Annotated in this window: 47 protein-coding genes and 1 pseudogene (1 of these 48 running past the window's edge); 21 read left to right on the top strand and 27 right to left on the bottom strand. The window is 41.5% G+C overall.

Going from position 1 to position 57,671, the window contains the following annotated elements; translation table 11 throughout:
- Positions 1 to 2,132, top strand: partial view of a TonB-dependent receptor plug domain-containing protein gene (locus tag QZT73_RS11185; RefSeq protein WP_291788180.1) — the 3' portion only. The gene continues 568 nt to the left of window position 1, outside the view; the window shows 2,132 of its 2,700 coding nt (coding positions 569-2,700); its start codon lies off the left edge, out of view; it ends in the stop codon at positions 2,130 to 2,132.
- A 75-nt stretch (positions 2,133 to 2,207) separates the two neighbouring features.
- The gene (locus tag QZT73_RS11180; protein ID WP_291778770.1) at positions 2,208 to 2,684 is read left to right on the top strand and encodes a hypothetical protein; all 477 of its coding nucleotides are present in this window, start codon (positions 2,208 to 2,210) and stop codon (positions 2,682 to 2,684) included.
- A gap of 14 nt (positions 2,685 to 2,698) precedes the next feature.
- On the opposite strand, the gene QZT73_RS11175 is transcribed toward QZT73_RS11180, so the two are convergent.
- Genes QZT73_RS11175 through QZT73_RS11160 form a run of 4 tightly spaced genes read right to left on the bottom strand, consistent with a single transcriptional unit; the run spans position 2,699 to position 6,729 of the window.
- On the bottom strand, positions 2,699 to 3,634 hold the full coding sequence (locus QZT73_RS11175) for a rhomboid family intramembrane serine protease (protein ID WP_291778772.1): 936 nt from the start codon (positions 3,632 to 3,634) through the stop codon (positions 2,699 to 2,701).
- Positions 3,635 to 3,643: 9 nt separating this feature from the next.
- Entirely contained in the window at positions 3,644 to 4,435 is a 792-nt protein-coding gene (locus QZT73_RS11170; RefSeq protein WP_291778776.1) for a rhomboid family intramembrane serine protease, read from the bottom strand.
- Positions 4,436 to 4,438: 3 nt separating this feature from the next.
- Complete coding sequence (gene mutL / locus QZT73_RS11165) at positions 4,439 to 6,322, bottom strand: DNA mismatch repair endonuclease MutL (RefSeq protein ID WP_291778779.1); 1,884 nt, start codon at positions 6,320 to 6,322, stop codon at positions 4,439 to 4,441.
- Positions 6,319 to 6,729 (bottom strand): hypothetical protein, encoded by a 411-nt coding sequence (locus tag QZT73_RS11160; RefSeq protein ID WP_291778782.1) that lies wholly within the window; start codon positions 6,727 to 6,729, stop codon positions 6,319 to 6,321. The genes mutL and QZT73_RS11160 overlap by 4 nt, the downstream gene beginning before the upstream one ends.
- Before the next feature lie 162 nt (positions 6,730 to 6,891).
- Here QZT73_RS11160 and QZT73_RS11155 point away from each other — a divergent pair, with 162 nt between their 5' ends.
- The 3 genes from QZT73_RS11155 to QZT73_RS11145 all read left to right on the top strand — a co-directional run bounded on the left by QZT73_RS11155 (position 6,892) and on the right by QZT73_RS11145 (position 11,886).
- Complete coding sequence (locus QZT73_RS11155; protein WP_291788178.1) at positions 6,892 to 9,870, top strand: glycoside hydrolase family 3 N-terminal domain-containing protein; 2,979 nt, start codon at positions 6,892 to 6,894, stop codon at positions 9,868 to 9,870.
- An 83-nt stretch (positions 9,871 to 9,953) separates the two neighbouring features.
- Positions 9,954 to 11,099: an N-acetyl-alpha-D-glucosaminyl L-malate synthase BshA gene (bshA, locus tag QZT73_RS11150; RefSeq protein WP_291784869.1), complete on the top strand. Its 1,146-nt coding sequence runs from the start codon at positions 9,954 to 9,956 to the stop codon at positions 11,097 to 11,099.
- Between the two features lie 145 nt (positions 11,100 to 11,244).
- Entirely contained in the window at positions 11,245 to 11,886 is a 642-nt protein-coding gene (locus QZT73_RS11145) for a sterol desaturase family protein (protein ID WP_291784867.1), read from the top strand.
- 29 nt (positions 11,887 to 11,915) lie between these two features.
- Here the strand turns inward: QZT73_RS11145 and QZT73_RS11140 are convergent, their stop codons facing one another.
- Positions 11,916 to 12,344, bottom strand: a complete 429-nt coding sequence (locus QZT73_RS11140; RefSeq protein ID WP_291784865.1) for a hypothetical protein — start codon at positions 12,342 to 12,344, stop codon at positions 11,916 to 11,918.
- A 100-nt stretch (positions 12,345 to 12,444) separates the two neighbouring features.
- Between QZT73_RS11140 and QZT73_RS11135 the strand changes: the two genes are divergently transcribed.
- The 5 genes from QZT73_RS11135 to QZT73_RS11115 are packed head-to-tail and all read left to right on the top strand — an operon-like array spanning position 12,445 to position 16,441.
- Positions 12,445 to 13,266 carry an NAD(P)-binding domain-containing protein gene (locus QZT73_RS11135; protein WP_291784863.1) on the top strand — a complete coding sequence of 274 codons (822 nt, stop codon included), beginning with the start codon at positions 12,445 to 12,447 and terminating at the stop codon, positions 13,264 to 13,266.
- A gap of 39 nt (positions 13,267 to 13,305) precedes the next feature.
- A complete protein-coding gene (locus QZT73_RS11130) occupies positions 13,306 to 14,067 on the top strand; it encodes an SDR family NAD(P)-dependent oxidoreductase (protein WP_291788175.1) in 762 nt (253 codons plus the stop codon).
- A 2-nt stretch (positions 14,068 to 14,069) separates the two neighbouring features.
- Complete coding sequence (locus QZT73_RS11125) at positions 14,070 to 14,840, top strand: M15 family metallopeptidase (protein ID WP_291788173.1); 771 nt, start codon at positions 14,070 to 14,072, stop codon at positions 14,838 to 14,840.
- A gap of 52 nt (positions 14,841 to 14,892) precedes the next feature.
- Positions 14,893 to 15,648: a ThuA domain-containing protein gene (locus QZT73_RS11120; protein ID WP_291784857.1), complete on the top strand. Its 756-nt coding sequence runs from the start codon at positions 14,893 to 14,895 to the stop codon at positions 15,646 to 15,648.
- 25 nt (positions 15,649 to 15,673) lie between these two features.
- A complete protein-coding gene (locus tag QZT73_RS11115; protein ID WP_291788171.1) occupies positions 15,674 to 16,441 on the top strand; it encodes an alpha/beta fold hydrolase in 768 nt (255 codons plus the stop codon).
- 36 nt (positions 16,442 to 16,477) lie between these two features.
- Here QZT73_RS11115 and QZT73_RS11110 read toward each other — a convergent pair whose 3' ends face one another.
- Together QZT73_RS11110 and QZT73_RS11105 are read right to left on the bottom strand one after the other, a co-directional pair.
- Positions 16,478 to 17,830, bottom strand: a complete 1,353-nt coding sequence (locus QZT73_RS11110) for an amidohydrolase family protein (protein ID WP_291785646.1) — start codon at positions 17,828 to 17,830, stop codon at positions 16,478 to 16,480.
- Between the two features lie 91 nt (positions 17,831 to 17,921).
- Positions 17,922 to 18,404, bottom strand: coding sequence for a hypothetical protein (locus tag QZT73_RS11105; RefSeq protein WP_291785647.1), 483 nt, complete (start codon positions 18,402 to 18,404; stop codon positions 17,922 to 17,924).
- Between the two features lie 162 nt (positions 18,405 to 18,566).
- Between QZT73_RS11105 and QZT73_RS11100 the strand changes: the two genes are divergently transcribed.
- Positions 18,567 to 19,289: an SAM-dependent methyltransferase gene (locus tag QZT73_RS11100; RefSeq protein WP_291788190.1), complete on the top strand. Its 723-nt coding sequence runs from the start codon at positions 18,567 to 18,569 to the stop codon at positions 19,287 to 19,289.
- 5 nt (positions 19,290 to 19,294) lie between these two features.
- Here the strand turns inward: QZT73_RS11100 and QZT73_RS11095 are convergent, their stop codons facing one another.
- The 6 genes from QZT73_RS11095 to QZT73_RS11070 all read right to left on the bottom strand — a co-directional run bounded on the left by QZT73_RS11095 (position 19,295) and on the right by QZT73_RS11070 (position 27,797).
- Positions 19,295 to 20,695, bottom strand: coding sequence for a transporter substrate-binding domain-containing protein (locus tag QZT73_RS11095; protein WP_291785648.1), 1,401 nt, complete (start codon positions 20,693 to 20,695; stop codon positions 19,295 to 19,297).
- 159 nt (positions 20,696 to 20,854) lie between these two features.
- Complete coding sequence (locus QZT73_RS11090; RefSeq protein WP_291785649.1) at positions 20,855 to 22,183, bottom strand: TolC family protein; 1,329 nt, start codon at positions 22,181 to 22,183, stop codon at positions 20,855 to 20,857.
- Positions 22,184 to 22,200: 17 nt separating this feature from the next.
- Positions 22,201 to 25,263 (bottom strand): efflux RND transporter permease subunit, encoded by a 3,063-nt coding sequence (locus QZT73_RS11085; RefSeq protein WP_291788169.1) that lies wholly within the window; start codon positions 25,261 to 25,263, stop codon positions 22,201 to 22,203.
- Between the two features lie 3 nt (positions 25,264 to 25,266).
- On the bottom strand, positions 25,267 to 26,358 hold the full coding sequence (locus QZT73_RS11080) for an efflux RND transporter periplasmic adaptor subunit (RefSeq protein WP_291785653.1): 1,092 nt from the start codon (positions 26,356 to 26,358) through the stop codon (positions 25,267 to 25,269).
- 6 nt (positions 26,359 to 26,364) lie between these two features.
- Complete coding sequence (locus QZT73_RS11075; protein ID WP_291785654.1) at positions 26,365 to 27,174, bottom strand: alpha/beta hydrolase; 810 nt, start codon at positions 27,172 to 27,174, stop codon at positions 26,365 to 26,367.
- Positions 27,175 to 27,374: 200 nt separating this feature from the next.
- Positions 27,375 to 27,797: a VOC family protein gene (locus tag QZT73_RS11070; protein WP_291788167.1), complete on the bottom strand. Its 423-nt coding sequence runs from the start codon at positions 27,795 to 27,797 to the stop codon at positions 27,375 to 27,377.
- A 64-nt stretch (positions 27,798 to 27,861) separates the two neighbouring features.
- On the opposite strand from QZT73_RS11070, the gene QZT73_RS11065 reads away from it, so the two are divergent.
- Positions 27,862 to 28,767 carry a patatin-like phospholipase family protein gene (locus QZT73_RS11065; protein WP_291785657.1) on the top strand — a complete coding sequence of 302 codons (906 nt, stop codon included), beginning with the start codon at positions 27,862 to 27,864 and terminating at the stop codon, positions 28,765 to 28,767.
- Positions 28,757 to 29,374, top strand: coding sequence for a methyltransferase domain-containing protein (locus tag QZT73_RS11060; RefSeq protein WP_291788164.1), 618 nt, complete (start codon positions 28,757 to 28,759; stop codon positions 29,372 to 29,374). Before QZT73_RS11065 ends, QZT73_RS11060 begins: the two co-directional genes overlap by 11 nt.
- A gap of 386 nt (positions 29,375 to 29,760) precedes the next feature.
- Here the strand turns inward: QZT73_RS11060 and crtD are convergent, their stop codons facing one another.
- From crtD to QZT73_RS11045, 3 genes are all read right to left on the bottom strand, one after another.
- Positions 29,761 to 31,224: a 1-hydroxycarotenoid 3,4-desaturase CrtD gene (gene crtD / locus QZT73_RS11055; RefSeq protein ID WP_291785659.1), complete on the bottom strand. Its 1,464-nt coding sequence runs from the start codon at positions 31,222 to 31,224 to the stop codon at positions 29,761 to 29,763.
- A gap of 355 nt (positions 31,225 to 31,579) precedes the next feature.
- Positions 31,580 to 33,046, bottom strand: coding sequence for a glycine--tRNA ligase (locus QZT73_RS11050; protein WP_291788162.1), 1,467 nt, complete (start codon positions 33,044 to 33,046; stop codon positions 31,580 to 31,582).
- Positions 33,047 to 33,133: 87 nt separating this feature from the next.
- A complete protein-coding gene (locus QZT73_RS11045) occupies positions 33,134 to 34,090 on the bottom strand; it encodes a sugar phosphate isomerase/epimerase family protein (RefSeq protein ID WP_291788160.1) in 957 nt (318 codons plus the stop codon).
- Positions 34,091 to 34,321: 231 nt separating this feature from the next.
- Here QZT73_RS11045 and QZT73_RS11040 point away from each other — a divergent pair, with 231 nt between their 5' ends.
- Positions 34,322 to 35,332 carry a phosphatase domain-containing protein gene (locus QZT73_RS11040; RefSeq protein WP_291788158.1) on the top strand — a complete coding sequence of 337 codons (1,011 nt, stop codon included), beginning with the start codon at positions 34,322 to 34,324 and terminating at the stop codon, positions 35,330 to 35,332.
- Here the strand turns inward: QZT73_RS11040 and QZT73_RS11035 are convergent.
- Positions 35,308 to 36,444, bottom strand: a complete 1,137-nt coding sequence (locus QZT73_RS11035; protein ID WP_291788156.1) for an acyltransferase family protein — start codon at positions 36,442 to 36,444, stop codon at positions 35,308 to 35,310. The genes QZT73_RS11040 and QZT73_RS11035 overlap by 25 nt on opposite strands.
- A gap of 218 nt (positions 36,445 to 36,662) precedes the next feature.
- Here QZT73_RS11035 and QZT73_RS11030 point away from each other — a divergent pair, with 218 nt between their 5' ends.
- Positions 36,663 to 37,595, top strand: coding sequence for a dihydrodipicolinate synthase family protein (locus QZT73_RS11030; RefSeq protein ID WP_291788153.1), 933 nt, complete (start codon positions 36,663 to 36,665; stop codon positions 37,593 to 37,595).
- A 4-nt stretch (positions 37,596 to 37,599) separates the two neighbouring features.
- Positions 37,600 to 39,084, top strand: a complete 1,485-nt coding sequence (locus QZT73_RS11025; protein ID WP_291788151.1) for a sodium:solute symporter — start codon at positions 37,600 to 37,602, stop codon at positions 39,082 to 39,084.
- On the opposite strand, the gene QZT73_RS11020 is transcribed toward QZT73_RS11025, so the two are convergent.
- On the bottom strand, positions 39,069 to 40,307 hold the full coding sequence (locus tag QZT73_RS11020; protein ID WP_291788148.1) for a metallophosphoesterase family protein: 1,239 nt from the start codon (positions 40,305 to 40,307) through the stop codon (positions 39,069 to 39,071). The two genes, QZT73_RS11025 and QZT73_RS11020, sit on opposite strands and share 16 nt — an antisense overlap.
- Positions 40,308 to 40,595: 288 nt before the next feature.
- Between QZT73_RS11020 and QZT73_RS11015 the strand changes: the two genes are divergently transcribed.
- On the top strand, positions 40,596 to 42,770 hold the full coding sequence (locus tag QZT73_RS11015) for a bifunctional alpha,alpha-trehalose-phosphate synthase (UDP-forming)/trehalose-phosphatase (protein WP_291780792.1): 2,175 nt from the start codon (positions 40,596 to 40,598) through the stop codon (positions 42,768 to 42,770).
- 198 nt (positions 42,771 to 42,968) lie between these two features.
- Here QZT73_RS11015 and QZT73_RS11010 read toward each other — a convergent pair whose 3' ends face one another.
- From QZT73_RS11010 to QZT73_RS10990, 5 genes are all read right to left on the bottom strand, one after another.
- Positions 42,969 to 44,750 (bottom strand): glycoside hydrolase family 15 protein, encoded by a 1,782-nt coding sequence (locus QZT73_RS11010; RefSeq protein ID WP_291780789.1) that lies wholly within the window; start codon positions 44,748 to 44,750, stop codon positions 42,969 to 42,971.
- 139 nt (positions 44,751 to 44,889) lie between these two features.
- The gene (locus tag QZT73_RS11005) at positions 44,890 to 45,711 is read right to left on the bottom strand and encodes a glycerophosphodiester phosphodiesterase family protein (protein WP_291788145.1); all 822 of its coding nucleotides are present in this window, start codon (positions 45,709 to 45,711) and stop codon (positions 44,890 to 44,892) included.
- Positions 45,708 to 47,294: a M1 family metallopeptidase gene (locus QZT73_RS11000; RefSeq protein ID WP_291788143.1), complete on the bottom strand. Its 1,587-nt coding sequence runs from the start codon at positions 47,292 to 47,294 to the stop codon at positions 45,708 to 45,710. Before QZT73_RS11000 ends, QZT73_RS11005 begins: the two co-directional genes overlap by 4 nt.
- A gap of 62 nt (positions 47,295 to 47,356) precedes the next feature.
- Positions 47,357 to 48,436 carry a class I SAM-dependent methyltransferase gene (locus tag QZT73_RS10995; RefSeq protein ID WP_291788141.1) on the bottom strand — a complete coding sequence of 360 codons (1,080 nt, stop codon included), beginning with the start codon at positions 48,434 to 48,436 and terminating at the stop codon, positions 47,357 to 47,359.
- Positions 48,437 to 48,611: 175 nt separating this feature from the next.
- Entirely contained in the window at positions 48,612 to 49,601 is a 990-nt protein-coding gene (locus tag QZT73_RS10990; protein ID WP_291788139.1) for an aspartate-semialdehyde dehydrogenase, read from the bottom strand.
- A 247-nt stretch (positions 49,602 to 49,848) separates the two neighbouring features.
- Between QZT73_RS10990 and QZT73_RS10985 the strand changes: the two genes are divergently transcribed.
- From QZT73_RS10985 to scpB, 4 genes are all read left to right on the top strand, one after another.
- Positions 49,849 to 53,121 carry a lamin tail domain-containing protein gene (locus QZT73_RS10985; RefSeq protein WP_291788137.1) on the top strand — a complete coding sequence of 1,091 codons (3,273 nt, stop codon included), beginning with the start codon at positions 49,849 to 49,851 and terminating at the stop codon, positions 53,119 to 53,121.
- Between the two features lie 63 nt (positions 53,122 to 53,184).
- The gene (locus QZT73_RS10980) at positions 53,185 to 53,334 is read left to right on the top strand and encodes a hypothetical protein (protein WP_291780701.1); all 150 of its coding nucleotides are present in this window, start codon (positions 53,185 to 53,187) and stop codon (positions 53,332 to 53,334) included.
- A 120-nt stretch (positions 53,335 to 53,454) separates the two neighbouring features.
- Complete coding sequence (locus tag QZT73_RS10975) at positions 53,455 to 53,838, top strand: TraR/DksA C4-type zinc finger protein (RefSeq protein ID WP_291780704.1); 384 nt, start codon at positions 53,455 to 53,457, stop codon at positions 53,836 to 53,838.
- Between the two features lies 1 nt (position 53,839).
- On the top strand, positions 53,840 to 54,409 hold the full coding sequence (gene scpB, locus QZT73_RS10970; protein WP_291780763.1) for an SMC-Scp complex subunit ScpB: 570 nt from the start codon (positions 53,840 to 53,842) through the stop codon (positions 54,407 to 54,409).
- Here the strand turns inward: scpB and QZT73_RS10965 are convergent.
- From QZT73_RS10965 to era, 4 genes and pseudogenes are all read right to left on the bottom strand, one after another.
- A complete protein-coding gene (locus tag QZT73_RS10965) occupies positions 54,397 to 55,026 on the bottom strand; it encodes a SprT-like domain-containing protein (RefSeq protein ID WP_291780708.1) in 630 nt (209 codons plus the stop codon). The two genes, scpB and QZT73_RS10965, sit on opposite strands and share 13 nt — an antisense overlap.
- Positions 55,027 to 55,097: 71 nt before the next feature.
- Positions 55,098 to 55,295, bottom strand: a complete 198-nt coding sequence (locus tag QZT73_RS10960; RefSeq protein WP_291780710.1) for a hypothetical protein — start codon at positions 55,293 to 55,295, stop codon at positions 55,098 to 55,100.
- Positions 55,296 to 55,373: 78 nt separating this feature from the next.
- Positions 55,374 to 56,687, bottom strand: coding sequence for a ribosome biogenesis GTPase Der (gene der / locus QZT73_RS10955; RefSeq protein WP_291780714.1), 1,314 nt, complete (start codon positions 56,685 to 56,687; stop codon positions 55,374 to 55,376).
- Between the two features lie 12 nt (positions 56,688 to 56,699).
- Positions 56,700 to 57,605: pseudogene (gene era / locus QZT73_RS10950) on the bottom strand (GTPase Era); the annotation flags it as partial.
- Positions 57,606 to 57,671 lie beyond the last annotated feature (66 nt).

The raw sequence follows: 57,671 nt of genomic DNA, 5'->3' as shown, positions 1-57,671 counted from the left end.
CCAATGAAACCATTCAGTTTGAGTTGCTCAACCGGGAAAAGACACTTCAGTCAGGGACTTTTCAACTTGATGCAGAAGGAAAACATATCTTGTCTTTTGATATCCCTGAGGCAGATCTGAGTCAGGTAACTGCTTTACAATTGACCCAAGAAGAAAATGAAGCCTACAGCATATCTAGAAAATTCATCCTTCCCTTTGCTTCCTCCAGTATGGATATTCAATTTCTTCCTGAGGGAGGTGATTTGATAGCTGGATTCAGTAACAGAGTAGCTGTCAGGGCTGTTTATCCAGATGGTTCCCCAATAGCCTTAAAAGGAAAAGTACGCAATGAGGCTGGGGATATAGATTTCGAGACCAATGCTTCCGGACTTGGGGCTTTTTCTCTCACTCCTCAAGCTGACCAAATCATTGAGGCAGAAATAGAAACGTCATATGGCAAAATCAAAAAGAAATTACCTCAAATCAAAACACAAGGCATCAATCTTGCTGTTGACAATTCCCATCCCAAACTTTTAAATATTCTTGTTCAATCCCAAGATTATCTGAAAATATCTCCAAATGGAGAGGCTTTGCTGGTCATTCATGCAAGAGGCCGCATTGGTTATATGCAGGTACTTGACTTGCGCAATGGGGTTACAGGAGCAAGGGTGAACAAAGAACAACTGCCACCAGGTATCAACCAGGTAACCATATTTGAGCCAGAGGGAACACCTTTGGCAGAAAGATTGGCCTTTGTGGCTATGGAAAATGGATTCTCTTTAAAACTTGAGGCAGACCAAATAAATACTAAGGCCCGTGGTAAAAACAGTTGGCAGCTTAAAGTGGATGGAGATGGTTTTGAAGGTGGAATTTACTCAGTCTCCATCACAGATGCCAAAGAGGCTCCTTACAGTTTTCAATCCAACATCATTTCCTATTTAAAATTAGAATCAGAGCTCCAGGGAAATATCCACGAAGCCAAAAAGTTTTTTGGCAGCACCTACGATGAAGCAGGCATAGACCTGATCTTACTTACGCATGGATGGAGAAGATTCAATTGGCAGGATGTATTGGCAGGCAACATTGAAAACAAAAACTTTATAGAACAGGGCATCAATATTACAGGCAAGATAAGCCCAAAAAATGAAGGAAGAAGAGGTTTGACGGGAGGTCTGATCAATGTATTCTCCAAAGGAGAGTCTGAGGATTTTTTGGCTGTGGAATTTGGTGAAAATGGAAAATTCATAATTGATGATCTTGAATTTCAGGATACCACCTTGCTCACCATAGCTGCAAGTGATAGAAGGCATAAGGAAATGGTGAATCTGGATCTGGATCCTCCGCTTTCAAAGTATGTGAAATGGAGTGGCTTCAGCCCAGAGATCAACCAATTTGAAGTGTCACCAATGGTCAGGGATTTTCTTTCGACTGCAGAAAAGCGCAGGGTAGCAGAGGCTGCATTTGGAGAAATGAAGGAGATACAAATTGATGAGTTTGTACTAGAAAGTCAAAAATTTGACGCAAACGAAGAAGAAATTACCCGGGTTTATGGGAAGGGTGATGTTTCCCTTACCCCATCTGAAATCGGGGGATTCGAGGCATTCAGAGATATTTGGGAACTGTTGCAGGGAAGATTTGCTGGTGTAAGGGTTATCCCTGATGCATTTGGTAATCCATCTATTCGGATCAGGGGTGTAGGGTCTATACAGGCTGGAACTGATCCCCTTATCCTCTTGGACAATGTTCCGGTAGATATTTCTTTCGCTAGCTCAATTTCCCCAAGAGATCTTGCCTCTGTGGAAATATTTAAAGATGCAGCTACTCTATCTGTCTTTGGTGCCGGAGGAGCGAATGGAGCTATAGCCCTCTATACCCGAAGAGGAGCCGGTCTTGAGCCTTTAGGAGATGGCGTAATCAATGTGCGCTTTCCAGGTTATTCGGTTTCAAAAGAATTTTACATCCCCCAATACGATAGAGAGAATTCTCCTGCTCCAGATTATAGGTCTACCCTTTATTGGAATCCTAAAATACAGTGGCAGGGCAACACGGCCCAGATCGATTTTTTCAACAATGATGTGGTTCAGAAATTTAAAATTGTCGTACAGGGAATGGACAGGTATGGACGTATTTCCTATCTGGAACAAGAATTATAAGCTTCCAAGAACAAAAATTAACCATGAAAATAAGCCTCTATTCGGGGCTTCTTTCTTTTTTCCTATATTTGATGCATGAAAAAACTGGCGATTATATTTCTATTGACTTTGACAACAAGCCTCATCTATGCCCAAGAGCAAGGAGATTTTAGGTTGCAATTAGGTGCAGATTATAAATTACAGATCAATGATCTGGGTGCCCATGCAGGTTTGGAATACCTATTTATTGACAAATTCTCATTGGCGCCAAGTTTCACCTATTGGTTTCCTGATTTTGGACGAAGTTCCAACCTCAATATGGATCTTCGCTATTACCTTACAGAAGGTATTTCTCAAATTTATGTGATGGGGGGCTATAACAACCTGTGGATCAATGCCCAGCCAGGTCTTCCTGGAACTACGCTTTCAAGACCAGGAGGTAACTTTGGCCTGGGTGCTTTTTTGGATGTAGCAGACAACTTTGGCCTGAATACAGAATTTAAAATACAAAGTCAGAACACGCGGCAACCTGTTCTCCGGGTGGCTTTGGTATTTAAAATTGGACAGTACTGATACCGAAAAAAGGATTATTTCTTACTGAATTCAAAAAGTTTGCGTTTCTCTTCCTTACTCAGACCATCATAACCCTTATCTGCTATTTTGTCAAGGATCAGGTCTATTTCCTCCTGCGTGGGAGCAGTTCCTGAACCTGAAACATTGGTTTTTGAACTGTTTTTTTCAGAGGTGTATTTTTCCGTAGTAGAATAAGTCTTCTTTTTTCTGTAAGAAACCTTTACACTGGGTTTCTTCTCCAATAATTTTTCAAAGAAAATACCAATAGCTTGAATGGGTCTTCCCCAATCATTGCCTTTCCTGAGCTGGATAATATAAAAAAATCCCAAGGCGGCACCACCTAAATGGGCCAATTCTCCACCTGCATTGCTGCCTGCGGAATTAACGAAGGCAATGACTACATAGAAAATAGCGATGTATTTTATTTTCACAGGTCCAAGCAGGATCAATTGGAAGGTGGTATTGGGAGCAAGTGTGGCAGCTCCGACTACGATCGCATAAACACCTGCACTGGCCCCAAGCATTTTGGCCATCGGCAGTACCTCTTCAAAATATGGGGATATATTGTACATGACGACATACAGCACTGCTCCTGCAATACCTCCGAGTATGTACAGATTCGCTAATTTTCTACTCCCCAAATATTGGTCTACTATCAGTCCAAACCAATATAGAAACAGCATATTAAAAAGAATATGGAAGAGACCTTCATGAAAAAACATATAGGTAAGAATAGACCAGGGCCGCACAATAAATACGGAAAGGTCAGCAGGCATCATCAATAAACCCCGCAAACCGTCATAAATATTTCCAGCACCTGAAAAAGTAAAGAAAACCCGCATGATGACCATGACAAAAAAGACCAATATATTGATGGCCATGATCTTGTACAGGCTGTTGTTGCTGTGCCTGAATGCATTCCTCAAATTGTCCCAGAATCCTCCGTACATAATTATATTTTAGTAGAAACTTTTTCTATCCTTTCTCCAGTACCAAATCATTGCTGCACCTATCACCAAACCACTTAAATGGGCGAAATGCGCCACATTGTCTGTTGGGTTGTTATAAATTACGTTATAAACTGTGTAAAGGCCATAAAAGAAAACCAAATATTTGGCTTTCACCGGCATAGGTGGAAACAACAAAAACAGCTGGGTGTTTGGAAAAAGCATGGCAAATGCAATTAAAACCCCAAATAAAGCCCCTGAGGCCCCAACCATGGGAATATTTGCCTGCATCTCACGAACAGTGAGCAGGTTGTCCTTGGCTCTTTGTTCCAAATTGTCATTTTGAGGATTCCTGCTATACGCATCTATAAAGTCATAAACTCCAGATTTGAAGAAAGCCGGATAATCTTTTACAAATTTACTGAAACCCTCAGGGCTTGGGTCGGTATAAAACTCACTGATGGTTTTGTCCATTTGGCTCATCCGGTAAGCTGTATACCCTGAGTAAAGTAGCCCGGAACCTACCCCACATACCATCCAAAGGGTCAACAATTTCTTTGGTCCCAGAAATTGTTCCAACAATGGTCCAAATATAAATAATCCAAACATATTGCTGAATAGATGCCAGCCATCGGCATGCATGAACATATAAGTCAAAAACTGTGTAGGCATAAACCGATTGCTATTGACGTAATACAATGCAAAAATTGCCTGCAGCTGCGGCATTAAATAAGCAGCAACCACGAATGCACCGACTGTTATTAGCAGCAGATTCTTTACAACTGGTGTTAGATTTCCGAACATAAATTATCTGGTAAAAAAAGCGTGTATTTTTTGTAAATCAAGTTTTATGAAGGTTTTGTTCCCCGAAAGCCCATAATTCGGATTTTGACAGGAAAATAACTGCGCCACAACTGCCTCCATTTCGGAAGCATCCAATTTCGTGCCTTTTTTAAGCGCAGATTTTCTGGCCAATGATCTGGCCAGATTTTCCCTTTTATCTAGGGATAGCTCAGACTTGAAATGCTTAAACTGCTCCAATAAGCCCTCAAATAGTGCCTTCTCATTGGTTACCTGAACATCGGCAGGTACCCCTTGTATCAGTATGGTATCTTTTCCAAATTCTGAGACCACAAATCCCAGGCTATGCAATTCTTCCCTGATATCCATTACCAATGAAAAATCTGCTGCAGATAGCTGTATATGTGGGGGGAACAGGCATTGCTGAGAGGCTCCCGATGCCTGTAAAAGCTGCTTGGTAAACCTTTCATAGAGTATGCGTTCATGGGCTGACTGCTGATCGATGATCATCAGACCTGCTGAAATCTGCGCTACAATATAGTTCAATTCAATCTGAAATGTAACTCCCGTTTTTTCTAGTGGCTGTTCGACTTCTCCATCCGGTGAAGGAATTTCTTCACTTGCTTTTGAAGTAAATGTCATGATATCATGCCCCTCCTGAGAAGCAATTGTACCTTCTTGTGTTTCAAAGGGCTTATTGCCTTCAAAGAGTTTCTCCCAACCGGTCACTGATTGCTTTTTAAATCCTGGGCTTTGAAACGTTTTATAGCTACTTTCTTTGTTCAGGTCCTCAGGTATCAGTTCATTTTCCCATTGTACCTGAGATTTTTTATGGGTATCATTTTTCCAGTTTTCAGCAAAGTTGACATCCATGGAGAAATCGAGTGTAGGCACCACATTATGTGCTCCAAGTGCCTGTTTCACTGCTGACCGGACCACGGCATAAACGGTCCTTTCATCATCAAATTTTATTTCTGTTTTGGTAGGATGAACATTGATATCTATGTGCGTAGGATCAATTTCCAAAAAAAGCACATAAAAAGGATGCATATCTGGTGCCATCAATCCTTCAAAAGCATTGGCCACTGCATGATGCAGGTAATTGCTTTTGATAAAGCGGTTATTGACAAAGAAATACTGTTCTCCTCTGGTTTTTTTGGCATGTTCAGGTTTACCTATATACCCTCTCACATGCAAATGAGGGGTTTCTTCTTTACAGGCCACTAATTGACCCTGATAAGACTTCCCAAAAAGTCCAATTATCCTTTGGCTCAATTTACCTCCTTCCGGAAGATTAAATAGCTCCATGTCATTTTGAGAAAGGCTAAATCCCACATGGGGGTAAGCTAGCGCGACCCGCTGGAATTCTTCCACCATATGTCGCATTTCTACAGGATTGGACTTGAGGAAATTTCTTCTTGCGGGAACATTAAAAAATAAGTTTTTGATAGTAATCTGCGTACCCTCCATGCAGGATACAGCCTCTTGTTTTTTTACTTCGGAGCCTTCGATTTGAATCAGTGTGCCCAATTCTTCTGTTTTGGGACGGGTTTTCATTTCAACTTGGGCCACAGCAGCAATTGAGGCCAGGGCTTCTCCTCTGAAACCGAATGTACGGATAGCAAAAAGATCCTCAGAGGTTCGGATTTTGGAGGTGGCATGCCGTTCAAAACTCATGCGTGCATCAGTCATACTCATTCCATTGCCATTATCAATGACCTGAATGAGGACTTTCCCTGCCTCTTTTACCAAAACCTGAACCTGAGTTGCCCCTGCATCAATGGCATTTTCCATCAATTCCTTCAATGCAGAAGCCGGTCGCTGTACTACTTCTCCTGCAGCAATCTGATTGGCTATTGCATCAGGTAAAAGCTGAATAATATCGCTCATCGCCGCTGCTGTCTTCTGATTCTAAAAAAGAGCACAAGCAACAAAATACCGCCCAAAGCATAAAGTATTAGGTAAATGGCCTCTGGACCATAATAGATATATCCAAAAAGACTTCCGATCAACAGAACAAAGATCACCAGTCTCAACATGCCGGCGCTGTTAAGGGCAGAGCTTTTCCTGCCCTTGATCTGACTTCCCGCAGTAAAGGCCCCACGGATCGAGGATCCATCATAGCCGTTGTAATCATCGAGATTATCTCCCTCAAGGGGCAATTTACCCTCTGATTGCAGTTCTTTTTTTATCCTTGAAGTCCGCTGTTGGATCTCTTCCTTGACGGGATCGTAATAGCGTGGCTTGATATCAAAGCGCATGGGTTGGGTCGTACGGAATATTTGAGGAAATTTCATGGTGCTACTCAATTCAAATGAAACACATGACGTTAAGTACTCATCTTAACCTTTGGTCAAATTTGATTCCAGACTAAGGGAATTTCGTGTATGTTTGTACAAAACGGTGTATATTCATACAAAGTTATTTTAAAATTTAAGCAATAAAAATTTAACAGGTATATGCGGATTAAAGTTTGGGGCATTTTGATTACGCTAATGGTCGTATTTCAGGCCGATGCGGTGATGGGATGGGAAAAAGTAAATGAAGACCGCAAAAGAGAGGAAAGGGATCCTTTGTCAGCCAAAGACCAAAGAAAGCAAATGGCCTGGGTGGACAGTGTCTTCCATGCACAGACCTTTGAGGAACGTTTGGGACAACTTTTTATGGTCGCTGCCTATTCAAATAAAGATGCGAGACACAGGCAGGAAATTGCCCGGCTTATCCGCGAACAGCAACTGGGAGGGCTGATTTTTTTTCAGGGAGGCCCTGTCCGCCAAGCCAACCTCACCAATTATTACCAATCCATTTCACCGGTACCTTTATTTATTGCCATGGATGCAGAATGGGGCATCAACATGCGGCTGGATTCTGTCATCGCCTTTCCAAAAGCCATGACTCTGGGGGCCCTGCCCCAAGAAGACCTGATTTATGATATGGGTAAAGAAATGGCCCGTCAGTTCAAAGAATTGGGCATGCATATTAATTTTGCTCCAGTAGTGGATGTGAACTCAAATCCAAATAACCCTGTGATCGGATACAGGGCTTTCGGTGAGGAAAAAAGATTGGTTGCCAAAAAATCCCTGGCTTACATGAAAGGATTACAGGACCATGGGGTAATGGCCAATGCGAAACATTTTCCAGGACATGGTGATACGGAATCGGATTCCCATTACACCTTACCGGTCATCAATCACTCCGAGAACAGAATCAAAGATATAGACCTCTATCCTTATCGGGAACTTATTGACCAAGACCTTATGAGTGTGATGGTTGCCCATTTGTACATCCCTAGCCTGGATTCCGAGCGCAACAAAGCCAGCACCCTTTCCAAGTATGTGGTTTCGGATTTATTGAAAACACAAATGAATTTCAATGGGCTTGTATTTACTGACGCGCTCAACATGAAAGGGGTTTCGAATTTTTACAAACCCGGAGAGGTGGACCTAATGGCCCTATTGGCAGGAAATGATATTTTGGTCTACTCTCAGGATGTCCCCAAAGCCAAAGAAATGATTTTGCAGGCCGTAGAAGAAGGCAAAATCAGCAAGGAAGAAATAGATAATCGGGTTAAAAAAATTCTTAAAGCCAAATATTGGGCAGGTCTACATCAAAATACTCCAATTGAGACGAATAAGTTACTGGACCGGATCAATGGTTCGGAGACCAAACTCCTTGCAGAGAAACTCTTTGCAGAAGCCATTACGGTAACAAGCAATCGAAATAATGTGCTTCCGCTGAAACATCTGGATTTACATAATTTTGCCTCCTTGACCATTGGAGGGGACGGAAAAGTCTTTCAGGAAAAACTTTCCAAATATGCTTCATTTGATCACTTTGAACTTCCCAAGAATTCAGATGTAGGTGCTTGGTCCCAAATGGAGAAAAAACTTGCCGGGCATAGCACCGTTGTTGTGGGTATTATGGGAGTTACCAATAATCCCTCAAAAGGATTTGGAATCAGCGGGGCTGATATCTTGTATTTAAACAAACTAAGTCAGGAAAAAACCGTCATAACTGTGCTTTTTGGAAATGCTTATGCATCCAAAAAACTTTCGGAAATGCCCCATCACATCATCACCTTTGAGAACAATAATTTTACCCAAAGCCTGACTCCTGAAGTTATTTTTGGTGCAAGAAATGCCTACGGAATGCTTCCAGTATCCATCAGTGAAGCGCTCAGGATAGGTTCAGGTGGATATTTGGAGGGACTTGGCAGACTGTCCTATTCTATTCCTGAAAGTCAGGGGCTCAACAGCAGAAAATTGGCTGAGATTGACCAGGTAATGGAAATCAGCATTGCCAAAAGGGCTTTCCCCGGCGGGGTAGTACTTGTAGCAAAAAATGGACAAGTCGTCTTTGAAAAAGCATATGGCCATTATGATTATAACAAATCCAAGCCGGTAAGTACAGAAACGGTTTACGACCTGGCTTCAATTACCAAGGTCTTGGCCACGACCCAGGCGGTAATGTTTCTGGCCAGCAGGGACCTGATTGACATGAACCTTCCGATTGGCCATTACCTCCCGGAATTGAACGGCACCAACAAAGGCAAACTCATCTTAAAGGATATCATGGCCCATGAGGCAGGGCTAGTGGCCTTTATACCCCATTATGCCAAAACGGTGGAAGCCGGAAGTTGGAAAAATGAATACTACCGGGAAAAACCAGAGCAGGAATTTACCCTACCGGTTTCGAATGACATGTTTGCCAGAAATAGTTTAAGAGACAGCATTTGGTCCTGGACCTTGAAGTCAGATCTACGAAAATTGGAGCCAGGCAGAAGAAATTACAGTTATGTGTACTCTGACCTGACGATGTATCTCCTACAGGAACTGGTGGAAAGGCTTACCAATCAGCCCCTGGATGACTTTGTCAGTCAGAACTTCTATGAGCCCTTGGGCCTGAATAGCCTTACTTTTAATCCGGTAAAAAAAATGCCACAATACCTGATTGCACCTACAGAAGATGATATAACGTTTAGAAAAAGGTTGATTCAAGGGTATGTACACGACCCCGGCGCGGCAATGTATGGTGGCGTGGCTGGACATGCAGGCCTATTTGGCAAGGCCAATGACTTAGCGGTCATGATGCAATTGATGCTGAATGGGGGTAAATATGGGGATGTTGAGATTTTGGATGAAAAAACCATCCGGGACTTTACCAAAAGACAGTCCCAGCAAAGCAGAAGAGGATGGGGCTGGGACAAGCCTGAACCCGAAAGGGGAAAAGGTGGCAGCGCAGGTGTATTGGCGTCCAAAAGCACTTTTGGTCATACCGGTTTTACAGGTACCTGTGTCTGGGCGGATCCTGAAAATGAACTGATTTATGTATTCCTTTCCAACAGGGTACATCCAAATGCCAACAACAATATTTTACTAAAAGATGAAATCCGCACCAAAATCCATGATATCATCTATCAGGCCCAACGAAAAAGTTAAACCCTTATGGAATGATTTTTGGTGAGATTTGAACAATAATACCATAAACTCATGTTTACCAAGATATACAGAAAGCAACCGTTATGAAAATTGGAATCGTCTGCTATCCCACCTTTGGTGGTAGCGGTGTCGTTGCGACAGAATTGGGTAAAGCCTTGGCTAAAGAGGGACATCAGGTCCACTTCATTACATACAGGCAACCTACACGGCTGGATTTTTTCAGCGAAAATCTATTTTATCATGAAGTAGATATCAAAAGCTATCCTCTTTTTGAACACGCCCCCTATGAACTTGCGCTTGCCAGTAAAATGGTAAATGTGGTAAAGTATGAAGGACTTGATCTTTTGCATGTGCATTATGCAATCCCTCATGCATCTTCTGCTTATATGGCAAAGCAAATACTAAAAGAGGAAGGTATTTATATTCCGGTTGTCACCACACTTCACGGAACAGACATAACCTTAGTGGGAAAAGATCCAAGTTATGAACCTGTTGTCACCTTCAGCATCAACCAATCTGATGGGGTTACAGCGGTTTCAGAAGACCTGAAGAAAGATACCTTTGAGCATTTCCCTATTAAAACACACATTGAGGTCATTCCGAATTTTATTGATTTGGAGCGTTTCAAAAAACAAAAAAAGGAACATTTCAAAAGAGCGATTTGCCCATTTGATGAGAAATTACTTGTTCACACCTCCAATTTCAGAAAAGTAAAGCGGGTAGAGGATGTCATTCGGGTATTTTACCAATTAAGAAAAGAAATACCTGCTAAGCTATTGTTGGTTGGAGATGGTCCTGAAAGAGACAAAATGGAGCGCTTGTGCAGAGATTTGGGCACATGCGATGATATCAGGTTTTTAGGAAAGCTAGAAGCAGTGGAAGAGGTGCTGTCTGTGGCTGATTTGTTCCTGATGCCCTCCGAAAAAGAAAGCTTCGGTTTGGCAGCACTTGAAGCCATGGCCTGCGAAGTACCTGTGCTCTCTTCCAATGCTGGAGGGATTCCTGAACTGAATATTGACGGGGTTACTGGCTATGTGTGTAATATCGGGGATGTAACTACCATGACTGAAAAGGCGCTGGATATACTTGATGACAAAAATTTACCAAGATTTAAGGCCAATGCGCTAAACAGGGCGAAGGAATTTGATGTTACAAACATACGCCCATTATATGAACAGTTTTATAGGGATACAATTGAAAAGGCACATAAGAAACTGATGGATGTATGAGGAAAATCATGTATTAATTAGTTTGCCGAAAACATAGATATTTAACCATTTGCATTAAATTTGTCCCGAATACCATATTCCCAAGGATATTGGGATAATATAATTTGTCATTTAGGCCACTTGTTTAACTAAATTGTTACAAATCATGAGTACGACTACCTTAAAGAAAATTGGGAGACTGGACAGGCCGGATAATAACGGATCTGCGAGGATCTTTAAAAACCCGGTTCTTGAAAAGTTGTCCAGAACCCATATCAGTATTCCGATAATCCTGTTTTTTTCCATTTCAGCAGTGTCTCTCTTCTATGCACTGACTAGTACTGAAATTTCAGTTTACTTGGGATTTATTGTCCTCCTTGGGGGTTTTCTTGTATTCACATTTGTGGAATATATGATGCACAAACACTTTTTCCATATGGAACCGGATACACCTACCAAGGACAAGTTACAATATACAGTTCATGGGGTGCATCATGATTACCCGAAAGATAAGGACAGATTGGCGATGCCTCCTTTCGTGAGTGCGGCATATGCTTTTATTTTCTACATTGTATTTACTTTGGTCATGGGAGATTATGCACTTTATTTCTTACCTGGTTTTCTGACCGGTTATGCTGCCTACCTTGGAGTGCATTATGCAGTGCATGCATTTCAACCCCCAAAAAATTTCTTGAAAATTCTTTGGGTCAACCATGCCGTACACCATTATAAGGATCCGGATGTAGCTTTTGGTGTGAGTTCTCCCCTTTGGGATTATATTTTAGGCACCATGCCAAAAAAGGAATAAAAAAAAAGCCCTGATCAGGGCTTTTTTTTTTATTCTTCTACTTGTTTGAATTTACTCAGACGTTCCGCAAAACCTTCTTTAAAATTCTGCATTTCAACAGAATCCTGAATACTTTTAAAAAAATCTATAGGAATTTCGAGTTTTCTATAATGATGCCTTTCCAAGGTATCAGAAATTATAAAAACCGAATCGTTCAACTCCTCAAATGTCCAAAATCTCTCAAAAAATAAAGGTGTGATGGTTATTAGCTTTTTTCCGTCTTTTTCATACCCATATTCTGCAATACCCATACTTTCATGATTAAGAATGATTATTGTATCCGTAATGTATAACTCGTAATACAGAGAATCTGAATCAAAGCCAAACCAATTCCCTACCAAAGGATTATCTTCCTTTTCTTTTTTACATGAGGTAAATGAGATAAAAAGGAACAATATGATTAAAATTTTTGTCCTCATAATTAAAATGTACGCTTCATATTAAAAACCAAAACCATTCCAAAATTAGCTTATTTGTATTTCTAATTTACTTAAAATTTCAGCAAAAATTTAATTTGACATGAGTAGAGTGAGTATCATAGGTTTAGGATGGCTGGGAGAACCCTTATCCCATGCGCTGATTCAACAGGGATATACTGTGAAAGGGAGTGCAACAAGTCCTGAGAAGGTAGATAAATTGAACCAAAAAGGAGTAGAAGCATACGAATTGAGGTTAGGCCCCCAACCTGAGGGACTCCACTATGAAAAATTATTGGATACAGATATTCTTTTCATCAATATTCCTCCTAGGACAAGGGTGATGCCGGAAAGTTTCCATCCCGAGCAAATCAAGCATATCAAAGAAATGGCCATTCAAGCCAAAATTCCATGGGTCATTTTCGTTTCCTCTACCTCTGTATACCCTGACAATGCTCAAATTGCCAAAGAAAGTGATGTCATACATGATGAGGGGGGTGGGAATAATGCCATCATCAAAGCAGAAAGCATCCTTTTAGCAGGCTTCCCACCCTATGACCTGACCATTATCCGTTTTGGAGGGCTACTTGGCTTGGACAGGATTCCAGGAAAATATTTTTCAGGCAAAGAAAATGTGATAGGAGATTCACCTGTTAACTATATTCACCAGGAAGACGCGGTTAGGCTTGTAGCCTGGGTGATTGAACAAAAGATCAAAAACGAGATCCTGAATGGAGTGGCTCCACTACATCCCAAGAGAAGGGATATTTATGAAAAAAATGCCAATGATCTGGGCTTTTCTCCTCCCCTTAGCTACACTACTGCTGGGAATTCCTGGAAAGAAATTTCAGCAGATAAAATTCTGGACACAGGATTTGAATTTAAATTCCCTAATCCTTTGAATTTTTCTTACCGTCTTCGATAATTATTTCATTTAGCAGACTTAAATAATTAAATTCATGTCATGGAAAAGAAAATAGCGATGGTCACCGGTGCCAGCTCTGGTATCGGGTGGGCTACAGCACTTTCTCTTGCGCAACTTGGATACAACATCATTGCTACCGGGAGAAGGTATAAAAGGCTGCAGGAATTACAAATAGAATTAAACAAGGAAGGGGTAGATTCATTGAGCCTGACGTTTGATGTCAGGGACAAGGAAGCTGTGAAAGATGCTTTTGCAACCTTGCCTGATGCCTGGAAAAAAGTAGATGTTTTGATCAATAATGCAGGAAATGCCCATGGCATGGACCCTATTCAGTCTGGTAATCCAGATGACTGGGATGCCATGATGGACATCAATGTCAAAGGTTTGCTTTATGTCTCCAACGAAGTTATTCCTGAAATGGTCAAAAGGAATACAGGGACGATTGTCAATATCGGATCCATCGCAGGAAAAGAAGTTTATCCATTAGGTAATGTATATTGTGCTTCCAAGCACGCTGTGGACGCCCTTACCAAAGGCATGCGCATTGACCTCAATCCTCATGGTATTCGGGTAATGGGGATTCATCCTGGTCTGGTCGAGACAGAATTTTCCTTGGTCAGGTTCAAAGGAGACGAAGGCCGGTCCAGATCAGTGTATACAGGTTACCAAGCACTGACAGCAGAGGACATTGCAGAAACCATAGCCTTTGCTGTCAGCAGACCTGCCCATGTGGTATTGGCAGATATCGTAATCCTTCCCTCTGCCCAGGCAACAGCAGCCATGGTCAAGAAAAACCTTTAATAATGTACAGAAGAATTTACCAAACCTTATGCTTAATTGCCTTTCTTGCTTTTGGCTGTAACCCAAAAAATGAAACAGTAGATGACAATGCGGCAATTGTATTGGAAACTGAAGAAGATTGGTCCCAAGATGATCAGGAACCTGAGGAAACCGAAACTGTAGGTGAATTAGAACAAAGTCTTATCGATGCCGGTCTTGTTGATGTAAAAGATATAATCCCAGGTGTATTTGTAGACTTGAAATACTCCAGCAGCGATAATTTTTTTGGACAGGACGTATATGGTGATTTATACAACTGCTACCTACAGACAGAGGTAGCAGAAATGTTAAAAAAAGCGTATGAACATTTACAAAAATACCATCCTGAACTGACATTTTTGATTTACGACGGAGTCAGGCCCTTAAGGGTACAGCAAATTCTATGGGATAATTTAGACAAGCCAGACAGTATCAAACCCCTTTATGTAGCGGATCCCAAAATAGGAGGGCTTCATAATTATGGAGTAGCTGTGGACCTTACCCTGGCATGGGCGGATAGTGGAGAGGCTTTGGATTTAGGAACCGCCTACGATTATTTTGGATATCCTGCCTACCCTGATAGGGAGGACCAAATGCTCAAAGAAGGAAAAATCACCCAGGCCCATATCGACAATAGAAAAATCTTAAGAGAAGCAATGAAGGCGGGAGGATTTACCGGAATTGGCTCAGAGTGGTGGCATTTCAACGCTTTTTCCAGAAAGAAAGCAGCAGAATTGTATGGACTTGTCCACTGAAAAACATTGGTTATATTAATTTACAAAAATCTCAACATAAAACCCTAACACCATGAACAGAATGAAACAATACTTTCAGCTGATATTGATGATGGTACTGATGATGTGCTTCAGCCTAGAGACCATGGCCCAACAAAGAGGTCAATTCCGGGTCTTGATTTTCAGTAAAACCCAAGGGTTCAGACATCAGGCCATCCCTGAAGCAGCAGCAGCCATCAAGCGACTCAGCAAGGAACACTTATTTGATGTATATGTAAGTGAGGACGCCAATCTTATCAATGATGAAAATCTTGCCAAATATGATGTCCTCGTGATGAATAACACTACTGGAACCATTTTCAACGAGGAGCAGCGGGCAGCATTTCAACGCTTTGTGCAATCCGGCAAAGGAGTGGTCGGTATTCACAGCGCCACTGATACCGAGTATGATTGGGAGTGGTATAATAAAATGATTGGGGCACAATTTAAAAATCACCCCCATAATCAAACTTTAAAACTAGATGTGGTCAATAGAAACCATCCTGCTACCTATCACCTTCCCGAAAAATGGATATGGACTGATGAGCTTTATGCCTTCAAGAACTTTAATCAGGAAGTAACCGTTTTGATCACAGCTGATGAAAGGACTTATGATGCCAAAGATGGTATGGGGGACTTCCATCCCATGGCTTGGTACCATGAGTTTGATGGAGGCAGGGTATTTTATACTGCGCTGGGACATTTGGAGTCAACTTATGAAGACAAAGATTTCCTAAAACACCTCTATGGTGGTATCTGGTGGGCAGCTAAAGGATTCCCAATTGACTGATAGGATTTGCATAAAAAATATTTTGATGAAATTGAATTTTAAAAAAATGGGGGCTGGAAAGCCCCTTATTATTGTCCACGGTCTTTTTGGATCTGCAGACAATTGGTTTACCATTGCCAGAGAATTGGAAAAATATTTCACCTTGTATTTGGTGGACCAAAGGAATCATGGAGATTCCCCACATACAGATGAATGGAACTATACTGTCATGGCAGAAGACCTAAAAGACCTCATGGAGGAAGAAGGACTCTCCTCTGCTTTCTTTATGGGCCATTCTATGGGAGGAAAAACCGTTATGACCTTGGCATTAAAACATCCTGAGTTGGTGGATAAGCTCATCGTGGCTGATATCGCTCCTCGCTTTTATCCCATTCACCACCAAAGAATATTAGAGGGACTGAATGCCATTCCCGTCAATGACTTAAAATCGAGAAAAGAAGCAGAAGATATCTTGGCCCAATACATCCAGACTCAGGGCATTCGCCAATTTTTACTCAAAAGTCTCGGCAGGGGAGATAATGGTGGTTTCAAATGGAAAGTCAATCTGCCTGTGATCACAGAAAAAATTGCCAATGTAGGGGAAGCCATGGATTCCAATGCTCATTTTGATAAACCTACACTCTTTATGGGGGGTGAAAATTCAGACTATATTCTGGAAACTGATAAGAAAGATATAGAGCAGCTCTTCCCTAACAGTCACCTGATTTACATCAAAAATGCGGGACACTGGTTACATGCCGAGCAACCAGCCGCCGTCATTGAAACAGTGCGTTCCTTTTTGAATAAGATGTAATTCACCGATAGATACAGTGACAGATTACTGAATCCGTCACTTGACCCTTTTACCATGCTTCACCACCATATCCACATTTTGGAGCAAACTGATATAGCGTAACACATCCCCTCTGACGGCAATGATATCGGCGTATTTACCTTCACTGATTGTTCCATAATCATGATCTGCCCGCATGGCTACTGCTGGCCAGTAAGTTGCGGCTTTAATTGTCAATAATGGATCAAAACCAAATTCATTGACCCATACATCCAATTCATTCCAAGTACTTTGACTGTGGAACTTCATGGGAATACCACTGTCTGTGCCAATAAGCATGACTACTCCTGCATCTTTGAGCTGATTGATCTTTCTTTCCAGAGTGGGTTTTCTCACTGGTGTCAATTGAAAATAGGGCATTCTTCCCGGAAAACGTAGAGAGGCCCTTATGTCGCGAATAATGGAATCAGGCAATCCCAAATGCCATGAAGGATCATCCAGTTTCTCGGGGTTGTTGCGTGTGTACTCATAATTGTACAGACCTTCCACAGTAGGTGTCCAATAAAGTGGCCCTAAATTCATCTTGGCAGTACGCTCTTTGATCAATTCAATTATATCTTCCGGATATTCAGGAGCGGAGGCAAGCCCTGTATGTTCAAAGCAATCCACTCCGATTTGCATTCCTATTCGAATTTCCTCGGGTCTATGCGAATGGGCAATAACAGGTTTCCCATATTTATGGGCCTCCTCGACGACTGCTTTTGCTTCTTCAAAAGTCATTTCATCATGATCAATCAGTTTGATTAGGTCTACACCGGCATCTATCAGTTTTTTAACCTTAGCCCTGGCATCAGCAGGTCCATTGACTCCCCAGCGGAAGGCCTTGGTTCCTGGATAAGGTTCTTTTTGTATAAATGGTCCTGAAACATACAGTGTAGGACCTGGGATTTCGCCCTTATTGATGCGCTCACGGACATTGATGCTAGCCTCTAAAGGAGCCCCCAAATCTCTGGCGGAGGTCACTCCTGCCAAAAGAAGCTGATGGGCGGAGGATGGCATGATGACTGATTCAAAAAGATCGATGTAGGTACTGTCCCAATGGGTGTAATTGCTATGCCCATTGATCATCAAGTGCACATGCATGTCCCAGAGCCCTGGCATAACAGACATGCCTTCTGTGGAAATAATCTCTGCCCCCTCAGGAACCTGAAGGAAACCGACCTGTCCGACTTCTTTGATCCTCTCCCCTTCAATGATAATGACCGAGTTTCTAATGGGTGGTCCTCCAAAACCATCAATCAATGTCCCTCCCACCAATGCTTTGACTTCTTGAGCTTTGCCGGAAAACGGAATTGCCATCATGTAAAAGAAAAGGCACATCAGAGTACCAAGATGCTTATACTGCTTCATGAATGAATCTCTTTTATCAATTTTAAACCAATTGGAAATTAAACCTAAATTAGAAAAAAAGGAACCAAAATAATTAAGTTGGGTAAAATTATCAAAAACTGTAAATCAAGCCTGTTTGAAGGGGACTTAACTTTAAATCCAAACTACTTCTTACCCTGGTAGACTCAAATAGATTTTTATTATAGGTATTGACAGCACGTTGGAGGTTCACGCGGTATCCTTGGTGATAAGACGCACCAACCGCAAAAACGCCAAAAGATGACCAAAATACAGCAGGACCTGCATCGGTCGTCCTTACGATGAAACTGGTGATAAGCCCTGCCCCTCCTATTGCTAAAAGTGGAGTGGCTATATTTTTTCTTTTAATGGCCTTGTCCATATGAACCTTAGGTTCTGGATAATTTTCAAAAATGGCTTTCAAATCCTTATAGTGCAATGTCTTTCCAGAAACTGAATAAGAGTTGATGGAACCAAAAAAATCATATTCCACATCAATCATTTGCTTATCCGTCTGTCCAAAAACCTGCACATAAGGCAAGGCAAACAAAACAACTATAAAGACTAAATTTTTCATGTTTTTTTGACTGTTTTCCTACTAAATATAAGAACTTATTTTTATTCCTAAGGAAAGCAAAATTAAAAATGCTGGATTACATGACCAACAAACAATAAAGCCTGTAATTGCTCAAAAACAGATGGATTAAGAAAAATAATGCGAACCATATATCTTTATAGGATGAAAAGAGGAAAACTGTACCTTATACCCACTGTTGTGGCCGAGGACACCGCGGATAAAGTCATTTCAGAAGAAATCCGGGAAATCATTAGCCATACCAAGCATTACCTGGTAGAAAATGTGCGTACCGCCAGAAGATTTATCAGTAGCCTGAAATTGGGACTGAATATAGAGGAATTGCACTTTGAAGTAATGGACAAAAAGACCAGAAGGGCAGAACTGGAGCGCATTACGCAGCCGCTTATGGAAGGAGTGGATATGGGCATAATGTCAGAGGCAGGTTGTCCGGGAATAGCAGATCCAGGGGCTGCTGCTGTGGCATTGGCTCATGAGAAAGGCGTTCAGGTGGTGCCCCTTAGTGGTCCAAGTTCCATGTTTTTGGCACTGATGGGTTCAGGTTTTAATGGTCAGTCTTTTGCATTCCATGGTTACCTGCCCATCGATAAAAAAATGAGGGTTCAAGCCATCAAAGCACTGGAGTCAGAGGCCATTCAACAAAACCGGACACAGATTTTTATGGAAACGCCTTTTAGAAACAATCAATTGTTCCAAGACCTGATAACCCATCTTCACCCCGAAACCCTGCTTTGCATCGCCAAAAATCTAACTGGAAAAGATGAACTGATCCAAACCAAGTCAGCCAAGGATTGGAAAAACAACAAACTGGATCTGCATAAAATCCCTGTTGTATTTGTGATTTCCGGAGGATTAAAAATCTATTGAACCGATCAGGGATCAATCAGGACCCTGTAGGAATCATATAGGATCATAATGTCATCGACATAATTGACAGCGAGGTGGCCTTTTGCATAACCGCTCCTTACCACAGGGTCTCTATAATACATGGGATCTGTTTTAAGCTGGAGAAAAGTAGCAATACTTTCCCAATTTTGGGGGTTTCCACCATATTTGATGGTCAATTTCCAGGCATCCTCTACATGACCATGTCCTATGTTATAGGAGGCCAAAATCACTTTTATCCTTTCATTGGCTTCAGGAATCCTTGCTCTCCAAAAACGGTCCAAATACTTGAGGTAGCTGACTCCACCCATCAGACTTTCAAAGGGATCGTTGGGGTTTTCCACGCCAAATCTCTCTAAAGTCACGGGCATCAATTGCAAAAGCCCAACTGCGCCCGCATAGGAGATGGCTGTGGTATCAAATCTGGATTCTTTGTAAACCAATGAGGCCAATAATCTCCAATCCCAACCCAAATCTTCCGAACCCCTTTTAATGATCTCATCATAGGGAGAAATGGAATTTCCGGCTAGAGAAGAAAAAGGGCTGTTGTTCCGGAAATAACTGTTCTTAGAATTTTTGAAATATTTGGCGTACACAGTATTTATATAACCTGAACTTCTCCCATTTTCAATCCACTGGTTAACTGCTATTTCGAGTTCAGGCGCATTTTTTCTAATAGCCCAGGCCACATCAGACTTGGGACTGATTTCAAAGTCTATGTCCAGGCTGTTGTAATAGGTCGCATTGACAAGGGCTTCTACCCTGTCTACCACTGTAAAGTCAATTTCTTTATTAACGACTTTTTGTATGAAGAATTCATTGTCTCCCTGTCCTTCCATAATAGAGAATTCGATGCCATAAGCTTCCTGAATCTGGTCTAATTGGGCCCTGTATACTGCATCCTTTCTGATATGCAATACTTTGCCCTGAAGCTCCCAAAAATCTTTGGCAGGATCACCGTCTTTCCTTTGCACCAGAACCGTACCCATTTGTCCCAATGGAGTTGTAAAATTGGCCATTTTGCTTCTGGCATCTGTTACTTCCAGATTCATGGCGATAATATCAGCTGTACCCTTATTGAGCAATTTGAATGCCTCTTTGATATCAGATTTGACGATCAAATGCAGCTTTACTCCTAAATGCTTGGCCAAGCTTCTGAGCATTTCAAACTCATAACCCATCCTTCTGCCCCTGTAGATATAATAACTGGTAGAAGAATTGTCCACTACCGCTCTGATATATCCTCTTTTTACGATTTCATCAAGATCCAGGGATACAGGATTATCCCAAGGATTTTCTAGCACTTCTCTTTTATCAAGGGAAGTACACTGGAATCCAAAAAGGGAAATTACAATAATTATAAAAACTCCTACCAGGGCTTTTTTCATTTATTTTAGGTCCATAATCATGGACATGGTGAGCACAAGTAGTAAAAATAACAAATTTTATACCAAATAATATTTGGAAACTATGTGTCAATTTTGAAAAGCAAAAAAGCCATCCCATTGATAATCAGGATGGCTTTTCAAAAATAAATATATTTTGGACTATTTAACGACGAGAGAAAATCTGTTTTCATCTCCTTGGTAAAATATCCTTCCCGACAAGCGCATCAATTCAATTTCCATTTCCTTGATATTATATAAGGCGGTGATCAACCTGTCCTCTGCTGTCAGGAGATTGACCTGCGCATCCCGGAACTGCAGGTAATCGGCAATACCCAAACGGAACCTTTCCAAGGCGATGTCAGCACTTTCAACTGCAACTTTGTAATTTGCATATTCTATATCCAACAACTGCAGGTTGGTATTGTATATGTTATAGGCCCTTTGGATATCCGAGGCCATCTGAATTTCCATTTGTTCCACAGCCAATTCTGCATTTACCCTTTGGACTTTGGCATTCTGTATCCTTCTGTTAAGCGCAAAACCATTGAAGACATTAAAAGATGCTGTAAAGCCATAATTAAACCCCTGTCTTTGGTTGAACAGCAAGAAACCGGCCTCAGCATTCAAGGTATTGTTATTGTAAGAGGCATTCAGGTTTACAGATGGGAGTCTTAAAGCTTGGGTTTCTCTTAGACTAAGGAAAGCTACGTTTTCATTCCTCTGGGTAATTAAGAACTCTTTGTTGTGGATATAAGCATTTTCCAATAAGTCATCCAGTATCAGGTTATTTTTAACCACAATGGTGTCTTTAACCGCAAGCTGGGTTTCGGGGGAAAGTGCCAGCAATTCATTGAGATTGATCCTGGCATTTTTAATAGCCAATTGCTGATTCACCAGCAGGGAACGGTCCGTATTGTAATCCACTTGCGCAGTCAGGTAATCCCTTTTCCCAGCCCCGCCCAGTTCATACCTAGCCTGTGCTATGTTCAAGCGGGATTCGGACAATTCCAGCGTTGTTTCCAAGACTTTTTGTCGCTGCTGTTCCAAAACCAACCGGTAATAAGCAGTAGCAATCCCGGCAACTGTATTTTCTACCATTACTTTAGCCTGCAATTCACTGACCTCGGCCAGCTTCCCAACAACCTTCATGGTGTAAATCGCCTCAGGTCTTAAGCCATATATTCCAACTAAAGAATAGTTTTCATTATTTGATTCCGCTCCCTTTATCTCATTGGGTTCTGGCGAGTTAACGAATTGCTGAGTCACATCGTCTACTGTATATGCTCTCAAAAAATTGGCATCTATTATAGGAAAAAGCAGGCTACCCTTGGTAATCCTTACCTCTCTTTCAGCAATATTCTGGTTATTACTGGCGATTTTGACACCAAAATTTTGATCAAGACCAATGAGAATAGCCTCTTCTAAATCTATATTGATTTCTTCTTGTGCAAAGCTTAAATGCTGACCCAGCATCAACAGGGTCAGCATACAAAATAGTTTTTTCATCAGACTCTCGCTAATCTTCCTTTTTTCGAAGTTAAATACGTGTAAACCGCTGGGATAACAAATAGGGTAAGTATGGTTGCAAAGGCCAGACCTCCAATCACCACCACACCCATTGGCACCCGGCTTTCCGCCCCTGCTCCCAAAGCCAACGCGATCGGAAGGATACCCAAAATGGTGGATAAACTTGTCATCAAAATGGGTCTAAACCTAGCCCCCGCTGCACCGATAATTGCTTCATCTATGGACATCCCAAGGGCTTTTCGCTGATTGGCAAACTCTACAATCAGAATACCGTTTTTGGTCACCAACCCAATCAACATGATGATACCGATCTGACTGAAGATATTTAAGGTAAAATCAAAGTACCACAAAGAGAACAAGGCGCCGAACAAGGCCAAAGGCACAGTAAACATAATGGTCAATGGATCCTTAAAGCTCTCAAATTGTGCAGATAGTACCAGGTAAATCAAAATCAGCGCAAACAAGAAGGCAAAAATCAAACTGTTGGAGCTATCCCTGTATTCCTTCGAAAGCCCTGCCAAATCCGTACTGTAGGAATCATCTAACACTTCTGCAGCAATGCGGTCCATTTCCTCCAGCCCAACTCCAATTGTATATCCCTCAGCCAAACCGGCCGAGACTGTCGCAGAGACAAATCGGTTAAAACGGTAAAGTTGGGGAGGAGTGCTTTTTTCCGAAATTGTCACCAGGTTATCTAATTGTACCAACTCCCCATTATCGGCCCGCACATACAACATCCTCAGGTTGATCGGCTCATTCCTGTCCTGCAGTTGCATTTCACCAATCACCTCGTATTGTTTACCGCCCATTATAAAATATCCAAACCGCTGTCCTGAATAGGAAAGTTGCAGTGTTCTTGCAATCTCTTGGACGGATACCCCAACATTCCTGGCTTTTTGTCTGTCTATTTCCACCTCAATTTCAGGTTTGGTAAATTTAAGATTGACATCAGCAAAACTGAAGACTGGACTTTGATTAGCCTGTTCCAGGAAGGAAGGGATAACCTCCTTCAATTTATCCAAGGTAGGCGCTTGGATCACATACTGAACAGGCAAGCCTGCTCTTCTGTCACCGATAGAGGGCGGTTGTGTTGCAAATGCCCTTACCGCAGTATAATCTCTCAATTTATTCTGAACCTGATTGAAGATTTCCTGCTGGGATCTGTTCCTTTCAGAAGCCTCTGTAAGTATCAAGCGTAGAAAACCTGAATTTGTACTGGCTGTACCAAAGCCGGGAGATGTTACAGTGATAATTCCAGCCCTTTCCTCATCAGGAATCTGTTCCATAAAATCCTGGGTCATTTCATCCAGGACATTATCCATATATGAAAAAGTAGCTCCTTCCGGTCCGGTTAGATTTACTCTCATTTCACCCCTATCTTCTATGGGCGAAAGTTCGGTAGGAATGATTTGGAAAAATTGATAAATACCAAAACCCATAAGTACAATAATGATAAAAGCAGACCATCTAAATTTCATGAAGGCGGCCAAGGCAATACTGTATTTTTCATTCAACCAAACAAAGAAGGGTTCGGTAATATTGTAAAATGCGTTTTGCTTCTCTCTTTTCTTCAAAAGCTTAGAACTCAACATCGGTGTCATGGTCAAAGCCACAAAGGAAGAAATAATTACTGCTCCTGCGACCACAATACCGAACTCCCGGAATAACCTTCCTGTAGTACCCGTAAGGAAAATTACGGGAAGAAACACTGCGGCCAGTGCCACCGTGGTAGAAATAACCGCAAAAAAGATTTCTTCGGCCCCTTTTTCTGCAGCTTTATCAGGATTTTCTCCCTGCTCGATTTTAGTATATATGTTTTCCAATACCACAATGGCATCATCAACTACCAAGCCAATGGAAAGCACGATGCCCAGCAAGGTGAGTACATTGATGGAAAAGCCCATAATATACATGATGAAAAATACTCCTATCAATGAAATAGGAATAGTAAGCACTGGTATAAATGTCGTACGCCAATCTCTCAGAAATAGGAAGATAATGGAGACTACCAGTAAAAAAGCAATTAAAATGGTTTCCTGTACTTCCTTTATGGAATTTCGAATAAACTTTGTAGAATCAAAACCGATCCCTAGTTTGATATCTTCAGGAATATCCTTTTCTATGATTTCCAGCCTCTTGTAAAATTCGTCTACTATTTCAATATTGTTGGAACCGGGCAGTGGTACCAAAACCACACCCACCATTGGAATTCCATCCCTTTTAAGGACGGTTCTTTCATTCAATGCAGCCAACTCGGCTCTACCCACATCCTGAAATCTTACAATGTTATTTTGATCTTCTTTGATTATCAATTCATTGAATTCCTGTGGCGTATTCAACCGGCTTTTGGTTCTCACTGACAATTCTATCACAGATCCTTCAATCCTTCCTGATGGAAGCTCTATGTTTTCTGTCTGCACTTTGGTCAGTACATCTAAGGGTGTAATACCATATGAAGCCATCTTCAAAGGGTCAATTCTCAACCTGATGGCATAGCGTTTTTCACCCCAAATCTGAACGGTACTCACACCTGGAATGGTCTGCAACCTTTCCTTAAATACGTTATTGGCTATATCCGAAAGCTCCATCAAGTTTCTCCTGTCACTTTGTACATTCAAAAAAACAATGGGTTGCGAATCAGAATCAGCTTTGGAAACAACAGGAGGTTCTGTGTCAGGGGGCAATCTCCTTACTGCACCTGATACTTTATCTCTCACGTCATTGGCAGCAGCTTCCAAATCGGCACCAACATCGAACTCCACTGTGATATTGCTGGTACCATCATTACTGGTTGAAGTAAGTGACTTGATACCGGCTATACCATTGATGGCTTCTTCTAATGGTTCAGTTATCTGCGCTTCAATAACATCTGCATTGGCTCCGACATAAGTCGTCCTTACATTGATGATTGGCGGATCGACGCTAGGGAATTCCCTTACTCCCAATAATGTGATTCCTATGGATCCGAAAAGAAGGATGGTCAGGGACATCACAATGGCTAAAACAGGCCTGCGGATACTTATGGTTGATAAACTCGCCATTGCTTAATTGATTTTATTGTAATTCACAGGCATTCCAGCCCTTACTTGCAGCACTCCGGTGGTCAATACCAAATCACCTTCATTCAATCCATTGACAATTTGAACATATCTTTCTGTCCTTGTACCAATGGATACCTGTCTTTCTTCCACTTTCCCCTCTGTGTTCACAATAAAAACCTTATAGCCATTCAATTCAGGAATGATGGATTCAGAAGGTACCATGAGGGCATCCTCCTCAACCCCCAGGATGTAACGTATACGGGCAAACATCCCCGGAAGAAACCTCCTGCCTTTGTTGGAACTGGTAGCCCTTAGCCTAAGTGTCCTGGTACCTGCATCAATCGTGGGTTCAAAAGCATAAACTGTACCTTCTGCCTCCTCTCCACCGGCTTCATTGGTGAAATATATTTTTGATCCCAACTCAACTAGGTTGGCATACCTTTCTGGAATAGAAAATTCAACTTTAATGGGGTCAATATTGACTATACTGGCAATTACGTCAGCAGTTCCTATGACACTCCCTTCCGAGATCTGTCGCAAACCCAAAACCCCATCAAAAGGTGCTACGATTATCGTTTTGTTCAACTGTGCCTCTACCAATCTTAAATCTGCAAGGTTCGTATTAAACTGATTTAAAACTATATCATATTCTTCCTGGGAAATGGCCTCTTTCTCTAAGAGCTGCTTTTGTCTGTTTTCCTGACTTTCAAACAGTTTTTTGGTATATTCCAGTCTTTGGTATTGGGCTTTTAATTCATCATCATTGAGGTATACCAAGGGGCTGCCCTTTTTGACAAACTCTCCTTCCCGAAAACTAATACGGGAGACCAGTCCCGAAATTTCAGACCTGAGATTCACTGTTTCATTGGGAAGAATAGTACCTGTTAGACTGAGGACATTTTCCAATCGTTCTGGCCTTAGTTCAACCACATTGACCGGTAAATTCTGACCGGAGGAACCGGCTCCTGTGGCTGGGCCCGCAGCAGGGCCTTCTTTTCCTCCACCAAAAATTGTATCCCTTCTGGGATAAATAAAAATCACTGCGATGACCGCAATAATCAATACTGTTAAAATAATTTTGGTTTGTTTTTTCATTCTTTATCAGTCTACCAGACTGTAATTTAGGTTTTGATTTTGGTTTTTGAGAAATTGCAAAGATACACGATTAAATACCTCTGGTTGCTCAACATTGACGACATGTCCACAAGCTTTGACAATTTTGAGCAGTGAAAGTTTATGCTCTTGGACAATTTTTTTTACAGGCTCCAAAAACATGATATCCTCCTCACCCATGACATAAAGGGTAGGAATACCAATATCCTTCTCTTTAAAATACCTGAGTAAAGGATTCACATCCTTGGTCAGTTTAAACCACCGAATAAATTCTTTTTGGCAAAGTCTCTTGGCCTCCCTGATAAACAAATTCCTTGATTCGGCGTGGTGCCTCCTGGGCATAATAATCCATGCAAAAAGACTGTATAGCCAAATATATGGGACAAGCGATTTGAATGCATTTCCCAACACCACCAGCATTCTTGAAGTAATGGTCAGTTTGGTAACTGCACCTGCCATAACCATGGATTTCACCCTTTGCGGCTCCATTTCAGCCAATTGCCTTGTCAAAATAGTACCCAATGAAACTCCCATGAAATGTGCCGGTGGAAGGTTCAAATGATCCAGTACTTCAATGATATCTTTTGTAAGGGCTTGGAAAGTATACTTATCATTCCAAATATTTTTGATGTGCCCCGCAGACTTTCCATGCCCCCTGAGGTCTATCAGAAGCAGGTTAAACTCTTCTCTGAACTCCCTGATCTGCTTATGCCAGATAGCTGAGGACCCACCTGCTCCATGAATGAATACAATCCATTCCTGACTTTTTGGGTGAGGGTATGTTTTATAGTACAACATGCCTTTTGATATTTTTCCTAGCATATAACTCAAGCGATGGCAGATAGTTATTCAACCGAAAGCTAAGGCCTTTCGTTCTGCTTTGAAATGAAATAAATATAGAAGGCTGTAAGGTGCGATTAATGGTCAATTTCTGTAAAATAAATGCAACTTCAATCAGTATTCATTATGTTAAATTTACATAATAATTAATGTAGTTGTTATTTAGCAAAGATCTGACTTTCATCTTGAAATGACTTGAATTCTAGCGCATTCCCGGCTGGGTCAAGGAAAAACATCGTAGCTTGTTCTCCTACTTCCCCTTGAAATCGGGTATAAGGCTCTATGATGAAGGATATTCCATGCGCTTTGAGCTTATCTGCGAGCTGATGCCATTCATCCCAAGGCAAAATGGCACCAAAATGTCTTACCGGAACATTTTTACCATCTACCTGGTTGGAATGCGCCACAGAAAGTTCTTCGGGTTTGATATGGGCTGAAAGTTGGTGCCCAAAGAAATTAAAATCTATCCATTTTTCAGTACTTCGACCTATTTCACATCCCAGTAGGTCACCGTAAAATGCCTTGGTTTCTTCGATATCACGAATAGGAAAGGCAAGATGAAAAGGTTTACATTGGCTCATAATTCATTAATTTTGCATCACAAAATAGCATCCAATTTTATTTTGAAAAAAACGAAAGTTAATTATGGGTAAGAAAACTGTTTCATTGGTACTTTCCAGTGGTGGTGCGAGAGGGATGGCCCATATAGGTGCCATAGAGGCTTTGGAAGAAAATGGCTATGAAATCGTCTCTATAGCCGGTTGTTCAGCAGGAGCCTTGATAGGCGGTATTTATGCCACCGGGCAATTGCCCAAATTTAAAGAGTGGATTTGTAACCTGGACCGGATTGATGTTTTTTCCCTGATGGATTTCACATTATCAAGCAAAGGATTTATCAAAGGGGACAAGGTCTTTGGCGAGCTCAAAAAACTCATAAATGACTGCGAAATTGAAAAACTGATGATACCCTTTCGCTGTACAGCAGTAGAAATTCCCTCAGGAAAGGAAAGGATTTTTGAATCAGGAAGCATTTTTGAAGCCATAAGGGCTTCTCTCTCTATTCCTACTGTGCTGACACCTGCTAAAATTGGCAATCAAGAGTTCATCGACGGGGGTATTATCAATCCGATTCCTTTCAATTTGCTGGATAAAGACCATCTGGGAGATATTGTGGTAGCTGTAGACCTTAATGGCCCCAAAAATGCAATTTTGAATGTTAAAAATAAGGATAAAAGAGCCTCTTCGCTTAAATTACCCTCTTGGTTGAAGGATTACCAGAATAAATTCACCAATTACTTCTATTCTGATGAAAAAGCCGAAAAAGAAGACAAATTGAAAGCCATGAGCTCTGTGGAGTTGTTGAACTTTTCTTTTGACCTCTTACAGGATAAACTTTCCGCATTGGTCATAGAAAAACATGAGGTTGACATTTTGATTGAAATATCGAGGGAGCAGGCCGGGACTTTGGAATTCCATAGGGCTGAGGAACTCATTCGTGTGGGAAGAGAAAAAATGATACATGCCATTAAGGTATTTGAAGATGGAAATTAAAGAACTGAATAATTTGCTCGGCAATGTGGACCTGTACCTCTTGGATCAGATCCTCAAGGGAAGATTTGACAAATCCATGAAAATTTTGGATGCAGGCTCTGGTGAAGGCCGAAACTGCATATATTTTTTGCAGCAAGGGTATCAGATATTTGGAGCAGATGCCAATGGCAGTGCCATACAAATGGCAAGAATAATTGCCCAAACCATAAAGCCTGACTATGACCTATACCGCTTTCAGGACTGCCATATTGAGGACATGCCCTTTCATTCAGAGGCTTTTGATGCGATATTGAGTTCTGCTGTCCTTCATTTTGCCCAATCAGAAACCCATTTTTTCCAAATGCTGGATGAAATGATGCGGGTGCTTAAACCCGGGGGTACTTTCTTCATGCGCATGTGTACCGATGCAGGCAACATCTTAGAAAATTCCCCACATTTGGGAGAAGGTGTTTACCTCCTGCCGGATGGGTCTGAGCGCTTTGTCCTGACCGAAAACCTGGAAAAAAACATGCTCAATCGCTATGGACTTGAGTACCTGGAGTCCCCCAAAAGCGTCCTTGTCCACGGACAGCGGAGTATGGGGGTATTTGTTTTTAGGAAAAGATAAATGATTTCGGATTTCTTGTGAAGTGGGATTTTCCATCCGCCTTCCAAAATCCGATTTTAGGTGAATTATTTCTTTTGTTCCCTTTTGTATCTTTTGTGGTTAAAATAAACCCCTTTAATCCTTAAGCTTTAAACTTAAATCACTTCCGAAATCCCCCTTCACACTTACAAAATTCTCATCTCTAGCATCCTAACTCAAGGTAGGCAAACTCGCTTCCTATTTGCTCGAACTGTGGCTTGGTACATTGTACTTGGTACCTGGTACAACCCATTCTCACGCTTCTAGCCTCTCTCTCTCCGCCCCTATGTCCCTTCGTCTCTAAAATCTCAAATTCTCTCCGTTCCTAAGTCCCACCGGTTAAAACTCTTTTCCCTTTTTCCTTTCACCTAATCCACCATTTCCGTCATAATCTTTGCAGAAAGCAAACACAATGGAATGCCTCCTCCAGGGTGCACACTACCGCCACAGAAATACAGGTTTTTGATATCGGAGGAGTAATTGGCGTGACGAAGGAAAGCAGCATACATGTTATTCGAACTATTACCATAGAGCGCCCCATTGGCACTGGAAGTCCGACTTTCTATGGTTCTGGGTTCAAGCACATCTTCCACATCGATCAGAGATTCAATATCAGTTTTTAAAATGCGGTTGACCTTGGCAATGATATTTTTTCTGGCCTCAGAAATCATAATATCCCAGTTCTGCCCCTGATTATTGGGGACATTGATCATGGTAAACCAATTCATACAGCCCTCTGGCGCATCATCAGACTTGTAAACTGAAGTGATATTGATATACACAGTAGGATCATGGTAGATACTTTTCTTATGGAAAATATGGTTAAACTCCTCTCTATAATTTTCCGAGAAGAGGATATTGTGAAGGTCAAGTTCAGGAAAATTCTTCTTGATCCCCCAGTAAAATATAAGCGCCGAACTGGATTTTGGCTGATCAAGCAAAAGCCTAGGTTGCTTCTGCTTCTTCAGAATGGTTTTATAAGCATTAACCATATCCATATTATTGACCACAAGGTCTGCCTCTTTCCTGATACCATTTACCGCAATCCCAATCGCTTGCTTATTTTGCACAAGGATTTCATCTACTTTGGTGTTGAATTCGAAATTCACCCCAAGATCAAGCGCCAAGTTGTAAATGGAAAGGGTAATATCATGCATGCCTTTCTTTGGAAAAAAAGCTCCTATATTGAATTCTAAATGGGGTATAATGCTCAGTGTAGCCGGAGTCTCATATGGATTGGAACCATTATAAGTGGCATAGCGATTAAATAGCTGCACCATTTTGGACTGGGAAAATCGCTTTTCGTTGGACTTGTTCATGGTACTGAAAATACCCAGTTTGCCCATCTTGAGGTAAGATTTCAGCGCTTCCTTATTGGTCCATGTATTCAGTTTATGCAGAGAGCGGTGCATAAACAGCGGGGAAAGGTGTTCATAAATAAAAGCTGATTCCTTCAGTGCCTTTCGGACATTTTCGGCAGGTTCTCCCAATTTTGTTTCTACTTCCTCTGCAAAGCGGTTAATATCCGACCAAGCTTTCACTTGATTGCCATCTTCCCAAAAGTAATGGCAGGCCACAGGCAATTTAACGTATTCAAAATGCTGCTCAGGAGACCTTCCTGAAATGCGGAAGAGTTCTTCCACTTGTTCGGGCAAAGTGAAAAGTGAAGGACCCGCATCAAAACGGTAGTCCCCATGCTTGATTTCAGATAATTTTCCTCCAGGGTAGGGATTGGCTTCGAAAACCTGTACCTGAAAACCTTTATTGGCAAGACGCACAGCGGCTGCAAGCCCTGCGATTCCTGCACCAATGACGATCGCTTTTTTAGACATATGATTTAAACAGCCTCTTGGTATTTCGGTTTAAAATTAAGGTATTTTCCTGCGAAATGACAGAACCTGTGTCTCCTAAAGAAAAAACTCTGAGGTTGAGCAGTCAATGGGGCTTCCAAAAAAATGTGACTTGGATAACTTTGTAAAACCCTACAGATACTATTGTTTGATAAGCCCTGGTTAAAAAAAAGCCTGAAAGGCTGTCCCGTGACAACCCAGACTGTAGCTTGCGGAAGTCTGGGACAGCAGGATAACACGAAACCTGAGGCCTGTAGGGCCGACCATAAAAAAGGAGGGCTCTTGCTTTTAGAGCCCTCCTTTATTTTTGGAGTAAAATTCTTCAATTGACTTGCTATCAAATTTTCTCAAACACCCTCCTAAAGCTACAAGCTGCTGCCAAACGGGCATACAGGTCAGCAATGGCTACCCTTTCCTGTTCGGTCGTATCTCTATGCCTGATGGTAACCGTATTATCCTCCAAAGTCTGATGATCTACGGCAATACAAAATGGTGTACCGATCAAATCCTGTCGGGCATAACGTTTGCCAATAGACGCTGCTTCCTCATAAATGATATTGAAATCGTATTTCAGATTTTCTACAATCTCTTGGGCTTTTTCCGGCAATCCATCCTTCTTGGTCAAAGGCAAAATGGCTGCTTTCACAGGGGCTAAAGCCGGGTGGAACTTCAGGTAAGTTCTTTGCTTTCCTTCTACCTCTTCCTCCACATAGGCATTGCACAAGGTCATAAGGAAAAGCCTGTCCGCCCCAATGGAAGTCTCGATCACATAAGGGATATAATTCTGATTGACCTCGGGATCGAAATATTGCTGCTTCTTTTTGGAATACTCCTGATGGCTCTTCAGATCAAAATCTGTCCTCGAGTGTATACCTTCCACTTCCTTAAAGCCGAAAGGGAATTCGTATTCAATATCCATCGCCGCATTGGCATAGTGGGCTAATTTCTCATGGTCATGCCTTCTCAACTTCTCCTCCGGAATACCCAGGGCCTTGTGCCATTTCATACGGGTAGCTGCCCATTCTTTGTACCATTCCAACTCGGTGCCAGGCCTTACAAAGAATTGCATCTCCATTTGCTCAAACTCCCGCATACGGAATATAAACTGCCGTGCCACAATTTCATTCCTGAATGCTTTCCCTATCTGTGCTATCCCAAAAGGCACCTTCATCCTGGCCGTTTTCTGCACATTGAGGAAGTTGACAAAAATCCCTTGTGCGGTTTCCGGTCTTAGGTAAATGGTAGAAGCATCCTCAGCCACGGACCCAACTTGTGTGGAAAACATCAGGTTAAACTGGCGCACCTCAGTCCAATTGGCAGTACTGCTGATGGGGCAGACAATATTTTCATTGATGATTAGGTCTCTAACCCCTGATAAATCTTCGGCCTCCAGTAATCGTGCCATAGCGTTGAGCAGATTTTGGGCCCTTTCTTTGTCACCGCCTTTTTCATATTGGGCAGCTTTTTCCTCAATAAGCACATCTGCACGGTAGCGCTTTTTGCTGTCCTTATTATCAATCATGGGATCGTTGAAGCTGTCCACGTGACCGGAAGCTTTCCAAGTGGTGGGATGCATAAAAATTGCAGCATCTATGCCTACAATATTGTCATTGAGCCGGGTCATGGTTTCCCACCAAAGCCGCTTCAGGTTATTTTTCAATTCTACCCCATAAGCTCCGTAATCATAGACGGCCTGCAGGCCATCATAGATTTCAGAAGAGGGATACACAAAGCCGTATTCCTTGGCATGCGCAATAATATCTTTCAGTTGCGTATTTTCCGCAGTTTGTTCATTTTTTGCCATAAGGCGCAAAATTAATTAAAATGCCTGAATAGCAAGGTTTGAAAAGGATTAATTCCTTCTGGAAATAACAAATACTGCTTTTTTGAATCAGGCCAATTTTTTTTGCAAACTTTCCAGAATACTTCTGATTTCTACAATACTTTCCCATTCCCTGTCTCTATCCCCGTGCTCAATGCCCACATAACCCTGGTAGCCATGAGAAAGAACCAAGTGCATCATCCGTTCATAATCTAAAGGCGAGCGATTGCCAGCATCATCATATACATAGGGCTTCAAACTTACCCCTTTGGCCAATGGCATCAATTCATTGACCCCTCGGTAAGAATCATAAGAAATGGTGTTCCCTTCCTTGGATTGAATGATGAAATTACCAAAATCAGGCAGACTTCCAGCCCTGGAATGATCCACCATCTTCAGCATCCCTGATAGCCACTTCCCATCACTGGAGTAGCCCCCGTGGTTTTCTATCAGGACATCAATGCCATAATCATCAGCAAATTCACACAAAGGCCGCATGCCATCTGCGCAGAGTTTCATGGCTTCAGCAGCTACCTGGGGATCTTCAGACCATGGAATTTCCGTATAAGCATTGATACGGATGGAGTGGCAACCTAAAAACTGCGCTGCTTCTACCCACTTTTTATGGTTTTCCACAGTCTGGAGCCGATCCGACTCCGACTTGGCACCGAGCATCCCTTCCCTGTCACACATGATGAGCACCTGCTCTATGCCCTCATTCTGGCAGCGGGTATTCATCTCCCCGAGATAAGCCTTATCCTGGGCTTTATCCATAAAAAACTGATTCACATATTCTACCGCATGAACACCATGCTTCTTACTTTCCAAAGGAAAATCCAGATGATCCAATTTCCCCGAAAAGATCAACCTGTTGACCGACCACTCTGCTAAGGATATTTTGAAGGCTGGGTTGGCAGGATTTCTGCCTAAAAGGTCAAAAGGACTAGAAAACAAACCCAAGGCCATGGAGGCTAGACTGGCTTTTTTAAGGAATGTTCTTCTTTGGAGGGATGCTTGATTCTTCATTTTTTAAGGTAGTTTAGTTGCGGGTATCAAATAAGAATGAGAAATTTACCCATAGCCTTACAGGAATACAAAAATTGATCTCCTGTTTTTTCCTTATTTTGTCGGAAATTAAAAAATTTAATTTTGCCTGCCTTCAAAAAAACAAGTCTTCACATTTTAAATGCCCTCAAAATCTATTTTTCTAAAGCCAAGTTGTGGTTTGGGATTCAAAGTGGCCTGGTTAAATCGCTGATGATTTTGCCTTATAAAGGATTCGGAAATAGTCATGAAATATATTTTTTAGGAAGGGTGCTTCGGGACCGGGGCATAGTAGCCTCCAATTTAGAGGATAAGAAGTGGCAAAATTTCAAAAAAATGTACAAACGCTTTATGTCATGGGAAATCCCCAATGTACGGGTCAGGGCCGAATTCCAAGGTATTGTCCAAACTGCCACCACTGACGATGAGGGATATTTTGTTATTCATCTGCATTTTCAAAAGCCCATTACCTTGGATTCTCCATGGCAGGAAGTAAGAGTCGAGCTTTTGGATAAGGTAGTAAAAAATCAAGGAGAAGTACGGGCCATCAACCAAGTATTTATACCCTTAAAAAATATAGGATTTGGAGTGATTTCTGATATAGATGACACCATTGTGCCCACAGGAGCTACCCGCTTGTTTACTATGTTGAAAACCACCTTTATGGGCAATGCACATACGCGCTTACCTTTCCCAGGTATCGCAGCATTTTACCAAGCCTTGGCCAAAGGAAACGCAGATCAGGTGAGTCATCCCTTTTTCTATGTTTCCAGTTCACCATGGAACCTCTACGATTTTCTCATGGAGTTTCTGGAAGTTCACCAGATCCCAAAGGGTCCCTTAATGTTAAGGGATTTGGGTTTATCCAGGGAGCAATTTATTGCAGGAAGCCATTGGGAGCACAAATTGAAGCAGGTGGAAAAAATATTCGAAATTGAAAAACATCTCCAATTCGTCTTGATCGGAGACTCTGGACAGCATGATCCGGAAATTTACCTGCAAGTAGTCAAGGATTACCCTGGCAGGGTAAAAATGATCTATATCAGGGATATCAAAACATCCAGACATCCAGAATTACTAGCCATTGAATCCGAACTGAAAAATCTTGGCATCCCTATGCTGCTGATCAAGAACACCCATGAGGCTGCCTCCCATGCCGCTGCTCAGGGGTGGATTCCTAAGTCGGCTTTGGAACGGGTTCAGGTAGCTTCGGAAGTAACCTGATTACGGTTTTTCAAACCGAATAAAGGCCTGATCCATGTCCACCTCCTGATCCCTGCTTCATAGATGAACCATGAAATGACAAAGGTTCCAACTGCCATGATCAGGAATTTTGGCCAAAATCCCCAATCCAAATCCATCAAATAAAACCCGATGGCGATGGTGATGGTCTGATGAAGAATATAAAATGGATAAACTGCCTCATTGGCATAGCTCAAAGTGTTACTGGATTGGTTCAAATAAGCCGATGCATAGCCAAAGAGAGCCAGAATCCAAGCCCAAAGGTTGACCACTTTAAATAAGGCCTCTATAAAATGAATGAAGACCGAATCCTCAAAAACCAACCTTAAACCAAACATCAAACTAAAGCCCAAGATGCCCAAATACAGGTATTTCCTGCGATTTGCAGCTACGGTTGTCCAAAAAACATCACCCACCGAAATCAGCAAAAAACCATAAAAGAAAAGCGTGAGGTAATTGACCACATTAAACCAATCTCCCCATAAAGCATGGGTGGAGGGAAAGAAGGGTTCCAGAAATGCCTCCCAGAGATACAGGGGAATGATCAACCAAAACAAGCCGATGGGTCTCGCCGCCAAGCGCCCCACTCGCTTAATCAAACCAGTTTGGGAATTGTTTCTCAGGTATAAAAAGCCGGGGATTAACAACAAAGAAAAAACCAAGAGGTAAGGCAAAAACCAAAGGTGGTGCCAAGAGAAATTTCCTTCTGGGTAAATACCGATAAATGCTTCGGCAGGCCAATAACCCAAAAAACCACCTTCGAATTGCCCTTTATCCAATCTTTCAAAATATACTTGAGGAGGAACGATAAATAGAATCCCGACCACCAAGGGCAAAAACAAGCGCTTTATTCTTTCCATAGCGAATTGTCCGCCACTCCTTTTGGATAAAGCATAGTAAGTACCCATACCGGAAATCACAAAAAGAATAGGAAGGCGCCATTGGTTGACAAACAACATGGGCCACTTAATCCCTTCGTAGATCACATTGTTTTTGATATGGAAACCCCAAGGGACAAAAAACATCCCCACATGGTATAGTATCAACAAGGCAAACACGATGACCCGGAGCCAATCTAAATCATATCTTCTCATCACTGATCTGGTTTTTTCCCAAATGTAAATTGATTTGAGCTCCAAAATTGCGGGCTGTGACGGGTATCAAGAAAATTAAGCCCATTGTAATAGTATGGATAGGGTTGTATGAGTATTTCGATTCCTTTAGCCATTACATACAATTTTTTCTGATGTATTACTATTACCAATTTTGGATAATTGATCGCTGACCTGAAAATATTTTTTAAATTACCAAGATGATACCTACAAACCTATTACCAAAGATAGAAGGAATTGTGGTTCCTGCTGTAACTCCCCTTTTAGGGAACGGTAAGCTAGACCTGAAAGGAACTGAAACACTCACGCGGCATTTAGTAGACGGGGGCGTGCATGGCATGTTTATTTTGGGTACCACAGGAGAAAGCCCAAGTTTAACGGTCCAATTAAGAAAAGATTTGATCAAAACTGCCTGTCAGTCCGCCAACAAGGAAATACCTGTATTGGTTGGCATCAGTGATACTTGCTTGGAAGTCAGCTTGGACTTGGCTGAGGCCGCTAAAAGCGGGGGAGCTGTTGCCGTAGTAGCCCTGACACCATTTTTCTTCCACTTGGACCAGGAAGATTTATTCCATTATTATACCCAATTGGCAGAACAATGCGCGCTTCCACTGATTCTTTACAACTTCCCTCATATGACCAAATGCCATTTAGAGGTGCAGACGGTGAGTGCCCTGGCCAATCATCCCCGGATCATCGGCATCAAGGACAGTTCGGGAAATGGGGTATATTTAGAAAAGCTTTTGGAAATAAAAGCAGAAAAACCGGATTTTTACATCCTGACGGGACCCGAAGAAATGCTGGCTCAGACTGTTTTGGCCGGAGCAGATGGGGGTGTAAGTGGTGGGGCCAATCTTTTCCCAAAACTCTACACGAGGCTTTTTGAAGCAGCCAAGGCAAAAGACTGGAAGACAATGCAGCGAATACAACCCCTTATTCTTGAAATCTCGAAAAGAATCTATGGAAGAGGAGAGAAAAGTTATGGCTATTTTCAAGGGCTTAAGGTCGCTATGGAAAAGCTTGGAATCTGTGGCTCACAATTGGCTTCGCCACTTTTAAAGATTAATCCGGATTTGGAGGCCGACATTCAATCAGCTATAATTAAAATCAGCGAAAAAGTCATCCAACTTTGAGCCTATGCACCTGCCCTCAATAGACCTATTGGTATTTACTATATATTTGCTGGGCATCATTGCTTTTGGGGCTTCCTTCTATTTCAGGAAAAGAAATAGCCTGGATTATACCACCGGAAGCGGTAAATTACCCGCTTGGGCACTTGGCATGTCCATTTTTGCGACTTACCTCAGCAGCATCAGCTTTCTTGCCTTACCGGGAAATGCCTATTCCGGCAATTGGAATGCTTTTGTTTTCAGTCTATCAATCCCTGTAGCCGCTGTTTTTGCCATTTTGGTTTTTGTCCCGCTGTATAGAAAGCTGCAAAGCCCTTCTGCTTATGCTTATTTTGAGGCTCGCTTTGGGTTATGGGCAAGAATTTATGCTTCAGTTTGCTACCTTTTGACACAAATGGCCCGTATGGGTGCTATTTTGTACCTCCTGGCCCTGCCTATGCATTTGATGCTGGGCTGGAGCATCACCAATATCATCTGGATAACGGGTCTAGGGGTTTTGTTGTATGCAACCTTAGGAGGCCTAGAGGCAGTGGTATGGACAGATGCTATTCAAGGCATTCTCCTGATACTTGGGGCATTGGCCTGTTTGGTCTTTATCCTTCTTGAATTACCTGGAGGCTTAGGACAATTTTGGAGCGAGGGCATGACATTGGAAAAATTCTCTCTGGGTTCTTACCATTGGTCTTGGTCAGAAAGTACGTTTTGGTTGGTATTGATATATGGACTATTTATCAACCTGCAAAACTTTGGGGTAGACCAAAGCTACATCCAACGCTACCTAGGTGCCAAAGACATGCCATCGGCACAAAGATCCACGGCCTTGGGGAGCTTGCTTTACATTCCCGTTTCTCTCCTCTTTTTTATGATCGGTGCCGCTCTATTTATCTATTACCAGAGTTTTCCCGATAGCATTCCTCAGGACTTGGCAGCAGAAGGAGATAAGGTGTTCCCCTATTTTATCATCAATGCCCTTCCGGATGGGATCACAGGTTTACTGATTGCAGGAATATTTGCCGCTGGAATGAGTACCTTATCCACTTCCATCAACAGTTCTGCAACTGTGATTCTGGAAGATCATGTGAAAAAATACCTTCGCCCTGGACTGACTGAAAAAGAAAGTATGAAAGTACTTTATTGGAGTTCTGGAAGCATTGGTTTTTTGAGCATATGGGTGGCCATTGGGTTCAATGGGGTAGAAAGTGCATTGGATGCCTGGTGGGGCTTGGCTTCTATTTTTAGCGGCGGGCTCTTAGGTTTATTATTTTTGGGTTTGATTTCTCCCAAACTTTCAAAAACCCCGGCTATCCTGGGTGTAATTTCAGGATTAATGGTGATTGCTTGGGTCAGTTTGGCGGAGTTTTTCCCACAACTTTCTTTTCCCATTATACATAAAAATTGGGCCATTGTTTTGGGAACAATGGCCATCATAATCATGGGTTTCTTTACAGGAATTTTAATGAGTAAAAAAAGTACTCACTATCTTTCCGACTGAAATTGCAAAGGGCTTTCTGGATAAGTGTCAATAATTTTCCCTTCTTCATCCACAGAAATCAGGCTGAATTGCTGCCCTTCCAAAGTCAGTAAGGTAAAGGCTTTAACAGACTGGGCCTTTTTCAGATACCAAGTGGCATCCACCTCATGGATCTCTCTTTCTGCTACTCCCCAGGAACCGTCTCCGACGTAGATAATCCCAGATTGATCAACCTCTAGGTTCCGAATAGGAAAGGTTCTTTTGTAAGCGTGGTCATGATTTTCAAAAGCAATGCGCACGCCATTTTCCTCAAATATCGGCACCCAATTTTCCCTAACCAGGGTTTGAGTTTGTCCCTCATAATTCCTCACCGAAGGAAAGGCGGGAACATGATAGATTGGAATTCTATGCAGCACATTTTCTCTTTCCTTAAGGGTCTTCGCCAACCATTCAGTCTGTACTCCTACAATAGGGTTAGAATGCTCGGTATCCAAAATGATCAAACTCAGATAAGAACCAAAATCAAGCACATTGTACCCTGGCTGACCAGGGAAAGCGAAAAGGCTATAGAAGTAAGGAGCAATCCGCTTCCTAAAGGAATTGGTTTGTTCATAACCTGGATTTCTCCCATAGTAACCGCCCACTACTTCATGATTCCCTATGGCCACTACGCAAGGCAAAATACGCTTATCGGCAGTCACAAGGGAATTGGAATATGCATCAAACCAATCATAAATACGGCCAAGATTTTCTGCCAAGCCATTCTCATAGGCCATATCTCCACCAATAATGATAAAATCAGGCTCAAAAAAAGTTACCATTCTATTGGTCTTTTCAAACCATTCTTTCCGATGCATTGAATCACCTCCAATTGCAATTTTAAGTGACTTTTCATTTAAATTACCGGGCATTGTCCTGAAATAATAAATTTCCTCTTTTCCTGGAAACATGATTTCATAAGCCGTGTCCTGTCTCAATCCGTGCAGGGCTACCCGGTGTACAATCCGCTCAGAAAACGGATAGGGCATGACATCGCTCTCCATATCAGTCCATGACTCGGTACCCTTTCTTCTGATTTTTAAAGTCTGTGGCTCCAAACCATTTGCATGCCAATCCACCACCATAGAAGTGGTGGGATCCTGATTCCAGGTAAGGTAAAATGCAAAAGGGGCTTCTTGTGCTTGGGCAAAATAGCCAGAAAATAGAAGAAAGAGAATGGTAAGGTTTTTTTGTAGGTATGACATTGATGACCTGAATTTTATATGATTATTCAAAACTACTTTTTATTGCTTTTACATTGAATTTTTTTCTTGAAAGTTTTTAAAAGATTTTCCTTTACAAGGACGGGAGTAGATAAAAAAATCACATTTTGCATAATACCCTTCAGGGATTTTGGCAGCTCATTTCCAATCATTCTTGTTGTAAAAAGTTCAAAAAAGCTTAAAAAAGGGCCTTTAGTGTACTTTTTTACTTATATTTAATCGTCACTTTTTATTTCCGATATTTAATTTATTGCTCATAAAAACCCAATCATGGCAAAAACCATCATTGTTTCTAACAGACTTCCGATTTCATTAAGACATAGAAATGGCCGATTTGAATTTAAACCCTCAGCAGGCGGATTGGCTACCGGGCTTGGATCCATTTATAAATCCGGCGAGAATATTTGGATTGGTTGGCCTGGAAACACCGTTGAAGATCCGGAACAACGGGCAGAAATTATCTTAGAATTGCATGAATTGAAAATGGCTCCCGTTTTTCTTACAAAAAAAGACGTGGAAGAGTTTTATGAAGGCTTCAGTAATGAAACCTTGTGGCCAGCATTCCATTATTTCACGCAATACATGGTTTATAATGCTAAGCATTGGGAAGCCTATAAGCGGGTAAATCAATTATTTTGTGAAGCCATTCTAAAAAAAGCAGATCCAGATGATACCATTTGGGTACATGACTACCAACTTCTGCTATTACCCAAATTACTGAGGGACGAACTACCCAATGCTACGATCGCATTTTTTCAACATATTCCTTTTCCCTCCTATGAGATAATCCGAATGATCCCTTGGAGGAAAGAATTACTAGAGGGGATCTGTGGTTCTGACTTGATTGGATTTCACACTTATGATGATATGCGGCACTTTCTGAGTGCCGTAGGTAGGATAACTGGCCTGTCCTCGGAGAGTGGCTATATTCAAGCAGAGAATAGGATAATCAATGTGGATTCCTTTCCAATGGGTATTGACTACGGGAAATTTGAGAAACAGGCAAAAAGTAGAAAAACCCAAAATATTGTCAAAAAATTTAGAACCCAAGTTGGCGATTCTAAATTGATCCTGACCATAGATAGATTAGATTATTCCAAAGGTATTCCTCAGAGGATTCACGTTTTTCATGAGCTTTTGAAAAACCATAAGGAATTGCACGGGAAAATATCAATGATCATGATTGTCGTCCCCAGCAGGGATAAAGTACAATCTTATAAAGAATTGAGGGAGGAAATTGATTTATTAGTAGGTAGGGTAAATGCAGAATATTCAACCCTTAATTGGGTTCCGATACATTATTTTTATAGAGGCTTTCCTTTTGATGAATTGAGTGCTTTCTATAGCATGTCGGATATCGCCTTGGTGACTCCACTGCGGGACGGGATGAATTTGGTTTGTAAAGAGTATGTGGCAAGTAAAACTGACCAATCCGGCGTATTGATCCTTTCGGAAATGGCAGGTGCCTCCAAAGAACTGCAGGAAGCAGTTTTAGTCAACCCCAATGATCAAAAGTCAGTGATGGATGCGATTTACCAATCATTGACCATGAAGCCGGAAGAGCAGAAAGCAAGGATGGTATCCATGCAATACAACCTCAAGAAGTATGACATTTTTCAATGGGTAAAGGTTTTTACCGATCGGTTGGACCATGTCAAGAACAAGCAGGCTGAACTGATATCAAAAGAGATTGACAACAAGGTGGTCCGTGAGATGGAACAAAAATTCAAGTCCGCCAAAAATCCTGTGCTTTTCTTGGATTACGATGGTACCCTTACCGGTTTCAAAGCCAACCCAGAAGAAGCATTGCCCGATGCTGAGTTAAAATCCATTATAAAAGGATTAAGTACAAAAGCCCAAGTGGTTATCATTTCAGGTAGAGACAAGGATACATTGGGCAAATGGTTTAAGGGGCAATCAATTGATATGATAGCCGAGCATGGGGTTTGGGTTAAGCGGAAAGCTTCCAAAGATGGGTGGCAACTATACGCTGAAGTGGATGATAGTTGGAAAAGTGATATCAGGGAAATCATGGAGTATTATGTACTAAGGACTCCTGGCGCATTTATCGAGGAAAAACACCACTCCCTAGTATGGCACTATAGAAAGGTGCAAACAGGTTTGGGAGATCTCAGAATGCGGGAGCTCTTCTCCCACCTTAAATACATGGCCCGAGGTCATAACCTGCAGGTTTTGGAAGGAAACATGGTACTGGAAATAAAAAGGCCTGATATCAACAAAGGGAGGGCCGCAGTAGCAATGATGAAAGGCAATGAATATGACTTCGTATTGGCTATCGGAGATGATTGGACAGACGAGGATACATTCAAGGCCATGCCAAAAAGTGCCTATTCTATCAGGGTAGGGTACGCATTTACACAAGCCAATTACAATATAAAATCCTTCCGAGAAGTTCGGGAATTACTTAAAAAACTGATGGAGTAAGAAGAGGCTGTCTCATAAATCGTCTTCCAAATTTAATTTCCAAATAAAGCATCTCTTTTACAATTAGGCTTTTTGTGACTCAGAATCTTTGTGCCTAAAATTGTCCAAAAATGCTACAAAAGAACAAAGACGTGAAGATTAGTTAAATCTAGCCCCAAATAAAATTTTGGAATTTTCACTTATGAGACAGCCTCATTTTTAAAGAAAGTTGGGACGGTCGAGTTTTTTCCCAATTCTAAACGCAGCATTCATTAATCCTACATGAGAATAGGCTTGAGGGAAATTGCCCCACTGACTTCCCGTTTTTTGGTCTACATCCTCCGAAAAGAGGTTAAGATGGTTAGCATATTTGATCAAGGTCTCAAAACCTTCTACGGCCTCTTCCAGCCTGTTGACACAAGCCAAGGCTTCGATATACCAAAAGGCACAAATCAAAAATGTAGTGTCAGGAACTCCAAAATCATCCATATGCTTGTATCGGAAAAATAAATATCCTTTTGATAAAAGTTCCTTTTCCAATTCTTTGAGGTGATTATTCGCACGCTCAACGTCATCTCCAAAATACCCCATAGTAATCAATTGCAAAGTCGAAGCATCCATATGGTTAACTCCTATGGCCTGGGCATAAGCTTTTCTGTCCGGAAGATAACAGGCTTCTATTTTTTTGACCGCCTCATCTTTGAGGTACATGGCCTTTTGGTACATCTCATCATTCTTGAGGCGTTTACCAATTTTAGCAGCTGCCAGAGATCCTGCCCAATGAAAGAGGAAGGTATAGCAATGTTCCTGTGCGAGATTTCTGAACTCCCACAGTCCTGCATCTTTTTCATGCATTGTTTGCTCGATCTTATCCAAAAGATTCATAATCATGGGTTCTGAATAGCTGCGTTCCTTCGATGTAAAGCGCTGATCTGAATACAAAGGCAATAAAGAAACCAATACCTGTCCATATAAATCGTTTTGAATATGTGTGTAAGCCTGATTTCCGAATCGAACAGGCTTATTTCCCAAATATCCTTCCAAAGGCAATATTTCCTCGATAAGCAGGCTTTCGCCAGTAATAGAATACAATGGCTGATACCTGCCTCCCACACCTGTGGGTAGATTTTGAATGAACTCAAAATATTTTTCCAATTCTTCAAAGTGCCCTATACTGTTGAAGGAAGTTAGCGTGTAATAGCTATCTCTAATCCAACAGTAACGATAGTCCCAATTCCTGGTAGACCCCGGTGATTCGGGAAGAGAAGTCGTGGAAGCTGCTATTATTGCTCCTGTATCTTCATATTGATGTATTTTTAAAATCAGTGCAGACCTGAGAACCAAGCGCTGATGAAAAGTTGAAATACTGGTGGATTTGACCCAAGATTGCCAATATTCTGTAGTGGCTCGAAGAAACCGATCACAGGTTGACTCAATTGGCGCTTCTAAAGGTCTTCCATAAGTGAACACGAGATAAATAGGCCTTTGAAGCACAAAATACTTTTCCTCCACCACATAACTCAGGGCCGCATTGGTAGACAGTCTGATTTCCTGCCCCTCTCCCATATAGCGAATATGGTTGCTTCCAATACTGGGGACAAGGTTTTTGTTGCCTCTTTCCCTGACAGGTTTGCAGGAAATTTTTATTCTCGGTGCTCCGGTAAGTGGTTCGATTATCCTAACCAGCATTAATGGTTTGAAATACCGGTCATAATTCTTAAACCGCGGGGCAAAATCAGTGACTTTATAGCTGTAGTCTTCAGCACTGATGAATGTTTCCAGGATATTGGTGTTTTCAACATAGGCCTGAGTGGATTCAAAGTCCTTTGCCTCCGGAAAAATGGTAAACTGACCACCTTTCTCCCTATCAAGCATCCCTCCAAAAATAAAATCTGAATCAAATCGCGGAAAGCAAAGCCAAGAGATATTCGTGTTCTTTTCAACATGGGCAATATAAGAACAGTTACCAATCAGCCCAGAGTCATAAATATGTTTTTCCATTAAGATACTTTTTTAGGTTTGAGAAAAAGTGGCTACTGGGTTGAAAACAAAAAAAACATAATCAACTCTCTAATCCAAAGTTTATGAATATTATTCCTCTTTAACTTTTTTCCAAATTCTTTTCAAGAATCAAACCTGGTCAATGTAATACATGCTTTAAAATAACAGGATAATCACTCACTACTATATCAGGATTTCTTTTTTGTACAAATTCCCTATAAATAGTGGGGTCATCCATTCCCTGACGATCAATATTTCCCATTACGTCCGTAATGATGGGCAAACCCAATTTTTTGGCGCGATCATAAAGCATTAGATCAGCGTCTTTGTTGAGGTAAACAGCCAACTGATAAGGGTCATTGCTTTTACATAGGTACTCGTCAAATTCCTCCTCTTCTTTGACCAGCACTGAGACCAAAAACCGGTGGTTTAGTGCGAAGGCTTCCTGTGCCCGCTCCAGGGAAAAAGTGAGAAGTAAAATCCTATCCAGCATGTCCGCCGCTTCCACCAAGTTCAATACCTTGTCAAGCGGAGCATTTTTTACATCCAGCATCAAAAAAAGTCCATTTTGGGCTGCCTCCGCTAGAAAGTCAGCAAAGCGAGGAAGTTGCTCCTCTGTACCTTTTAAACCCAAATTATCCAAATCCTTGCTGCTCCAATCAGAAATATTTCCAGTGCCAAAAGTTGTCCTGTCCAAAGTCCTGTCATGAAGCAGGTACAAAATACCATCTTGGCTCTCCATGATGTCGATCTCTAACATATACATCCCTGAATCCAAGGCCTGCTTCATGCCCTTCATGCTATTTTCAGGGATTTCGGGATTGACTGCTCCTCTATGGGCAAACACCAAGGTTTTCCCTTCCTCCAAGAGCGCTCGCAGGCTTTGGGCCTGAAGACCCGTAAGCAACAGGCAAAAAAGGCTGATAAAAGGAATCCGGAGGATCAATTTATTTTTGTTCATTTTTTTGACAACAAATACCAACCCCTGGGATCTATTTCGATTGGCCCTTCACTTTTTACCAAAACAGGTTTTGAGGAGAGCACATGCCGCTCATAACCGTTGGATGTTTTGATTTCTATGGGCATTTGGAAGGAAATGTTGGGCAGACTCACCTGGTATCCTTTCCTGCCTTTCTTACGCATTTTCACCTCGGGTAAACGAACAGATTTGAGATAAAGGTCGAAAAAGCCCTGTAAATCCAGTCCTGTATAGTCTTGTACAAAACCTGTGAAATCCTTGGTTTCAACCAAATTTTCATAGATAAAGCGCTCATCAGATGCAAAGGCCTTTAGCATGGGGAAAAATAATTCATCACCTATATGATAGCGCAGCGAATGGATAATAAAAGCACCTTTGGTGTAAATTTCCGGATGATAGGCAAAATCTGAAGTAGAATTTCTAGACGAGACTACCGGTCTTAGATTTCTGATATTTGCCTTGACGCTGGCCACTTTTTCAAAGTAAGCTTCTTCTCCCGCATGTTTCAGGTAAAACAGCCAATCTCCATAAGCCGTTAAGCCCTCGTGAATCCAAAAATCTGCCCAATCTTTAACGGATACTTTGTTACCAAACCATTCATGGCCCAACTCATGATGAAGCAACCAATCAGCAGTAACGTCTCCGATTTTTTCAAACTGAAAATTATTTCCATATGCATTGATGGTCTGGTGTTCCATCCCCAGGTAGGGAGTTTCTACCACAGCGATCTTGTCATTTGAAAATGGATAAGGGCCAAAATAATTTTCATGGGTGGATGCTGAGGTTTTCAGTACGTCCAAAAGAGGCAAGGCTTGATCCTTGTTTTGCTGTAAGACCCAGACAAACATAGGGATTTCTTTCCCATCTATACTTTCAAAAACAATGGATTCCTCATGGAATATCCCCAAAGTAAAGTTGATATTATAATTGTTGATGGGGTATTGGGTGGTCCAGTGGTAGCTGACTTTACCATCCGACTCCCTACTGCCTACCAACCTGCCATTGGAGGCCACAAAATAAGGTTGGGGTGCAGTAAAAATCAGGTCCACCCCATTTAAAGGCTCACTGGATGGATGGTCCAAACAGGGCATAAATATTTTGGCCCCTTCATTTTGGGATGAAAGGCCCATCCAATGGTTACCCAGCTCGTCCACTTCCCAAGTAAAACCACCTGTCCATGGTGGTCGGATGGCAATCGGCGTCTTTCCTCCATAATACACCTCCACTTCCTCACATGTGCAGTCAATGGGATAAATGTCCAGTGTGTCTCCAAAATGCCGGAAATTGATCTCCTGACCGTCCATAATTACTTTTTCCACCCGGTATTCTTCGATTAGATTCAGCCGAATTGTATCCAGTTTTTCCTCTGATTCAAAAGATATTTTGTTTTTCCCATGAATTTCCTGGGATTCCGGGAACAATTCCAGTTCCAACTGGTAATGCATTACCCGGTACTTCCCTTGTAATGGATCCAAAGGACCTCCCCAAGCCCAGTTTTTTTGGATTTGGGCAAAGCCCTGAAAAGAGATAAGTAAGGCACAAAATAGAAGTAGTATTTTTTTCATTTTGAAAGCGACATCATGAATCAGTGGAAAAGATAAGCATTTCCTGCATTCCAGGTATATCTTTAGATCAATTTTCGAGCATGAAAAACCTTGAAATTGTCACCCACTTTGGTCCAAATCAAGAAATCCTCTCCTCCATCTTTGAGTTTGAATTTCTTTTTTATCTCCTCTGCCGAAAGTGCGAAATTTCTGGCAATCACATTCACTTTCCCTGAGGGGAAAGTGGTTTTAATTTCTTTTTTGGGCTGTTGGAATTCCCTGATCACTTTAAAAAACCTTCCTGGAATTTCCTCCAGGTAGATATCAGTAGTATAAAGGTGGCTATTGGCATGTAGTTTTTCCAATCCGTATTGCTGACCAAAAAGGTGGAATGCCCCTGCTTTCATAATACTGGCCATGGGTTCAATGATATAGGATTTTACCGGTGAAAAAGCACTGAGAGCAGCAACCTCCTCTTGAAAAGAAAAAGTGAATTCCTTTCTTCCGGCAGTTCCCAAATCTACACAATGGATTCGGGGCTCCGGCAAATTTTGATCTCTTTTCCAAAGTAAAAGTACCTCCTTCACCTCATTCTTAACAGACAATACCCAAACCTCCCGGATATCGGGCAATTCAGTCAGTGCCTTCTTGAGGTCCAACATGGGTGATACTTTGATCAAAATACTTTTGGCTTTGGTTTTCAGGAATTGCCAATGGGTAGAAACATCCGGTTCGCAGTCAGCCAAATTATACAATTTTTGATTTTGGGCACCCCTTCTGGCCGGGTCTACATATATAAGGTCAAATTGCTCCGAGGATCCAGCGAGTATTGCCAGCCCATCTCCATGATAAGTCTTGAAATGGGACATGCCCAAGACATCCATGTTATACCTAAAAATATCCACCAAATCTTTATCCCGCTCACAATAACTTACCGATTTGAAATGAGCACCCATGTGAAAAGTATCTATCCCAGAGACACCGGTCAGGTCCATCATAGATTTTCCTTCTATCAATTCTGCTTTAAAACTGGCGGTTTCCTCAGAAGAAGCCTGTTCCACAGAAAGGTTGACAGGAAAAAACAGTGACAGATTATTGGCCCAGTTGGGGAGTTTCTTAAGGCTTTTTTGGCGGGAAGTCAATTGATTAACTGCAAGTTTCAAGTCGAAATCAACTTTGCTTTGAAGTTTTAAAAAAAGCTTAAACGGGTCTTTCTCATACAGATATTCCTGGATGAATTTTTTTACTTTTTCCGTGTAAATGATTGAAATCTCCAAGTCGCCCCTTTTCAAATGAATAAAAATTGCGATGGCTTAAACAGCCATCGCATAATATTTTTCAGACCATACTGTGCGCGCTCAGGTATTCAGCAATCTGAACCGCATTGGTAGCTGCTCCTTTTCTTAGATTATCGGCCACTACCCACATGTTCAATGTATTGGGCTGCGATTCATCCCTCCTCAGCCTACCAACAAATACTTCATCTTTCTTATGCGCTGTCAAAGGCATGGGGTATACATTATTGACGGGGTCATCTTGAATGGCCACTCCTGGGGTTTTGGCCAAAATCTCTTTTACTTCTTTCAAATCGAAATCCCTGTGGAACTCTACATTGACTGCCTCAGAATGTCCTCCCATGGTGGGGATTCTAACAGTAGTAGCCGTAACCTGTATGTTATCATCTCCAAAAATTTTCTTGGTCTCATTAATCATTTTCATTTCCTCTTTGGTATAACCATTGGGCTGGAAAACATCAATATGAGGAAGTACATTCATATCTATTTTATGAGGATAAACCATCTCTACAGGCTGTCCATTTCTTTCTGCCATCATTTGGTCCACTGCTGCTTTTCCAGTTCCGGTTACTGACTGATAAGTAGACACAACAATCCTTTTTATACCGTATCTTTTGTGTAGCAGGTTCAATGCAACTACCATTTGGATGGTAGAGCAATTGGGGTTGGCAATGATCCTATCATCAATTCTGAGGTCCTTGGCATTGATTTCCGGTACAATCAATTTCTTGGTAGGGTCCATTCTCCAGGCGGAAGAATTGTCAATAACGATGGTTCCAACTGCAGCAAACTGCGGCGCCCATTCCAGAGAGGTACTGCCACCGGCAGAAAAAATAGCAATATCCGGCTTCTCAGAAACAGCCTGTTTCAATCCCATTACCGTATACTCCTTACCCTTAAATGTCATCTTCTTCCCTGCGGACCTTTCACTGGCCACTAAGAGTAATTCATTAAATGGAAAATTGTGCTCATCCAGCACTTCTAGGATTTCTGAGCCTACCAATCCGGTAGCTCCTACAACGGCTAGTTTCATTTTTATTTGGCGTTTTTTTATGAACCGCAAAGGTAAAAGAAGAATTCCCAAAAAAGACAGTCCCCGAGCTTATAATTACTTAATTTTCAAAATTAAGCCTCCTTTTTTAAGAACAATTAAAATTTATTTAGATACACGGATAAAGTTCTTTCATCTGTGAAGAATTCTATATTTTCAAAATATGGATACTTTTTGCTTAATAAGGTGTTTTTATGTGGCGTCCTGCTTGCTTTTTTTCCGGCAAAGTATGATTTGGGCACAAGTTCAGGATTTTGAAAGGGATTTTCTTGTAGTCAATCACCCTGAAACCTTTTTGCCCAATTGGTCCGGCAACGAGGTGAGGGCAACAGCTTCAAGGATTTTTCAGGCCAACCAAGAAGGTAGGAATGGAAGCCGGGCCCTTGCAGTGCAAGCTATCAGTTCTTTTACTGGAGAAATTTACACCAAAGTCGACCCTGTAAATTATACGCAAGCCAAGATTGCCTTTTTTGCAAAAACCAAAAGAAATGGCTCAGGAACCCGATCTGCTTTGGTCAGTATCTACTTTTCCAATTCAGGATTTGAGGATTTTAAATACTCCTATGAGTTGGGAGAGGATTTCTCTTTTCCTAATCAGGATACAGAATTCCAACTCATAGAACTTCCCATTCCCGAAGCTTACCGAATGGAAGAAGAGGTTTTTGTCAAAATTGAAGTGGGTTTGGGCGGGGGTTCTGGTTCAGGCGCCAGATTTTTTATGGATGATTTTGGGATTTTTGATGGGGATGAGGTAGTAGACCCCATTAAGATAAAAAAAGCTTTTTTACTAGATCCCTTTAGGATTGCCATGCACTTGGACAAGGCTATCGCTCCTCCCCTTATCGGACAGATAGAAGCAGGCTATTTAAGGGGATTGACTTTATCTTTTCCATCGGACACCCTTTTGGTACTGGAATCTCCCGAATTAATTCCTAACGAAATACTCCCAATCAACATTTTCAATCTTCAGGATAAAAAGGGTATTTTGACCCCATTTACAAGTATTGGTTTGGACAACAGGCAGATTCAGTTGGGAGAAGTATTGCTTACAGCTCCCCATATATTAAGACTTAGTTTCAGTCATATCTTCGAAGAAGCTTCTGTGAGTAGGAGTTCCCATTTCCTGGTCAATAGCCAACAGCCTATTGACATTGCGGTAAATGAAAACCGCTACCAAATAGATTTAATTTTTGAACGGGAATTTGAGCTGGATCAATGGCTCAGGTTGGAGGCCAAAGAAATCAAAAATCACCTAGGCGAAGTCCAATCCGGCACGCTTTCAAAAATATTTCGGTATGAGGACCGCATTGAACAATTATTCCTCTCCGATCAGGAGCAATTGGAGATATTTTCTTTCATTCCACTGGATTTTAACAGTTTTTCTACAGCAGATTTTCAGGTACTGGAATATCCCGAAATCACATTCATTCCAACTTTCCCCAATGCTTTTCAGATCCGCTTAAAGTCAGAAAGCCCATTTGAAGAAGGTCCTATTTTCAGCTTATTACTTCCTGCAAGAAAAAGTATTCGGGGACTGCCGATACATGCTTCTAAAAGGGATTTTTTCTGGGACAGAACCCCACCCGAAATCGTTAAAGTGGCTCCTCTTGAGTCAGATAAAATACTGGTGATATTTTCTGAACCGCTGGACCCTATTTATGCTTTACTGCCGGATATGTATCAAGTTGGGGGTATTTCTCCTAGTAACATTCTGCTCCAAAAAAATGACAGTCAGGTTATCCTTACTTTTCCAAGCGAATTTGAAGTAGGCAAGACTTATACCTTGCATATTACCAAAGCCAGTGACCTGAGTGGCAACTTAGGGGAAAACTATGATTTTGAATTTATTTTCGAAAAGGAAGCCACGCTAAGTTTCAAATCCATTGTAGTCAATGAGTTGATGCCTGCACCAAGACCAGGTAATAGTCTCCCTAATGTAGAATATGTAGAACTTTACAATCCTACAGATAACAACATCTATCTAGGTGGTATGCAGTTGGCCAATTCTCGGAGGGTAACTACCTTGCCTTCAGCGGTGCTTGGTCCTCAATCCTATCTCATCTTATGTCCGAGGACCAGGGCTGGGGAATTTGAAAAATATGGAGAGGTATTGGGCTTGAGTAACTGGCCCACCTTACTGAATACTGCTGATCAGGTAAAGCTTTTTGACAGTGATGGCATGGTATTGGACAGCTTGAATTACACCAGCACTTCCTTTGGTGGGACAGATTTTGCAAGGGGAGGTTATAGTTTGGAAATTATAAATCCTTATTTGATATGTCACTTACCAGAAAACCTGAAAACGTCAAGGAATGAAAAAAGGGGTACTCCGGGGAAACAAAACTCTGTATATGAAACCAGCCCTGATTTAAGCCCACCAAAGTTTTTGAAGGGCATTTGGGTCGGTGAGCGGCGGGCCATCTTGCATTTTTCCAAAATCCTGAATACCAATCTTCAAAGCGTATCCCTGTCATTTAAACCTTCAATTAGCCTACGCAAAGTGGAGTTAGGCCCAGCACCCAATCAGCTTATTTTAGACTTTGAGGAGGAGCTCAAAGAGGGTACCAGGTATGAGGTAAAAATCAACAACCTTCGGGATTGTAGTGGAAATCTTTACGATAAAAACCAGTTGGCATGGATGGCCCGGCCTAGTGAAGCAGCCGAAGGGGACATTGTGATCAATGAAGTGCTCTTCAATGCCAGATTACAGGCACCGAAATTTGTAGAAATATATAACAGGTCAGGAAAATTCATTAATCTAAGGGACTGGAAACTGGCCAATCTGAATTCAACAGCTGAGGTTGCCAATAGGAGGATACTTTTTACAGAAGACTACATTCTAGAGCCCTTCAGCCATTTGGTTTTTACGACCGACGTGGAAAAACTTTATCAGGAATATCCAAAGGGGAAGCCAGACAGATTCATCCTTCTGAATACCCTGCCAAGTTATCCCATTGCTAGTGGCAATGTGGTACTATTGAACCCTGATGAAAATCTAATGGAAATTTTCAGTTATCATGAGCGCATGCACCATCCTTTATTGAGGGACAGGCGTGGGGTTTCTCTCGAACGCCTTTCGCCTACTGCTCCTGTGGATGACCCAAACAATTGGCAGTCTGCAGCTGCTTCCATAGGTTTTGCCACCCCCGGTACCAGAAATTCTCAGGTTTTTGAAGGTCAGGAAGGCTTTGGCATAGAGATCTATCCTAAAGTTTTTAATCCCGAGAGTCCTGGACAGGATGCTTTTGTAACCATAAGCTACAAGATGGAAGTCCCTGGGATGATTGCCAATATGCGTATTTATGGACTTAACGGGACTTTGGTACGTGAAATTTGCCAAAATGCGGTTTGGGGTCAAGAAGGATTTTATTTATGGGATGGCACTGATCTTCGGGAAAGAAAAGTCAGGCCAGGGCATTATGTGCTTTTGGGGGAATTTTTTGATCTAGATGGGAATGTTAAATCCTTTAAAAGTACGATCATTGTAGGAACTTTTTTTTAGTATTAATACAACTTAAATCCCGCTTTTGTAGTATCTTAAAGGAGAAAATAAACCTATATCCCTATGAAACCTGACCTGATCACTCAAACCCTAAAAACTTATTTCATTCAAAAAGGAAAAAACCTGAAGGTCATTCAAAGGTATTTAAGTATAAAATACAAACTCATTATGGACGAAAAAGTACTTCAAAAACGACTTGAAAACCTTTCTTAAATTATAAAACCGCCTGCATGGCGGTTTTTTATTTTTGATTTTAAAATGGTAAGCGTAATTTAGGGGACTTTTCAATCGCAGGACAGGATTGGAGGATATAAACCGCAAAAAGAATTTGTTATGAGCCAAGAAGGAAAAACTGCCTACGCTCCAGAGGAGTTAAAGGAATTTGAAGAAATTATCCTCAAGAAACTGGCTATTGCCAAAGAGGAGCTCACTATGTTGAAGGAAACGCTGAGTAAAAAAAATGACAGTGGGACAGATTTTACAGCATCTACTTCCAAACTCCTTGAAGATGGAGCAGATACGTTGGAAAGAGAAAGTATGAGCCAGTTGGCAGCACGTCAACAAAAATTTATCATTAATCTGGAAAATGCCTTGGTTAGGATCAAAAACGGTACTTACGGGGTCTGTGTAGATACTGGGAAACTGATTTCCAAAGAACGACTGAGAGCTGTTCCCCATACCATGCATTCTATTGAAGCCAAACTTGCCAAGAAATAAATTGGAATTTTTACATCGACACATAGAAGCATTGGTTTTCTGTTCTCCATCTCCCTTAGACATAGAAGAAATTCAGAAATGTCTAACGGAGATGTTTGAATCAGAGGTACCCTTTGAACATATACAAGAGGCCTTGAATGATTTGCAGGACAAATATCAGCAAGAGGAATTTTCTTTTGCATTGGAGCAATTGGGCGGAGGGTATCAGTTTTTAACAAAACCAGCCTACCAAAGCAGTATTTCCATTTTGCTAAAACAACAGTCCCAGAAAAGACTGTCCACAGCGCAGCTGGAAACTTTGTCTATCATTGCCTACAAACAACCAGTAACCAAAACAGAAATAGAGCAAATCCGAGGAGTTAGCTGTGATTATTCTATTCAAAAACTTCTTGAAAAAGAACTTGTGGCGATCAAAGGAAAATCTGATGCTATAGGTAAGCCGCTTTTATACGGAACGAGCAACAAGTTCATGGAGTATTTTGGCATCAATAGCCTGAGTGATCTGCCACAACCCAAGGATTTTTCTCAAGAGACCAATCAGATCGGAGAAGAAAAAGATCAGTTATCTTGATGCGATTTCTTTACTTCTGCATGGGCGGAGATAAGGTACTTCCTCCCCGTGGATAATTCTTCACAAACGACTCTGGTCCTTCTGGTCTGATCTTTTCTGAATCTTCTCCCTTGTATGAAAAATATCTCTCCAATGGGCAGATCAATCAATAGTGCTTTGTCCGGACTGAAATTCTGATCATAAGGTTTCAGGACTTTTGCCAAAATCAAATCTGCTCCTGTACTGGCCTTGGGGTTTCTCATGTGCCTATTTAGTGCCAAATAAATATCTTTAGGGAAAATCTCTTCTGAAAGTACAGGAAGCATCAATTCCCTGAATGTCTGTTTCCATTCTAATCCGTGCGGTTTGATTTTTAATCCATACTTTTCAAAAGCCCTAAGATGGGCCACTTCATGTACATAAGTGATCAGAAACTGATAGGGGCTCAGGTTATGATTGATCGTAATGGTTTGTATTTTCCTATCCCTGCGATACCGAAAGTCCCCAAGTTTGGATGCCCTACTTTTGGTAATGTGAAAATGAAAAGGCTGTTGCTTCCATAGCTGAAAACAATAGTTAACCGCCTCTTCGGGCAGGTGCTTTTTAAAGGCGTTTAAAAATTGATCTTCTTGACTCATTTTGTTGCCAGCAAAATAAAAAAAAAGGCTGACCTTATTAAGGACAGCCTCTTTTTTTTTAGAAGTTAGCATTAACCTTCTACTACCTCTTCAACTTCTTCAACCACCTCTTCAACTTCTTCTTCGATCGCTTCAGCAGCATCTTCGATAGCCTCTTCAGTATCTTCGATGATTACTTCTACTTCTTCAGTTGTGTCTTCCGCTTTGTTGCCACAAGATGCTGCGAACAACATGCCAGTGATAGCGAATAATGCAAATACCTTTTTCATAATTTTTTGTTTCTTAAATTAAGCGTGCAAAGGTACTGCCATTCAGATAATTAACAAGTAAAATAAGGAAATTTATTTTTATTTCTTTTTATAGGTGATTTTTATTGGAACTCCCTCAAAATCAAAGTTTTCCCTTAATCGGTTTTCCAAGAATCTTGTATAGGGTTCTTTGATATACTGTGGCAGATTACAGAAAAATGCAAATACAGGATTCTTAGTAGGTAATTGGGTGATATATTTAATTTTGATATATTTCCCTTTATTCGCTGGAGGGGGATATTTCTCTATTTCAGGAAGGATTTTATCATTCAGTTTTGAGGTGGCCACTTTCCTTGTTTTGTTATCGTACACCTTTACTGCCAGTTCAATCGCCTGAAATATCCGCTGCTTGGCCTCTACCGAAGTGAAAATAATGGGGATCCAGCGGTTTTCACCCAGTTTCTCCAACATATCCTTTTTGATTTTGTCCAAGGTTTTGTGATCCTTCTCGATCAGGTCCCATTTGTTGACCATGATCATGATACCTTTATTGTTTTTTATCCCTAAAGAGATCAGATTAATGTCTTGGGCTTCCAAGCCTCGGGTCGCATCCACCATAATGATCAATACATCCGATTCTTCCAGTGTTCTAAGAGATCGCATAACAGAGTAGAACTCGATATCTTCTTTTACTTTGGCTTTTTTACGGATACCGGCAGTATCTGTGATGATAAAATCCTTTCCAAAGAGTTTGTACCGGGTATGTATGGCATCTCTGGTGGTACCTGCTTCATTGGTTACTATAGAACGTTCTGTACCCAAAAGTGCATTGAGAAAGGAGGATTTACCCACATTGGGACGTCCCAGAATGGCTATCTTGGGGATGCCTTCATCCGGGTCTTCTTCTCCCTCGTCAGGAAAATTTTTGATTACTTCATCCAGCAGGTCACCGGTACCACTACCACTTACCGCAACGATGGGAAACACATCATTATCTCCCAGGCCCAGACCATAAAATTCTGCGGCGAGCAGGGTTTTCTCTGGGCTATCTGCCTTATTGGCGACAATATAAATGGGTTTCTGAGTACTCCTCAGTTCATTGGCAAATTCCTTATCCAGATCTGTAAGACCATCATGGCAATCAACTACCAATAGGATTACATTCGCCTCTTCAATGGCCAATTTTACTTGTTTTCGGATTTCAGCCTCATATACATCATCAGAACCGATGACATAGCCCCCAGTATCAATGACCGAAAAAAACTTCCCTCCCCATTGGGCATGTCCATAGTGACGGTCTCGGGTTACGCCAGAGACATTATCCTCTATTGCTTTGCGCTCTTCAATCAATCTATTGAAAAAGGTAGATTTTCCAACATTGGGTCTACCCACTATTGCTACTATATTTGCCATTATCTGCTCTTCTTATTGGTCGTAACCAAATCGTTTCAACTTAATTTTATCTTTTCTCCAGTTTTCAGCCACTTTCACATGGGTTTCCAGAAAGATTTTTTTTCCGAAAAATTTTTCCATTTCTTCTCTGGCCTGCATACCTACTCTTTTTAATGCTTTTCCGCCTTCCCCTATGATGATGCCTTTTTGGCTATTGCGTTCAACATAAATTACTGCACGGATGCGAATGATTTTTTCCTCTTCTAAAAAATCCTCTATGTACACTTCTGTACTGTAAGGTATTTCTTTTTTATAGTTGAGAAAGATTTTCTCCCTTACAATTTCAGATGCAAAAAAGCGCTCAGGCCTATCTGTAAGTTCCTCCTTATCATAAAAGGGGGGATGCACTGGAAGTCTGTCCAGGATTTCCTGAAGAATGCGTTCGGTATTGAAACTTTCGGTAGCAGAAATTGGTATCACCGCATCTGTTTGGATACGCTGCGTCCAATAAGCCGTCACTTCTTCCAATTGATTCTCCTTGGACAGGTCAATTTTGTTGATGACTAAGAGTACAGGAACACCTGACTTGTTCATCTTTTCAATCACGTCTTCTATTTCCTCATCGGTTTCAAATAGATCGGTTACGAAAAGAATCACATCTGCATCCTCCAGGGACATATTGACAAAACTCATCATGTTCTTATGTAGCTCGTACTTAGGTTTGAGCATACCCGGTGTATCCGAAAACACGATTTGGTATTGGTCATCATTGATGATGCCCATAATCCTATGTCTGGTGGTCTGGGCCTTGGAGGAGATGATCGAAAGTCGCTCACCGATAAGCACATTCATAAGCGTGGACTTGCCGACATTGGGTTTTCCAATGATATTGACAAATCCTGCTTTGTGTGTATTTTCGGTCATGACTACAATTTTTTGTGCAAAGGTACTTGATTTTTTTCAGAGGTCATGCTTGGAGGGAAAAACTAACCAAATAAACTTTGG

The organism is Cecembia sp. (genome assembly GCF_007126775.1).
Taxonomy (GTDB): Bacteria; Bacteroidota; Bacteroidia; order Cytophagales; family Cyclobacteriaceae; genus Cecembia.
The sequence above is the reverse complement of the archived record's forward strand: the minus strand, read 5'-3'. Positions and strand labels throughout refer to the sequence as shown.

Coding starts and splice junctions, on each gene's coding strand:
- QZT73_RS11080 (WP_291785653.1), bottom strand. CDS start 26,358: ATGAAAAAACAAACCAAAATTATTTTAACAGTATTGATTATTGCGGTC.
- QZT73_RS11120 (WP_291784857.1), top strand. CDS start 14,893: ATGAACAGAATGAAACAATACTTTCAGCTGATATTGATGATGGTACTG.
- QZT73_RS11170 (WP_291778776.1), bottom strand. CDS start 4,435: ATGTTCGGAAATCTAACACCAGTTGTAAAGAATCTGCTGCTAATAACA.
- QZT73_RS11070 (WP_291788167.1), bottom strand. CDS start 27,797: ATGAGCCAATGTAAACCTTTTCATCTTGCCTTTCCTATTCGTGATATC.
- QZT73_RS11125 (WP_291788173.1), top strand. CDS start 14,070: ATGTACAGAAGAATTTACCAAACCTTATGCTTAATTGCCTTTCTTGCT.
- QZT73_RS11090 (WP_291785649.1), bottom strand. CDS start 22,183: ATGCTGACCCTGTTGATGCTGGGTCAGCATTTAAGCTTTGCACAAGAA.
- QZT73_RS11065 (WP_291785657.1), top strand. CDS start 27,862: ATGGGTAAGAAAACTGTTTCATTGGTACTTTCCAGTGGTGGTGCGAGA.
- bshA (WP_291784869.1), top strand. CDS start 9,954: ATGAAAATTGGAATCGTCTGCTATCCCACCTTTGGTGGTAGCGGTGTC.
- QZT73_RS11030 (WP_291788153.1), top strand. CDS start 36,663: ATGATACCTACAAACCTATTACCAAAGATAGAAGGAATTGTGGTTCCT.
- QZT73_RS11045 (WP_291788160.1), bottom strand. CDS start 34,090: ATGAAGAATCAAGCATCCCTCCAAAGAAGAACATTCCTTAAAAAAGCC.
- QZT73_RS11135 (WP_291784863.1), top strand. CDS start 12,445: ATGAGTAGAGTGAGTATCATAGGTTTAGGATGGCTGGGAGAACCCTTA.
- QZT73_RS11140 (WP_291784865.1), bottom strand. CDS start 12,344: ATGAGGACAAAAATTTTAATCATATTGTTCCTTTTTATCTCATTTACC.
- QZT73_RS11160 (WP_291778782.1), bottom strand. CDS start 6,729: ATGAAATTTCCTCAAATATTCCGTACGACCCAACCCATGCGCTTTGAT.
- QZT73_RS11145 (WP_291784867.1), top strand. CDS start 11,245: ATGAGTACGACTACCTTAAAGAAAATTGGGAGACTGGACAGGCCGGAT.
- QZT73_RS11020 (WP_291788148.1), bottom strand. CDS start 40,307: ATGTCATACCTACAAAAAAACCTTACCATTCTCTTTCTTCTATTTTCT.
- QZT73_RS10975 (WP_291780704.1), top strand. CDS start 53,455: ATGAGCCAAGAAGGAAAAACTGCCTACGCTCCAGAGGAGTTAAAGGAA.
- QZT73_RS11005 (WP_291788145.1), bottom strand. CDS start 45,711: ATGAACAAAAATAAATTGATCCTCCGGATTCCTTTTATCAGCCTTTTT.
- QZT73_RS11100 (WP_291788190.1), top strand. CDS start 18,567: ATGAAAAGAGGAAAACTGTACCTTATACCCACTGTTGTGGCCGAGGAC.
- QZT73_RS11075 (WP_291785654.1), bottom strand. CDS start 27,174: ATGTTGTACTATAAAACATACCCTCACCCAAAAAGTCAGGAATGGATT.
- QZT73_RS11115 (WP_291788171.1), top strand. CDS start 15,674: ATGAAATTGAATTTTAAAAAAATGGGGGCTGGAAAGCCCCTTATTATT.
- QZT73_RS11050 (WP_291788162.1), bottom strand. CDS start 33,046: ATGGCAAAAAATGAACAAACTGCGGAAAATACGCAACTGAAAGATATT.
- QZT73_RS11105 (WP_291785647.1), bottom strand. CDS start 18,404: ATGAAAAATTTAGTCTTTATAGTTGTTTTGTTTGCCTTGCCTTATGTG.
- QZT73_RS11040 (WP_291788158.1), top strand. CDS start 34,322: ATGATTTTGCCTTATAAAGGATTCGGAAATAGTCATGAAATATATTTT.
- mutL (WP_291778779.1), bottom strand. CDS start 6,322: ATGAGCGATATTATTCAGCTTTTACCTGATGCAATAGCCAATCAGATT.
- QZT73_RS11180 (WP_291778770.1), top strand. CDS start 2,208: ATGAAAAAACTGGCGATTATATTTCTATTGACTTTGACAACAAGCCTC.
- QZT73_RS11060 (WP_291788164.1), top strand. CDS start 28,757: ATGGAAATTAAAGAACTGAATAATTTGCTCGGCAATGTGGACCTGTAC.
- QZT73_RS11015 (WP_291780792.1), top strand. CDS start 40,596: ATGGCAAAAACCATCATTGTTTCTAACAGACTTCCGATTTCATTAAGA.
- QZT73_RS11000 (WP_291788143.1), bottom strand. CDS start 47,294: ATGAAAAAAATACTACTTCTATTTTGTGCCTTACTTATCTCTTTTCAG.
- QZT73_RS11130 (WP_291788175.1), top strand. CDS start 13,306: ATGGAAAAGAAAATAGCGATGGTCACCGGTGCCAGCTCTGGTATCGGG.
- QZT73_RS10960 (WP_291780710.1), bottom strand. CDS start 55,295: ATGAAAAAGGTATTTGCATTATTCGCTATCACTGGCATGTTGTTCGCA.
- QZT73_RS11025 (WP_291788151.1), top strand. CDS start 37,600: ATGCACCTGCCCTCAATAGACCTATTGGTATTTACTATATATTTGCTG.
- QZT73_RS10965 (WP_291780708.1), bottom strand. CDS start 55,026: ATGAGTCAAGAAGATCAATTTTTAAACGCCTTTAAAAAGCACCTGCCC.
- QZT73_RS11155 (WP_291788178.1), top strand. CDS start 6,892: ATGCGGATTAAAGTTTGGGGCATTTTGATTACGCTAATGGTCGTATTT.
- QZT73_RS10980 (WP_291780701.1), top strand. CDS start 53,185: ATGAAACCTGACCTGATCACTCAAACCCTAAAAACTTATTTCATTCAA.
- QZT73_RS10985 (WP_291788137.1), top strand. CDS start 49,849: ATGATTTGGGCACAAGTTCAGGATTTTGAAAGGGATTTTCTTGTAGTC.
- QZT73_RS11010 (WP_291780789.1), bottom strand. CDS start 44,750: ATGGAAAAACATATTTATGACTCTGGGCTGATTGGTAACTGTTCTTAT.
- QZT73_RS11095 (WP_291785648.1), bottom strand. CDS start 20,695: ATGAAAAAAGCCCTGGTAGGAGTTTTTATAATTATTGTAATTTCCCTT.
- crtD (WP_291785659.1), bottom strand. CDS start 31,224: ATGTCTAAAAAAGCGATCGTCATTGGTGCAGGAATCGCAGGGCTTGCA.
- QZT73_RS11175 (WP_291778772.1), bottom strand. CDS start 3,634: ATGTACGGAGGATTCTGGGACAATTTGAGGAATGCATTCAGGCACAGC.
- QZT73_RS11085 (WP_291788169.1), bottom strand. CDS start 25,263: ATGGCGAGTTTATCAACCATAAGTATCCGCAGGCCTGTTTTAGCCATT.
- QZT73_RS11110 (WP_291785646.1), bottom strand. CDS start 17,830: ATGAAGCAGTATAAGCATCTTGGTACTCTGATGTGCCTTTTCTTTTAC.
- QZT73_RS10990 (WP_291788139.1), bottom strand. CDS start 49,601: ATGAAACTAGCCGTTGTAGGAGCTACCGGATTGGTAGGCTCAGAAATC.
- der (WP_291780714.1), bottom strand. CDS start 56,687: ATGGCAAATATAGTAGCAATAGTGGGTAGACCCAATGTTGGAAAATCT.
- QZT73_RS11035 (WP_291788156.1), bottom strand. CDS start 36,444: ATGAGAAGATATGATTTAGATTGGCTCCGGGTCATCGTGTTTGCCTTG.